The sequence below is a fragment of the Streptosporangiales bacterium genome, assembly GCA_009379955.1.
In the GTDB taxonomy this organism is placed as follows: Bacteria; Actinomycetota; Actinomycetes; order Streptosporangiales; family WHST01; genus WHST01.
On record WHST01000008.1, the window covers coordinates 1 to 57671 of the forward strand.

56 protein-coding genes (1 of these 56 running past the window's edge) are annotated in these 57671 nt (G+C 70.3%); 40 read left to right on the top strand and 16 right to left on the bottom strand.

Features of this window, described 5'->3' with window-relative positions:
- Positions 1-163: 163 nt before the first annotated feature.
- From GEV10_03795 to GEV10_03815, 5 genes are all read right to left on the bottom strand, one after another.
- The gene (locus GEV10_03795) at positions 164-1174 is read right to left on the bottom strand and encodes an Ldh family oxidoreductase (GenBank protein ID MQA77598.1); all 1011 of its coding nucleotides are present in this window, start codon (positions 1172-1174) and stop codon (positions 164-166) included.
- A complete protein-coding gene (locus GEV10_03800; protein ID MQA77599.1) occupies positions 1171-2142 on the bottom strand; it encodes a phosphoglycerate dehydrogenase in 972 nt (323 codons plus the stop codon). Before GEV10_03800 ends, GEV10_03795 begins: the two co-directional genes overlap by 4 nt.
- The gene (locus tag GEV10_03805; GenBank protein ID MQA77600.1) at positions 2135-3295 is read right to left on the bottom strand and encodes a D-galactarate dehydratase; all 1161 of its coding nucleotides are present in this window, start codon (positions 3293-3295) and stop codon (positions 2135-2137) included. Before GEV10_03805 ends, GEV10_03800 begins: the two co-directional genes overlap by 8 nt.
- The gene (locus tag GEV10_03810; GenBank protein MQA77601.1) at positions 3274-3576 is read right to left on the bottom strand and encodes a hypothetical protein; all 303 of its coding nucleotides are present in this window, start codon (positions 3574-3576) and stop codon (positions 3274-3276) included. The genes GEV10_03805 and GEV10_03810 overlap by 22 nt, the downstream gene beginning before the upstream one ends.
- 90 nt (positions 3577-3666) lie before the next feature.
- Positions 3667-4413 (bottom strand): FCD domain-containing protein, encoded by a 747-nt coding sequence (locus GEV10_03815; GenBank protein ID MQA77602.1) that lies wholly within the window; start codon positions 4411-4413, stop codon positions 3667-3669.
- 7 nt (positions 4414-4420) lie between these two features.
- Here GEV10_03815 and GEV10_03820 point away from each other — a divergent pair, with 7 nt between their 5' ends.
- From GEV10_03820 to GEV10_03845, 6 genes are all read left to right on the top strand, one after another.
- On the top strand, positions 4421-5416 hold the full coding sequence (locus tag GEV10_03820) for an AAA domain-containing protein (GenBank protein MQA77603.1): 996 nt from the start codon (positions 4421-4423) through the stop codon (positions 5414-5416).
- 3 nt (positions 5417-5419) lie between these two features.
- A complete protein-coding gene (locus tag GEV10_03825) occupies positions 5420-6538 on the top strand; it encodes a VWA domain-containing protein (protein MQA77604.1) in 1119 nt (372 codons plus the stop codon).
- Positions 6539-6768: 230 nt separating this feature from the next.
- Complete coding sequence (locus GEV10_03830) at positions 6769-7281, top strand: 2Fe-2S iron-sulfur cluster binding domain-containing protein (protein MQA77605.1); 513 nt, start codon at positions 6769-6771, stop codon at positions 7279-7281.
- Entirely contained in the window at positions 7278-9662 is a 2385-nt protein-coding gene (locus GEV10_03835; GenBank protein ID MQA77606.1) for a molybdopterin-dependent oxidoreductase, read from the top strand. The genes GEV10_03830 and GEV10_03835 overlap by 4 nt, the downstream gene beginning before the upstream one ends.
- On the top strand, positions 9659-10513 hold the full coding sequence (locus tag GEV10_03840) for a xanthine dehydrogenase family protein subunit M (protein ID MQA77607.1): 855 nt from the start codon (positions 9659-9661) through the stop codon (positions 10511-10513). Before GEV10_03835 ends, GEV10_03840 begins: the two co-directional genes overlap by 4 nt.
- 63 nt (positions 10514-10576) lie before the next feature.
- Positions 10577-11260 (top strand): carbon monoxide dehydrogenase, encoded by a 684-nt coding sequence (locus GEV10_03845; protein ID MQA77608.1) that lies wholly within the window; start codon positions 10577-10579, stop codon positions 11258-11260.
- A gap of 81 nt (positions 11261-11341) precedes the next feature.
- Here the strand turns inward: GEV10_03845 and GEV10_03850 are convergent, their stop codons facing one another.
- The 5 genes from GEV10_03850 to GEV10_03870 form a co-directional block, all read right to left on the bottom strand.
- A complete protein-coding gene (locus GEV10_03850; protein MQA77609.1) occupies positions 11342-12241 on the bottom strand; it encodes a hypothetical protein in 900 nt (299 codons plus the stop codon).
- Between the two features lie 37 nt (positions 12242-12278).
- Entirely contained in the window at positions 12279-13076 is a 798-nt protein-coding gene (locus GEV10_03855; GenBank protein MQA77610.1) for a glucose 1-dehydrogenase, read from the bottom strand.
- A gap of 104 nt (positions 13077-13180) precedes the next feature.
- Positions 13181-13549, bottom strand: a complete 369-nt coding sequence (gene trxA / locus GEV10_03860; protein ID MQA77611.1) for a thioredoxin — start codon at positions 13547-13549, stop codon at positions 13181-13183.
- Positions 13550-13826: 277 nt separating this feature from the next.
- Entirely contained in the window at positions 13827-15161 is a 1335-nt protein-coding gene (locus tag GEV10_03865) for an MFS transporter (GenBank protein MQA77612.1), read from the bottom strand.
- 70 nt (positions 15162-15231) lie between these two features.
- A complete protein-coding gene (locus tag GEV10_03870) occupies positions 15232-15675 on the bottom strand; it encodes a heme-binding protein (GenBank protein MQA77613.1) in 444 nt (147 codons plus the stop codon).
- Positions 15676-15751: 76 nt separating this feature from the next.
- Between GEV10_03870 and GEV10_03875 the strand changes: the two genes are divergently transcribed.
- Positions 15752-16651 carry a dihydrodipicolinate synthase family protein gene (locus GEV10_03875; protein MQA77614.1) on the top strand — a complete coding sequence of 300 codons (900 nt, stop codon included), beginning with the start codon at positions 15752-15754 and terminating at the stop codon, positions 16649-16651.
- 16 nt (positions 16652-16667) lie between these two features.
- Here the strand turns inward: GEV10_03875 and GEV10_03880 are convergent, their stop codons facing one another.
- The gene (locus GEV10_03880; protein ID MQA77615.1) at positions 16668-17156 is read right to left on the bottom strand and encodes a flavin reductase; all 489 of its coding nucleotides are present in this window, start codon (positions 17154-17156) and stop codon (positions 16668-16670) included.
- Positions 17157-17313: 157 nt separating this feature from the next.
- Positions 17314-18810, bottom strand: coding sequence for a 4-hydroxyphenylacetate 3-hydroxylase (locus GEV10_03885; protein MQA77616.1), 1497 nt, complete (start codon positions 18808-18810; stop codon positions 17314-17316).
- Positions 18811-18878: 68 nt separating this feature from the next.
- Between GEV10_03885 and GEV10_03890 the strand changes: the two genes are divergently transcribed.
- The 15 genes from GEV10_03890 (at position 18879) to GEV10_03960 (ending at position 33832) form a co-directional block, all read left to right on the top strand.
- Positions 18879-19472 carry an amino acid synthesis family protein gene (locus tag GEV10_03890; protein ID MQA77617.1) on the top strand — a complete coding sequence of 198 codons (594 nt, stop codon included), beginning with the start codon at positions 18879-18881 and terminating at the stop codon, positions 19470-19472.
- 159 nt (positions 19473-19631) lie between these two features.
- On the top strand, positions 19632-20801 hold the full coding sequence (locus GEV10_03895) for an amidohydrolase family protein (GenBank protein ID MQA77618.1): 1170 nt from the start codon (positions 19632-19634) through the stop codon (positions 20799-20801).
- A 379-nt stretch (positions 20802-21180) separates the two neighbouring features.
- Complete coding sequence (locus GEV10_03900) at positions 21181-21945, top strand: MarR family transcriptional regulator (GenBank protein ID MQA77619.1); 765 nt, start codon at positions 21181-21183, stop codon at positions 21943-21945.
- 78 nt (positions 21946-22023) lie between these two features.
- The gene (locus tag GEV10_03905) at positions 22024-23664 is read left to right on the top strand and encodes a UbiD family decarboxylase (protein MQA77620.1); all 1641 of its coding nucleotides are present in this window, start codon (positions 22024-22026) and stop codon (positions 23662-23664) included.
- A gap of 72 nt (positions 23665-23736) precedes the next feature.
- The gene (locus GEV10_03910; GenBank protein MQA77621.1) at positions 23737-24579 is read left to right on the top strand and encodes an ABC transporter permease subunit; all 843 of its coding nucleotides are present in this window, start codon (positions 23737-23739) and stop codon (positions 24577-24579) included.
- Positions 24563-25414, top strand: a complete 852-nt coding sequence (locus GEV10_03915) for an ATP-binding cassette domain-containing protein (protein MQA77622.1) — start codon at positions 24563-24565, stop codon at positions 25412-25414. The genes GEV10_03910 and GEV10_03915 overlap by 17 nt, the downstream gene beginning before the upstream one ends.
- The gene (locus GEV10_03920; GenBank protein ID MQA77623.1) at positions 25341-26477 is read left to right on the top strand and encodes a PhnD/SsuA/transferrin family substrate-binding protein; all 1137 of its coding nucleotides are present in this window, start codon (positions 25341-25343) and stop codon (positions 26475-26477) included. Before GEV10_03915 ends, GEV10_03920 begins: the two co-directional genes overlap by 74 nt.
- A gap of 29 nt (positions 26478-26506) precedes the next feature.
- Positions 26507-27355, top strand: coding sequence for a xanthine dehydrogenase family protein subunit M (locus tag GEV10_03925; GenBank protein ID MQA77624.1), 849 nt, complete (start codon positions 26507-26509; stop codon positions 27353-27355).
- Positions 27148-27909: a 2Fe-2S iron-sulfur cluster binding domain-containing protein gene (locus GEV10_03930; protein ID MQA77625.1), complete on the top strand. Its 762-nt coding sequence runs from the start codon at positions 27148-27150 to the stop codon at positions 27907-27909. The genes GEV10_03925 and GEV10_03930 overlap by 208 nt, the downstream gene beginning before the upstream one ends.
- On the top strand, positions 27906-30356 hold the full coding sequence (locus tag GEV10_03935; protein MQA77626.1) for a molybdopterin-dependent oxidoreductase: 2451 nt from the start codon (positions 27906-27908) through the stop codon (positions 30354-30356). Before GEV10_03930 ends, GEV10_03935 begins: the two co-directional genes overlap by 4 nt.
- On the top strand, positions 30353-31054 hold the full coding sequence (locus GEV10_03940; GenBank protein MQA77627.1) for an enoyl-CoA hydratase/isomerase family protein: 702 nt from the start codon (positions 30353-30355) through the stop codon (positions 31052-31054). Before GEV10_03935 ends, GEV10_03940 begins: the two co-directional genes overlap by 4 nt.
- Before the next feature lie 83 nt (positions 31055-31137).
- Positions 31138-31827 carry an FCD domain-containing protein gene (locus tag GEV10_03945; GenBank protein ID MQA77628.1) on the top strand — a complete coding sequence of 230 codons (690 nt, stop codon included), beginning with the start codon at positions 31138-31140 and terminating at the stop codon, positions 31825-31827.
- Positions 31828-32328, top strand: a complete 501-nt coding sequence (locus GEV10_03950) for a hypothetical protein (protein MQA77629.1) — start codon at positions 31828-31830, stop codon at positions 32326-32328. It abuts the gene before it with no gap.
- Positions 32329-32360: 32 nt separating this feature from the next.
- A complete protein-coding gene (locus tag GEV10_03955; protein ID MQA77630.1) occupies positions 32361-32954 on the top strand; it encodes a UbiX family flavin prenyltransferase in 594 nt (197 codons plus the stop codon).
- 29 nt (positions 32955-32983) lie between these two features.
- Positions 32984-33832, top strand: coding sequence for a TIGR03620 family F420-dependent LLM class oxidoreductase (locus GEV10_03960; protein MQA77631.1), 849 nt, complete (start codon positions 32984-32986; stop codon positions 33830-33832).
- A gap of 4 nt (positions 33833-33836) precedes the next feature.
- On the opposite strand, the gene GEV10_03965 is transcribed toward GEV10_03960, so the two are convergent.
- From GEV10_03965 to GEV10_03980, 4 genes are all read right to left on the bottom strand, one after another.
- Positions 33837-34748: a phospholipase gene (locus GEV10_03965; protein MQA77632.1), complete on the bottom strand. Its 912-nt coding sequence runs from the start codon at positions 34746-34748 to the stop codon at positions 33837-33839.
- 219 nt (positions 34749-34967) lie between these two features.
- The gene (locus GEV10_03970; protein ID MQA77633.1) at positions 34968-35426 is read right to left on the bottom strand and encodes a 2Fe-2S iron-sulfur cluster binding domain-containing protein; all 459 of its coding nucleotides are present in this window, start codon (positions 35424-35426) and stop codon (positions 34968-34970) included.
- Positions 35423-37747, bottom strand: coding sequence for a molybdopterin-dependent oxidoreductase (locus GEV10_03975; GenBank protein ID MQA77634.1), 2325 nt, complete (start codon positions 37745-37747; stop codon positions 35423-35425). Before GEV10_03975 ends, GEV10_03970 begins: the two co-directional genes overlap by 4 nt.
- Positions 37744-38580 (bottom strand): molybdopterin dehydrogenase, encoded by an 837-nt coding sequence (locus GEV10_03980; GenBank protein ID MQA77635.1) that lies wholly within the window; start codon positions 38578-38580, stop codon positions 37744-37746. Before GEV10_03980 ends, GEV10_03975 begins: the two co-directional genes overlap by 4 nt.
- A gap of 124 nt (positions 38581-38704) precedes the next feature.
- Here GEV10_03980 and GEV10_03985 point away from each other — a divergent pair, with 124 nt between their 5' ends.
- The 18 genes from GEV10_03985 to GEV10_04070 all read left to right on the top strand — a co-directional run.
- Positions 38705-39472: a helix-turn-helix domain-containing protein gene (locus GEV10_03985; GenBank protein MQA77636.1), complete on the top strand. Its 768-nt coding sequence runs from the start codon at positions 38705-38707 to the stop codon at positions 39470-39472.
- 71 nt (positions 39473-39543) lie between these two features.
- A complete protein-coding gene (locus GEV10_03990) occupies positions 39544-40188 on the top strand; it encodes a TetR family transcriptional regulator (GenBank protein ID MQA77637.1) in 645 nt (214 codons plus the stop codon).
- 7 nt (positions 40189-40195) lie between these two features.
- Positions 40196-41149 carry a phenylacetic acid catabolic family protein gene (locus GEV10_03995; protein MQA77638.1) on the top strand — a complete coding sequence of 318 codons (954 nt, stop codon included), beginning with the start codon at positions 40196-40198 and terminating at the stop codon, positions 41147-41149.
- A complete protein-coding gene (locus GEV10_04000) occupies positions 41143-41475 on the top strand; it encodes a DUF59 domain-containing protein (protein MQA77639.1) in 333 nt (110 codons plus the stop codon). Before GEV10_03995 ends, GEV10_04000 begins: the two co-directional genes overlap by 7 nt.
- A gap of 50 nt (positions 41476-41525) precedes the next feature.
- Positions 41526-41741 carry a phenylacetic acid degradation b gene (locus tag GEV10_04005; GenBank protein ID MQA77640.1) on the top strand — a complete coding sequence of 72 codons (216 nt, stop codon included), beginning with the start codon at positions 41526-41528 and terminating at the stop codon, positions 41739-41741.
- Between the two features lies 1 nt (position 41742).
- Entirely contained in the window at positions 41743-42522 is a 780-nt protein-coding gene (locus GEV10_04010) for a hypothetical protein (GenBank protein MQA77641.1), read from the top strand.
- Positions 42523-42793: 271 nt separating this feature from the next.
- Positions 42794-43588, top strand: a complete 795-nt coding sequence (locus GEV10_04015; GenBank protein ID MQA77642.1) for an enoyl-CoA hydratase/isomerase family protein — start codon at positions 42794-42796, stop codon at positions 43586-43588.
- A 48-nt stretch (positions 43589-43636) separates the two neighbouring features.
- A complete protein-coding gene (locus GEV10_04020; GenBank protein MQA77643.1) occupies positions 43637-45196 on the top strand; it encodes an AMP-binding protein in 1560 nt (519 codons plus the stop codon).
- Positions 45196-46734, top strand: coding sequence for a UbiD family decarboxylase (locus tag GEV10_04025; GenBank protein ID MQA77644.1), 1539 nt, complete (start codon positions 45196-45198; stop codon positions 46732-46734). Before GEV10_04020 ends, GEV10_04025 begins: the two co-directional genes overlap by 1 nt.
- 19 nt (positions 46735-46753) lie before the next feature.
- Positions 46754-48397 (top strand): AMP-binding protein, encoded by a 1644-nt coding sequence (locus GEV10_04030; GenBank protein MQA77645.1) that lies wholly within the window; start codon positions 46754-46756, stop codon positions 48395-48397.
- Between the two features lie 104 nt (positions 48398-48501).
- Positions 48502-49956, top strand: a complete 1455-nt coding sequence (locus GEV10_04035) for a UbiD family decarboxylase (GenBank protein MQA77646.1) — start codon at positions 48502-48504, stop codon at positions 49954-49956.
- 111 nt (positions 49957-50067) lie between these two features.
- Positions 50068-51102 (top strand): PhnD/SsuA/transferrin family substrate-binding protein, encoded by a 1035-nt coding sequence (locus GEV10_04040; protein MQA77647.1) that lies wholly within the window; start codon positions 50068-50070, stop codon positions 51100-51102.
- 65 nt (positions 51103-51167) lie between these two features.
- Positions 51168-51971, top strand: coding sequence for an ATP-binding cassette domain-containing protein (locus GEV10_04045; protein ID MQA77648.1), 804 nt, complete (start codon positions 51168-51170; stop codon positions 51969-51971).
- 16 nt (positions 51972-51987) lie between these two features.
- On the top strand, positions 51988-52827 hold the full coding sequence (locus GEV10_04050; protein MQA77649.1) for an ABC transporter permease subunit: 840 nt from the start codon (positions 51988-51990) through the stop codon (positions 52825-52827).
- Between the two features lies 1 nt (position 52828).
- Positions 52829-54313, top strand: a complete 1485-nt coding sequence (locus GEV10_04055; GenBank protein ID MQA77650.1) for an aldehyde dehydrogenase family protein — start codon at positions 52829-52831, stop codon at positions 54311-54313.
- 20 nt (positions 54314-54333) lie between these two features.
- Complete coding sequence (locus GEV10_04060; protein MQA77651.1) at positions 54334-56064, top strand: thiamine pyrophosphate-binding protein; 1731 nt, start codon at positions 54334-54336, stop codon at positions 56062-56064.
- Between the two features lie 75 nt (positions 56065-56139).
- Positions 56140-57162, top strand: a complete 1023-nt coding sequence (locus GEV10_04065) for a hypothetical protein (GenBank protein MQA77652.1) — start codon at positions 56140-56142, stop codon at positions 57160-57162.
- 33 nt (positions 57163-57195) lie between these two features.
- Positions 57196-57671, top strand: the 5' end (the start) of a protein-coding gene (locus GEV10_04070; GenBank protein MQA77653.1) for a tricarboxylic transporter. 1045 nt of this gene lie beyond the right edge of the window; the window shows 476 of its 1521 coding nt (coding positions 1-476); it begins with the start codon at positions 57196-57198; its stop codon lies beyond the right edge, outside the window.

Consider the following 57671-nt stretch of genomic DNA (forward strand, 5'->3'; position numbering starts at 1 on the left):
ACCCGCGAAGTGCCTTTCTCCAAGAGCAACAGGACCGTCGACAAGTCCCAGTTTCCCTTGCAGACAAGGCACTTTCGCATCACCACACCCCGTGTCGCCCCACCAGGTGTGAAAGACCGAGGTTAACGTGATCAACGTGGCCAGCAGGGCCACCGGAGGTCGGTCAGCGCGCGACGCCGAGGCGGTCGGCCCAGGTCGACAGCTCCTCGACCACGGTCGAGTCGATGTCGAGCGGGTGGTCGTCGGGGACGTGACGCGGGTCGACGCGGCCCTGGCCGGGCACCCGGCCGCCGGCCTCGCGTACCGACGTGGCGAGGGCGGACAGGCGGTCGGCCGGGTCGCCTGCGGGTGAGCACAGCTCGGGGGACAGCGCGACGACCAGGTGTGAGATGCCCTGACGCTTCGCCGCGTCGTCCGGCCGGAACATGTCGACGACCTCCGTCGAGCGCGACGGTCCGACGAGTCCGGCCGTGAGCGCCTCGACCGCGAACGCCAGCGCGAAGCCCTTGGCACCACCCAGCGGGGCGAGCATCCCGTGCAGGGCAGCGGTCGCGTCGGTCGTCGGGTGTCCCTCGGCGTCGAACGCCCAACCCGTGGGCAGCTCGGTGCCGGACCTGGCGTGCTGCGCGATCTTCCCGCGCGCGACGGCACTCGTGGCGAGGTCGACGATCGACGGCGGCTCGCCGGGGATGCCGAACGCGAGCGGGCTCGTCGACAGCACGGGAGCAGTGCCGCCCCACGGCGGCATCACGGCGGGCCCGTTGGAGAACGCGAGCCCGACGACTCCGGCGTGGACCATCGGCAGCGTGTAGACGCCGAGCGCCCCGCAGTGTCCCGAGTCGGCGACGCTCACGGCCGCGATGCCGTACGTGGCGCACCGGCTCGCGGCGAGCTCGGCGGCCTCCCACAGCTGCCAGTGGCCGAGACCACCGTCGCCGGCGTAGGCGACGAGCGGGCCGGTGTCGCGCACGGCGCTCAGCTCGGCGGCGGGCTGGTAGCCGCCGGCGACGAGCCGGTCGAGGTAGTAGGGCAGGCGCATCATGCCGTGCGACGGCACGCCCCACACGTCGGCGGTGACGATCGCCTCGGCCGACCGCGTCGCGCGGTCGGCCGGCATGCCCGTGGCCGCCAGCAGGTCGGCGGCATGCCGGCGCGCCGTTCCCGCGGTCTTCACGGCCGGTCACCTCCGCGCGCGGGTCGGGCGATCCCGACGGCCGAGCGCGCCGGGGTGCCGTCGAGCACCGCCCTGATGTCGCCCGCGAGGATGTCCGCGATGCGTTCCTGGCTCTGGGTCGTGATGCCGGCGATGTGCGGGGTGAGCACGACGTTGTCGAGCCCGTCGAGCGGACCCGGCGCCGGTGGCTCGTCGGCGCGCACGTCGAGTGCCGCACCGAACAGGTGACCCGAGGTGAGCGCTTCGGCGAGTGCGGCCTCGTCGACGACCTCACCACGACCGGCGTTGACGAGGATGGCGCCCGGCTTGGTCCTGGCGAGCAGGCCGGCGTCGACGATGCCTCTGGTGTCCGGGTTCGCGGGGAGGTGGACGCTGATGACGTCGGCCCGCGCGACGACGTCGTCGAGCGGTGCCATCGGCACTCCGGCTGTGGCCTCGTCGACGTACGGGTCGTGGGCGACGACCTCCATGTCGAGGCCGCGCGCCGCGCGCGCCACCGCACGGCCGGTGGCGCCGAAGCCGACGATCCCCCAGACGCCGCCCGCGAGCTCACGACCCGGCCTGCGGTTCCATTCCCCCGACCGGACCGACCGGTCGAGGGGGATCGTGTGCCTCGCCACGGCGAGCGCGAGGCCGAGGGTGTGCTCGGCCACGCTGACGGCGTTCGCCCCGAGTGGTGCGGTGACGACGACACCGAGATCGTCGGCCGCGCCGATGTCGATGTTGTCGAGCCCCACCCCGGCGCGCGCCACGACCTGCAGCGACGGGCACCCGGCGAGCAGCGCGCGGTCGACGGTCGTCCGGTTGCGGACGACGAGCGCCCGCGTGCCGGTGAGGACGGCGGGCAGCTCGTCGGGTCGCGTCCAGGCGTCGGGGGTGCGGGTCACGACGAGGTCGGACGCCAGTGCGTCGAACGCCGGACCCCAGACGTCCTCGACGACCGCGACGTCGACCCGCCCCTCAGGCACTCGGATAGAGCTTCGTGAACACGTACTCCCGATGACCGAGCGACTCCGCGCAGGTGAGCCGGCCGTTGATCGTGCGGTCGGAGATCTCCATCAGCTGGTCGCCGGCCTCGGTGAGGGTGCACTCGCGGCGCAGCAGGCCCGAGCAGTCGAGGTCGATGTGCTCGGTCATGGTCTCTGCCGTGAGCGGATTGGCGGTGAGCTTCACGACCGGCTCGATCGGGTTGCCGATCACGTTGCCCTGGCCGGTGGGGAACAGGTGCAGCACCGCGCCCGCCGCCGCCATGAGCGTGACGCACTCCGCGGCCGCCGACGAGGTGTCCATGAAGTTCAGCCCCGTGGTCGTGGGTGCCTCGGCGGGTTCGAGGACGCCGACGACGGGCTTGGTGCCCGTCTTGGCGATGTTGCCCATCGCCTTCTCCTCGATAGTGGAGAGGCCGCCGGTGATGTTGCCCTGGGTGGGCTGCGAGCCGAGCAGGTTGGCGCCTGCCCGTTCGACCATCTCGATGTACCTGTCGTACGTCGCCTGGAACTTCGCGCGGACCTTGTCGTCGGCGCAGCGCTCCGCGATGAGGTGCTCGCCGCCGGTGAGCTCGGTGGTCTCGCCGAACAGTACGGTGCCGCCCGCCTCGATCCAGCGGTCGACGGCCTGCGACGTGGTCGGGCAGGATCCGAGTCCTGTGGTCGGGTCGGACTCGCCGCACTTGATCGACAGCATGAGCTCGTGGCGCTCGACCGGCTCGCGGGTCAGCTCCGCCGCGTCCTGGAGGAACCGCTGCGCGACGCGTGCGCCCTGCGAGATGACGGTGAGGTCGCCGTTGCGCTCGATCGACAGCGCGTGGACCGGCTTGCCGCTCTTGGCGATGCCCTCGGCCACGCGGTTCGCCCAGTTCGGCTCGATGCCCACGACGACGACCGCGGCGACGTTCGCGTTGCGCCCGGTGCCGATGAGGGTGCGGAAGGTGACCTCGAGGTCCTCGCCGAACTGGAGCCTGCCGTACGCGTGGGGGAGCGCGAGGGTGCCGGGCACGAGGCTGGCGATGCCCTCGGCGGCGGCGTTCGACAGGTCGTCGACGGGGAGGATGACGACGTGGTTGCGGATACCGACGGTTCCGTCGGGTCGGCGGTAGCCGGTCAGGCGACGCTGGTCTGCCATCTGGCGCTCCTCACGTTGTGGACGTGGACGTGCTCGCCCTTGCCGATGGCGCGCGTGGCGAGCGCGACCCGTACGCCGTACTCGGTGACGTCGGCGCCGTCGGCGATGTCGACGAGTGCGAACTTGTGCCCGAGGTTCACCGGGTCACGCAGTTCGGCGGACAGGTCGCCGGTGCCGTCGAGACACCCGCCGTGGACCGTGCCCGGAGTGAGGTCCCGCACGGCGACGGCGACACTGTCGCCGTCGCGGTGGACGAGGAAATCGGGCGCTGTGTCTGACATCTGCACCTCCGAGGTCTGACCTCTTGCCAAGTCGAGCCTAGGGGCGGGCCCGCGCGCCAGTCAACGGGACGAGTGTCACATGTGCGGGCCTCAGCTCGCCGCGCCAACAGTCCCGTCGCGCTCGTCGGTCACGCGTTCGAGCGCGGCCTGGTGGGCGCTCCTGATGTGGACCCGCGCGGCACGCCGTGCGCCCGGCGCGTCGTGGGCCTCGAGCGCGGCCAGGATGCGCTGGTGCTGCACCTGCGACTTCTGCCGGCGCCCCGGGATGAGCAGTGTCGTCTGCATGCCCGACAGCAGGATGTCGTGCAGGACGTGGCTCGTCTGTCTGAGGAACCTGTTGCGGGCGATGTCGGCGATCTTCAGGTGGAACCCCGCGTCGAGCTTGGCGAGACGCTGGAAGTCCTGCGGGTCGTCCTCGAACGCCATGTCGAGCTCGCCCAGGATGCCGCGGAGCTCGGTCGCGTCGGCGGGCGTGAGGTGCTCCGCTGCCCAGCCGGCGGCCGGCACCTCGAGGACGTCGCGCATGGCGAAGAGCTCGTTGACGCTGATCTCGGCGCTGCCGAGTGCCGAGCGCAGTGCCTGCTCGGAACGGGGCTCCGCGACGAAGACGCCCTGCCCGTGCTTGACGACGAGCCGGCCCTGGGCCTGGAGCACCCGGACCGCCTCTCGGAGGGAGGGACGGCTCGCGCCGAGCAGCTGGGCCATCTCGCGCTCCGCGGGCAGCCGGTCGCCCGGCTTGAGCTTCTCGTCGGACAGCAGCTTCTCGACCTGCGTGACGATGCGCTGGGAGATGTTGCCTGTCTGGTTCACCGGTTGCCACATGTCGCAGCCCTCCATCTGCCCCATGGGCTCCGTCGACAGCCGCAGCCTAGCATTGGTCGGACGTCTGGACAGTGTGCCACGTCTTGGCAGGACAGGCTCGCATGTGACGGCGTGGTGCGATAGTGGGCGCGTGACGGAAACACCCACTGCGCTCACCGACGCACTCGCGTCCACCGGGTACCTCGCCGACGAGGGTTTGGCCACGGCGGCGTGGCTCGCGATGCGGCTGCGACGCCCGCTGTTCCTCGAAGGAGACGCGGGTGTCGGCAAGACGTCCCTGGCGGCGGCCCTCGCCGAGGTGACCGGCTCCTGGCTTGTCAGACTCCAGTGCTACGAGGGCCTCGACTCCACGCAGGCCCTGTACGACTGGGACTTCCCGCGACAGCTGCTGCACGTCCGCGCGATCGAGGCGGCCGCGACGGTGGGCGGCGAACGCGTCGACGCCGGCGAGCTCGAGGAGAGCCTGTACGACAGGCGTTTCCTGGTGGCCCGGCCGCTGCTGCAGGCACTCGAGCACGATCCGAGTGTCCTGCTCGTCGACGAGATCGACCGGGCGGACGACGAGTTCGAGGCGTTCCTGCTCGAGGTGCTGTCGGAGTCCGCCATCACCGTGCCCGAGCTCGGCAGGATCACCGCCGCCCGTCCGCCGCTGGTCGTGCTGACGTCCAACCGCACCCGCGAGGTGCACGACGCGCTGAAGCGCCGCTGCCTCTACCACTGGGTGGAACACCCGAGCTACGAGCGCGAGGTGGCGATCCTGCGTGCCCGCCTGCCGGAGGTGACCGCACGGCTCGCAGAGGACGTCGCCAGGGTGACGCGGCGGTTGCGCGAGCTCGACCTGCTCAAGCCGCCCGGCGTGGCCGAGGCCATCGACTGGGCCGGCGCGCTGCACGCGCTCGGCGCCCGCGAGCTGCACCCCGACCTCGCGGCGGCGTCGCTCGGTGCGGTGCTGAAGTACCGCGAGGACGGTGACCGCGTACGCGAGCACACCCTCGCCGCACTCCTCGCCGAGGACTGACGGATGACGCTCGGCTCGCCGGATCGCGACGCCACCGAGGTGCTGCTCGGGTTCGCGCGGGTGCTGCGGCACGCCGGCGTCGACGCGTCCCCGGAACGCGTGCAGACGATGCTGGAGGCGGTCGGCGAGCTGCGGGTGACCTCCGCGTCGGACGTGTACTGGGCCGGCCGGGTCACGCTGTGCGCGGAGCCCGACGACCTGCCCACGTACGACGAGGCGTTCGCCACCTACTTCGGCGCCGACCTCGCGCCGGGTGACTCCGCCATACGCCAGGCCGCGCCGCGCAGGGAGACCCACCTGTTCGGCGTCGACGGTGACCTGGCCGACGGCGACGAGTCCGAGGTCGACGAGACCACGACGGCGAGCAGCGTCGAGGTGCTCCGCCATCGCGACGTCGCGCACCTGTCGCCGGCCGAGCGGGCGGAGCTGCGGCGGCTCGTCGCGCTGCTGCAGCCGTTCGCCCCCGACCGGGTCTCGCGTCGTAACAGGCCGTCGCACCGCGGCCGGGTCGACGTCCCGCGTACCGTCCGGCGGCTGCTGCGGTCGGGCGGCGAGGTCGGGACGCTGGGCAGGCACACGCACCGGCGCAAGCCGCGCCGGCTCGTCCTCCTCGTCGACGTGTCCGGGTCGATGCGCCCGTACTCCGACGCGCTGCTCAGGTTCGCCCACGTCGCCGTGCGGCTGCGTCCCGCCACCACCGAGGTCTTCACCGTCGGCACCCGGCTCACCAGGATCACCCGCGAGCTGCGGCAGCGCGACCCCGACGAGGCGCTCGCCGCGGGCTCGCGGGCGATTCCCGACTGGAGCGGCGGCACCAGGCTCGGTGAGGCGTTCAAGGCGTTCCTCGACAGGTGGGGCCAGCGGGGCACCGCGCGGCAGGCGGTGGTGGCGGTGTTCAGCGACGGCTGGGAGCGTGGCGACGCGGACCTCCTCGGCGAGCAGATGCACCGGTTGTCGCGACTGGCGAGACGGGTCGTGTGGGTCAACCCGCACAAGGGCAAGGAGGGCTTCGCGCCGCTCACCGCGGGCATGGTCGCCGCGCTGCCGTACGTCGACGAGCTCGTCGCCGGGCATAGCCTGGCCGCGCTGGAGCAGGTCGTCGCGGCCCTGGGCCGCCGCTGACGCCGAGCCGTGATCACCATCTGAAATCCAGGCTCTTGCATTCCCTCCCTCCGAGGTCTTGACTCGGGTTCAACGTGTGCGTGTGACCCACGCCACAGTGATCCGCGCCAAGGAGGGCACATGACTGCATATCCCGTCAGCCTCCTTCGTTCCGCTCCTCGCTCAGTTACGCCCGGTACCGATTGTCCGAGTCCCGTTCTCGCTGCGATGCTCACTCTGGAGGCTGCCTCATGACTGCGATCAGCGTCACCGTCGACGGAGTCAAGTACGACGACGACGTGGAGCCGCGAACACTCCTGGTCCACCACCTGCGTGAACGCCTCGGCAAGGTGGGGACCGTCGTCGGGTGCGACACCAGCAACTGTGGAGCATGCACCGTGCTGCTCGACGGTCATGGAGTGAAGAGCTGCTCCGTCCTTGCCGTCCAGGCCGACGGCAAGGTGGTCACGACGGTCGAGGGTCTGCTGCCGACGGGGGAGAACGGCGGGCTCCATCCGGTCCAGAAGGCGTTCCACGAGACACACGCGTTGCAGTGCGGCTTCTGCACCCCGGGCATGATGATGGCCGCCTGCGACCTGCTCAACGAGAACCCCGATCCGGACGAGCGCGAGATACGCGAGGGGCTCGAGGGCAACCTCTGCCGGTGCACCGGCTACCAGAACATCGTCCGCGCCGTCGAGGCCGCGGCCGCCGACCTCCGCGAGCAGCGCGGAGCCGGCTCGAAGACGGAGGTGTCCTCATGACCGTCACCTCGGACCGTCCCGCAGAGGTCGGCATGGCCCGCCTCCGCAAGGAGGACGAGCGGCTGATCACCGGGCGCACGTTGTGGACTGACAACATCACGATCCGCGGCATGGTGCACCTGGCGATCCTGCGCAGCCCGATGGCGCACGCGCGGATCACGGGGATCGACACCTCCGCGGCGGCGGCGCTGCCGGGCGTCATCGCGGCGTTCAGCGGACGAGATCTCGCCGACGAGCAGGGTGCGCTGCCGTGCGCCTGGCCGGTCACCGACGACATCGTGACACCGGACCACCCGGCGCTCGCGGTCGACGAGGTGCGGTTCGCCGGTGAGGCCGTCGCAGTGGTCGCGGCCCGCGACCAGGCGACGGCGCTCGACGCGCTCGAGGCCATCGACGTCGACTACGAGCCGCTGCCCGTGGTGCTCGACATGGAGGCGGCGCTCGCCGACGGCAGCCCGCTGGTGCACGAGTCGAAGGGCACGAACAAGTCGTACACCTGGATCTTCGACTCCGCGGAGGCCGGCACCGGCGGCTCCATCGACGACGCGATCGCCGAGGCCGAGGTCCACCTCAGCCGGCGCTACGTGCAGCAGCGTCTGATACCCGCGTTCATGGAGCCGCGCAGCGTCGTGGTCGAGCCGACGGGCGGCTCGTTCACCATGTGGTCGGCGACGCAGATCCCACACATCCTCAAACTGATGCTCGCGCTGACGACCGGCATCCCCGAGCACAAGCTCCGGGTCGTCGCGCCGGACGTCGGCGGCGGCTTCGGTGGCAAGCTGCAGGTGACCCCTGAGGAGGTCATCGCGCTGCTCGTCGCGAAACGCACCAACAAGCCGGTCAAGTACACCGAGTCACGCAGCGAGAGCCTGCAGGCCGCCCACCACGGCAGGGACCAGATCCAGCAGCTCGACCTGACGGCCAGGCGCGACGGCACCGTGACCGGCTTCGGTGTCAAGTTGCTCGCCAACATGGGCGCGTACCTCGGTCTGGTGACGCCGGGCATCCCGATCCTCGGCGCGTTCATGTTCAACGCCATCTACAAGTTCCCCGCGTACCGCTTCGACTGCACGGGCGTCTTCACCACCACGGCGTGGACCGACGCCTACCGCGGCGCGGGCAGACCCGAGGCGACCTACGCCGTCGAGCGGATGATGGACGAGCTCGCGGCCGAGCTGGGCATGGACCCGATGGAGGTACGGCGCAAGAACTGGATCACCCACGAGGAGTTCCCGTTCACGACCGTCGCCGGCCTCACGTACGACTCGGGCAACTACGAGGCGGCGACCGACCAGGCGATGTCGACGTTCGGCTACGACGAGCTCCGCAGGGAGCAGGCCGAGCGCCGCGACCGCGGCGACCCCGTGCAGCTGGGCATCGGCGTCTCGACCTACACCGAGATGTGTGGTCTCGCGCCGTCGCGCGTGCTGGGCGCACTGAAGTACGCCGCGGGCGGCTGGGAGCACGCCGACGTCCGCATGCTGGCGTCGGGGAAGGTCGAGGTGGTGACCGGCACGTCACCGCACGGGCAGGGGCACGACACCGCGTGGAGCCAGATCGTCGCGGACCAGCTCGGCGTCCCGTTCGAGGACGTCGAGATCCTGCACGGCGACACCCGCACATCGGTTAAGGGCATGGACACCTACGGCTCGCGCTCGCTCTCGGTCGGCGGCGCCGCCACCGTCATGGCGTGCCAGCGCGTCGTGGAGAAGGCGAAGAAGGTCGCCGCCCACATGCTCGAGTGCAGTGAGGACGACGTCGAGTTCGTCGCCGGCACGTTCAAGGTGAAGGGCAGCCCGGGGTCGGAGAAGACCATCCAGGACATCGCGCTCGCGACGTTCGCCGCGCACGACCTGCCCGAGGGCTTCGAGGCGAGCCTCGACGCGAGCGCGACGTTCGACCCGGAGAACTTCTCCTATCCCCACGGCACGCACCTGTGCGCCGTGGAGGTCGACACCGAGACGGGCATGACGTCGATCAGGTCGTACGTCGCCGTCGACGACGTCGGCCACGTCATCAACCCGATGATCGTCGACGGCCAGGTGCACGGCGGCATCGCGCAGGGCATCGCCCAGGCGCTGTACGAGGACGCCATCTACGACGCGGAGGGCAACCTCGTCACCGGCACCTTCGTCGACTACACCCCGCCGACGGCCGCGGACCTCCCGGCGTTCACCACCAGCCGCACCGAGACGCCGGCGACGACTAACCCGCTCGGGGTGAAGGGCGTCGGCGAGGCGGGCACGATCGCGTCGACGCCCGCGGTGGTCAACGCGATCGTCGACGCCGTTCGCCCGATGGGCGTGACCGACGTGGCGATGCCCTGCTCACCGGAACGGGTCTGGCGGGCGATCCAGCAGGCGAAGGACGGTGCGCGATGATCCCGGCGGCATTCGACTACACATGCCCGGCCGGCCTTGACGAGGCGGTGTCGTCGCTGGCGGAGGCGGGAGAGGACGCGAAGCTCCTCGCCGGCGGCCAGAGCCTGGTCCCGGTGCTGCGGCTCCGTCTGGCGGTGCCGACCGTGCTCGTCGACCTCGGCCGGGTCGAGGAGCTGCGCGGGGTGCGAGACGACGGCGACGCGCTGGTCATCGGCGCGATGACGACGCACCACGACGTCCTGGCCGACCCGCTCGTCCGCGAGCACGCGCCGCTGCTGGCGTTGGCCACGGAGACGGTCGGCGACCGGCAGGTGCGCAACGTCGGCACCGTCGGCGGCTCGATCGCCCACGCCGACCCGGCCGGCGACCTGCCGGCCGTCGCGGTCGCCCTCGACGCGGAGATGGTGATCGCGAACGGCGGCGGTCGCCGTACCGTCCCGGCCCGGGAGTTCTTCGTCGACTACCTGACGACGGTGCTGCAGCCCGACGACGTGCTCGTCGAGGTGCGGGTGCCGAAGCTCGGCGGCTGGGGCGTGCACTACGAGAAGTTCCACCGCACCGCGCAGGCCTGGGCGATCGTCGGGGTCGCGGCGGCGGTACGCCGCGAGAACGGGTCCGTCGCGCAGGCACGGGTCACGCTGACCAACATGGGCTCGGTGCCGATCAGATGCACGTCCGTGGAGCAGGCCCTGGCGGGCGGTGACGCGTCGTCCGACGCGGTCGCGGCGGCGGCAGAGCACGCGACGGAGGGGACCAGTCCGAGCGCCGACCAGAACGCGTCACCCGACTACCGGCAGCACCTCGCCCGCGTCCTCACCGGACGGGCGGTGGCCAAGGCGGCCGGCCTGTAAGAATGCTGCGTGGAGACCGCACGACGCTTGCGGCTCCACAAGCGTTCTGAGGAGAGGGTGTCGATGGAGCTGGAGCACGAGTTCACCGTGCCGGTCGGAGTCAAGGAGGCGTGGGACGTCCTGCTCGACGTCGAACGCATCGCGCCGTGCATGCCGGGGGCGACCGTCCTCGACGTCCGCGGCGACGAGTTCGCCGGCACGGTACGCGTCAAGGTCGGCCCCATCGCGATGACCTATGCGGGCGACGCGCGCTTCGCCGAGAAGGACGAGGCCGCGCACCGCGTCGTCATGGAGGCCGCGGGCAAGGAGAGCCGTGGATCCGGCACGGCGAAGGCCACGGTGACCGCGACGCTCGCCGAGGCCCCGGACGGCGGCACGGCGGTCCGCGTGGTCACCGACCTCACCGTGACGGGCCGTCCCGCCCAGTTCGGTCGCGGCATGCTCCAGGACGTCGGCGGCCGGCTGATCGGCCAGTTCGCCGACAACCTCGCGCAGACCCTGCAGGAGGACAGGTCGGCGGCTTCCGCGACGAATGGCGGCGGGTCGGCCTCGAGTACCGCGACGCCGTCCCCGAGCCCGGGCGTTGAGGCATCGGTGCCGCCGCGCTCGCAGCCGGCCGAGGCACTCGACCTGCTCCAGCTGACCGGCGTCTCGGGCTTCGTCGCGAAGTACAAGGTGCCGATCGTCGGCGCGGTCGCCGGCGGCCTGCTGCTCTGGTTCGTCCTGCGGAAGCGCCGCCGCAGCTGACGTGGACGGCGCCGCGGCCTCACCTCACGAACGTGGACTTCACCTCGTCCCTGCACGAGGTGAAGTCCACGTTGATCACGTTTACGTGATCAACGGGAGCACGCGCGGGGTGGTCAGCTCGCGGATCAGGGTGTCGTGCTGTTCGGGCGTCAGCATCGAGGCGGGCGCGGCGGGGTAGGGCTGGCAGACGCCGACGTGGGCCAGGGCCGCCTTCCAGGCCACGGGCGGGGTGCCGCCGCGGCAGAGGTGGATGACGTGACAGAGCTCACGCTCCAGGCGCAGTGCCTCGCCGAGGTCGCCGGCAACGACCGCGTCGTAGATGCCGACCGGCAGGTGCGGCACGAGGTTGATGCTCGCGGCGATCGTGCCCGTCGCGCCGGCGAGCAGGCACGCGACGAGATAGGTGTCCGAGCCCGTCACGACTGCGAAGTCGGTGCCCTCGGTCGCGGCGAGCACCTTCTGGAAGTACTCGATGTCGCGGCTGCTGTCCTTGATGCCCGCGATGTTCGGGTGGGCGGCGAGCGCTCCGACCACGTGTGGCGCGAAGCTCACCTTGGTGAACACCGGGATGTTGTAGAGGACGACCGGCAGCGGTGACCGCTCGGCGAGGTCCTCGTACAACCGCAGCGCCTCGGTGTCCTGGAGCGGGTAGTAGTACGGCGGCGCGACGAGCGCCGCGGTCGCACCGCGCTCGGCGAGTCCGTGGAGCTCGTCGAGTCCCTCGGCGACCGACGCCAGCGGCACACCGGAGATCACCGGCATCCCCGCGGGGACGCGCTCGCGGACGAGCCTGGTGACCTCGAGCCGCTGTGCCCGGCTCAGCCGCGCGCCCTCGCCGGTGGAGCCGGTCGGGCTGATGCCGACGACGCCGGCTCCGACGACCCGGTCGACCAGCTTCGTCAGGCCGGCCTCGTCGAGGTCGCCGCGCTCGTCGAGGGGGGTGGCCAGGGCCGCGATGGCACCATGCGGAACGGGCGTCATCTGTTGTCCTTCTCCCGAGTCGACGTCGAGTTTCAGCCTATAGCCGGTAGAGCGGGTCGGGCTTGCGGCTGATCGCCCGCCCGCCGTCGACCTGCCAGAGTGCACCGGTGACGAACGCGGCCTCGTCCGACGCGAGGTACGCGACGGCGCTCGCGATCTCCTCCGGCCTGCCGAGCCGGCCGACCAGGGTCGACGGTTCGGGTCCGGCCGGCGAGCCGCCGGAGACGTCGTCGATCTCGTGCATCAGTGCTTCGGAGGCGATCATGCCGGGGACGACGGCGTTGACGCGGACGCCGTGCGGAGCGAGCTCCACGGCGAGGGCGCGGGTCAGCGCGGAGATGCCGCCCTTGCTCGCGGCGTACGCGACGTGCCGGGGGAGCGGGAGCTGGGCGTGCAGGCTCGCGAGGTTGACGATCACGCCGGCCCCCCGCGTCGCCATGTCCCTGCCGGCGTCGCGGCTGAGGAACGCCGTCGCGGTGAGGTTGGTCGCGATGACCGTTGCCCAGTCGTCCTCGTCGAGCGCGAAGAGGTCGTGCCGTGCCCCGAGCGTGGCGGCGTTGTTGACGAGGACGTCGACGCGGCCGTGGTCCCCGATCACGGCCGGCACGAGCGCGGCGCGCTGGTCGCGTACGGCCAGGTCGACGACGTGCGCGGTGGCCCGGCCACCGGCCGCCTCGACGGCGGCCACCGTGGCGCGGGCGCCCTCGCCGTCGACGTCGGCGACCGCGACGACGGTGCCGGAGGTCGCGAGACGCTCGGCGATGGCACGGCCGATCCCGTGAGCCGCGCCGGTGACGACCGCGACTCTCCCGCCAGAGTCCTGACCTCTGTCCATCGCGGACGATCCTGCCGGGAGCGTGGACTGGGTGTCAATCAGAGGTGCGAAAGGGCACCTCCACCCCGGCGTGCCTGGGTGGAGGTGCCCGATGTCTCGCGGGGTCAGCCTGCCTGTTGCCGGTTCGCGAGCTCGTCGTGGACCGTCGCCATGTCGAGGGCGCGGACCTTGCCGATCAGCTCCTCGAGTGCCCGCTCGGGCAGGGCACCGGCCTGGGCGTGCAGGACGATCCCGTCGCGGATGGCGACGATCGTCGGGATCGACATGACGTCGTGGGCCTGTGCCAGTGCCGGCTCGGCGTCGGTGTCGACCTTGCCGAACACGATGTCGGGGTGGCGCTCGGACGCCTTCTCGAAGATCGGGCCGAAGATCCGGCACGGTGGGCACCAGGTGGCCCAGAAGTCCACGAGCACGATCGCGTTGTCGTCCACGACCTGGCTGAAGTTCGCCTCGGTCAGTTCCCTCGTTGCCACCTGCGTGCCTTCTCTCGCTGCGGGTTCGCTCTCGACACCTGTCGGGCGGGCTGTGCATGCAACGAGGGGGCTGGGGCGGAAATTCCGGTGCCGCGCACGGCGGAACGAAGGCTGCCCGCCGAGTCCCGGGGGGTTGACTCGGCGGGCAGCCAGGAGCGGTGGCCGCATGCGCCGCCTGCGCTCCCCTTGAGCAACGAGGTGACCCGGTCGAGGTAACGCGGTTGCTCGGGGATTTCGGCCGGCGCGTCAGGTTACCGATCGGTAACCTTGGGTCGGCTCAGGACGGCAACGGCTTGCCCTTCGTCTCGGGTCCTGCCCAGAAGGTGAAGATCAGCCCGAACACGTAGATCGAGCCGATGACCAGGGCGGTCGTGCTGACCGACCCGAAGGCGTCGACGAGGTACCCGGAGAGCAGGGTCGCCCCGGCGACGATGAACCTGGTCGCGTTGAAGATGATGGTGATCGCCGTGCCGCGCGCATGGGTCGGGAAGAGCTCGACCGGCCAGGTCGCCATCCAGGTGAACACGCCCAGGGTGAAGAACCCGTTGACCAGCGCCGCCCATCGCAGTGCGTCGGGCCCCGCGAACCTGAACAGTACGACGTTCATGATGAGTGCGCCGACGAAGTACACGATCATCGTGGGTCTGCGCCCGAAGAAGTCGTTGAAGAAGCCCATGGCGAAGTAGCCGAGCATCCCGCCGACGTTGTACCAGAGCGCGACCGCCGCAGCCGCGGCCGCCGGATTGCCGCCTTGGACGGCAGCCATGCCCGCGCCGAACTGGGGGACCAGGGTCGACACCGCCCACCAGCCGCCGAGCGTCACGGTCGCGAGGACGAGCAGCTTGACGACCCGCGGTCGGAGCACGGGATCGGCGAAGATGTGCGTCATCGTGAAGGTGGTGAGTGCGGTGTCGTCCTTGTCGAGCGTCTGTCCCGCCCGCTTGCGCTTGCGTGCCTCCCGCCGGCGGTCGTCGGCGTCGATCCACAGCTTCGGGTCCTTGACGTAGCGGCGGATGAAGATCACCAGCAGTGCGGGAAGCACGCCGATGAGGAACATGTACCGCCACGACCCGGGGTCGTTGTTGACGAACGTCCACACCACCGTGGCGAGGATGAAGCCGACGCCGAACCCACCCTGCAGGAACGCGATGCCGCGTCCGCGGGTGCGGTTGGACCACATCTCGGAGACGAGCGCCGCTCCCGGTCCCCACTCCGCGCCCATGCCGAGGCCGGTGAGGAAGCGGAACCCGATGAAGAACCAGTAGTTGGGCGCGAGGGCGGTGAGCCCGGTGAAGACGGCGTACCAGATGATCGCGAACATCAGGACGCGCCGGCGACCGAAATAGTCGGATAGCACGCCGGAGATCATGCCGCCGCATGCCCACGCGGCGAGCGTGATGGCGAGGATGCCGGCGAAGTACAGCGCGGAGGCGTCGGGCGCGACGAGGCTGCCGACGACCTGGTGGCCGACGAGCACCGCGACGTAGGTCTCGAACCCGTCGAGGCACCAGCCGAGCCATGCCGCGGTGAACGCGTTGCGCTTGTCGCGCTTCGCGACTCCCGTCCCGTGTTCCGATCGACTAGGTAGGGATGAGGTGGCTTCCTGACTCATGTCGTGTTGCACCTGCCTTGCGTGGTCTGAACCCCGTCGGATGGATCGGTCCTGGCTCACCGCACCGCCGCTACTCGGCAGCTGCAGCGTGCCCGGTCGTTACCAAGAAATGGGCGAGAGCGGCCTCGGCGACCTCGATGTCCTGCGCCGCCGTACCGCTGCTCACGCCGATGCCACCCACGACGGCACCGTCGACGATGACGGGGATGCCGCCGCCGATGGTCGAGAACCGCCCGCCGTTGGTGCCGTTGATCCGCCAGGTCGGACTGCCGGGGTTACCGTCGTCGCCGTAGAAAGCGGTGGTGTTGCGTGCCGCCGCGGCGGTGAACGCCTTGTCGAGGGCGATGGACACGCTGGAGACCTTGCCTCCGTCGAGGCGTTCGAACGCGATGAGCACGCCCGCATCGTCGACCACGGCGGTGCACTGGGGCACACCGATGACGTCGCAGTGGTTGGCCGCGCCCTGCAGGATGCAGCGCGCGTCCGCGATGTCGAGCCGTCGACTGGTCAGCACGGGCAGCCTCCTCGCTGTAAGGTGCGGGCTATAATACGGTCATACAGACTGTTTGTCATGGTGGAGGTAGGCGCGCATGGTGGACGGCCTTCCGCGTGGCGTGATCGGTGCGTGTCTCACCCCGTTCCGCGCCGACGGCGGCGTCGACGAGGGCGCACTGGAGCGCGAGCTCGAATTCATGGTCGGGCACTGCGACGCGGTCTCGATGCTCGGTGCAGAGGTCTCGGAGTACCGCATGCTCACCGCCGAGGACCGGCGCAGGGTGCTGCGCCGCGGGATCGGCCAGGTGAACGGGCGGGTGCCGGTGCTGTCCGGCGCGTCGAGCCCGCGGCTGCCCGAGGTGGCGGAGCTCGCAGCACTCGCCGCCGCGGCCGGGGCCGACTACGTGCAGGTGTTGATCCCCCGTCGGCCGTGGGGTCCCGACCTCGGTGCCGACGAGGTGCTCGGCTACTTCACCGCGGTGGTCGAGGTGAGCCCGCTGCCCGTGGTCGTGTACCACAACCCGGGGTACGGGTCGGATCCCTCGCCCGACCTGCTCGTCGAACTGAGCCGGCTCGACGGCGTGGTGGCCTTCAAGGAGAGCTCGCGCGACATGGCGCGCATCGGCCGACTCATCGCGGATATCGACGTCGCGGGTCACGCCGGTTACTTCACCACCATGCAGCCACTGCTCGCCACCCTCCTGCAGGGCGGCTCCGGCGCGATGATGCCCGTCCCCGCGACCCTCATCGGTGCCGAGATCGTGCGCGCGGTGCGATTGGGCGACCTCGACGCGGCCAGGCGGTCCCAGGCGCTGTTCGCCGGGTTCCCCGGGCGCTGGAAGTCGTACGGCCTCACCCCGGTCATGAAGTGCGCGATGGGTCATCTCGGCATCGACCTCGGCGTGAGCGTGTCGCCGTACGCCGGCGTGGCCGAGGCGCACGCCGCAGAGATCGGGGAGTTCGTGGCCGACGCGGGGCTGCCGAGCCGCGTCTGACTGGGTGACCACCTGGCTACACCAACGTTCCGCTCTCGGACCACGACCGGAACAGGCCGGCGTCAGGCGTCTCCAGCGAGCCGAACCGGCGGTCGAAGTAGAGCAGCGGGCGTTCGCCCTGGGTGTACCCGCAGGCGAGGACGCGGCCGACGAAGATCGAATGGTCGCCGCCCGGGTGGCTCTCCTCGACGGCACAGACGAAGTGGGCGATGGCGTCGCCGAGGACCGGCGCGGGGTAGTCGGGGAGGAGCGTGAGTCCGGCGAACCGGTCGGTGCCGCGCGTCGCGAAGCGCCGTGCGATCTCGATGTGGTCCTCGCCGAGTACGTTGACGGCGAACGTGCTGCTCGTCTCGAGCGCCTTGTGCGTGGGCAGCGTCTGCTGGATGCAGGCCAGCAGCTGCGGCGGGTCCAGCGAGAGCGAGCAGACCGCCGATGCGGTCATGCCGGCCGGTCCCTCAGGCGTCATCGTGGTGATCACGGTGACGCCGGTCGCGAGCAGGGACATCGAGTCCCTGAAGTGGGCCTGCTCGGGCTCGGGCGCTGGACGGTTGGTCACGAGCCGTCCTCCGGAGTGAGCATCGCAGCGAGTATGGACACCGCAACGTTCGCGCCGCGCGCACGTGAGCGAGGAGCGGAGCGGAGGAGGACGGCGGGCAACACAGTCACGACAGCGCCGGTGTCTTGCCCGCTGCGCCGTCGCCGGCCCGGTCGTCGAGGCCGTAGCCGTCGAGCGCGGTGTCGACGAGTGCCTTCGCGGCGGCGAAGTCGTAGTTGCCGAACATCCGCATCTTCACGACGAACGGCGCACCCGCGTAGAACATCTCGTATTGGTGGTGCCGGCTGGCGAACTCCGATCCCACGAGGTCCCAGGCCAGCTTGAGCAGCTTGACGCGGTCGGCCGCGGGCACCCCCGGCGACTGGATGTACCGGTTGATCTGCTCGCTGATCTCGGGGGAGTGGAAGTCCTCCACCGACGAAGGCAGCTGGATGAGCCCGCCGCCGCACAGGTCGCGGACGAGGTGGAGCAGCTTGCCGTAGGTCTCCGGCTGAAGCGTGGTGTTCGCGAACGTCTCCGCGCTGCCCGGCCAGGCGATGCCGTGCTCGTCGATGTCGCAGTTGTACTCGGCGGCGAGCACGAGCCCGCTCACGGTCGTGGCGTGGGCGGCGAGCTCGCCGAGCGTGCCCTGCACCGGCGGCAACTTGTCGACGCCGTTCATCGCCGCGACCTTCGCCGCGACGCCCGCCAGGAAGTCGAGCTTCGCCGACAGCCGGATCTGCGCCTGGACGTTGCCGAGCAGCCAGGCAGGGGTCTCCCACCACTGCGCCTTGACGAGGTCGAGGTCGCGGTACACGAAGACGTTCTCCCAGGGCACGAACACGTCGTCGTACACGACGAGGGAGTCGGTCTCGTCGAACCGGCTTGCCAGCGGGTAGTCGAACGTGCTCGTCGCCGCTTGGGCGTACGAGCGGCGGGGGAAGATCTTCACGCCGGGCGCGGACACGGGCACCATGACCGAGATGGCCTGGTCCTCGTCGCCGGGGCGCAGCGGGACGATGCTGCTCAGCTGGATCCAGTCGGCGAGCACGGCTCCGGTGCCGAGCATCTGTGCGCCCTTGATCACGATGCCGCCGTCGCGCTCCTCCTTGACGCCGGCGTACAGGTGCGGATCGCTCTGCTGGTGCGCGGGCTTGGACCTGTCGATCTGCGGCGGCACGATCGTGTACGCGGCGTAGACGTCGTTCTCCGCGGCGTACCGGTGGAAGCGCACGACGTTGTCCGCGAACTGCTGACCGCCGCGCGCGAAGACGTGCGGGGAGGCGGCGAACCCGGCCAGGAAGCCGGCGACGTGGTCGGGCGTGCGGCCCATCAGGCCGTACGTCCGCTCGGCCCACAGGCGCAGGCCCTTGCGGCGGCGCGCGAGGTCCTCGGTCGACCGGGGGATGAGATATGCCACATTGAGCGGCTCCCCCGTCTCGGGGGACGGGTACGTCATGGTCTCGCGGTTCGCCGGGTCGATGGCCGCGTCGTAGAGGCCTGCGACGGAGCGGACGGCGCCGCGGAAGGCGGGGTGAGTGGTGACGTCGGCGACGCGTTCGCCGTCGATGGAGACGTGCCGCCCGTCACGGAGTCCCGCGACGTAGTCCTGGCCGCTGCGCATGGATACCTGCCTGCCCGGGTTGATTAGATGACTTTTGTAAATTACTTTTGTCATCTACTCCAGTCAAGATGCGATCGGGAGGCGCGACCGTGGGGTACGACATTCGGAAGTGGTTCGGTGCCGTCGAGCACACCAGGCACGAGGGTGGGCCGGTGGCGGACGAGCCGTTGGGCAAGGCGGTCGTGGCCGTGGTGATCGCGAACCCGTACGCGGGGGAGTACGCCGACGACCTCGCGAAGCTGATCGGGCCGAGCGCCGAGCTCGGCACGGAGCTGACCCGCCGCGGGCTCGAGCTGCTCGACGGCAAGGCGCAGGGGTGCGGCAAGGGTGCGATCGTCGGGGCCTCCGGTGAGCAGGAGCACGGCGTCGCGTGCCTGACGACGCCGTTCGGCGACGCACTGCGCGCCGGCGTCGGCGGCGGTGAGGCGTGGGTCAGCTCGGCCACCAAGGTCGGCGGCCCCGGTACCACCCTCGACATCCCGCTCGCGTACAAGGACGCGCTGTACGTCCGCTCGCACTACGACGCGATGACGCTGGCGATCCCGGACGCCCCGCGGCCGGGCGAGATCGTCGTGGCGGTCGCGCTGTCGACCGGTGGCCGCGTGCACGCCCGGGTGGGCGGGCTCGCCCTGGCCGACGCGAAGGGAGATGGTGTCCGATGAGAGCGCAGGAGCTGCTCCGGTCGCCTTCGCTGTCGCAAGACCGCCGGAGGCAGATGACGCTGACCGACCGCCTGTGGCTCGCGGTGCGCGAGCTCGGCCGGCAGGTGCGGGCGGGGCGGCTGCTCAGTCTGGGCGCGTTCGGTCGGAAGGGTGGGGTGTATGAGTACGGCGCTCGTCAACATTGGTGAGTCGCACGCCGGTGACGCCGCCGGCAGCCCGCTGGACGGCGACGCCATGGTCCTCGACCGCGGCGACATCGTGTGGGTGGGCGACACCTCGGAGGTGACGGCGGGCGCGCACGAGACCGTCGTCGACGTCGCAGGCGCGACCGTCATCCCCGGCCTGATCGACTCGCACGTCCACACGACGTTCGGCGACTTCACGCCGCGGCAGGGGATGCTCGGCTTCCTCGACAGCTACCTGCACGGTGGCACCACGCGGGTGATCTCCGCGAGCGAGGTGCATGTGCCCGGCCGGCCGACGGACGTCGTCGGCGTCAAGGCGCTGGCCGTCGCGGCCCAGCGCTGCTTCGCCGACTACCGGCCGTCGGGCGTCACCGTCCACGCCGGGTCGGTCATCCTCGAGCCCGGCCTCACCAAGGCCGACTTCGCGGAGCTGCGCGCGGCGGGCGTCTGGCTGGCCAAGGCGGGCTTCGGCGCGTTCGGCGGGCCGATGGAGTACGTGCCCATCGTGCACGCCGCGCGGGAGGCCGGCATCGTGGTCATGACCCACTCCGGAGGCGGGTCGATCCCCGGCAGCCTGTCCAAGATCTCGGTCGACGTGATCCTCGCGATGCGGCCGAACATCGCGGGCCACGTCAACGGCGGGCCCACGGCGCTCGACCCGGAGGAGAACGCCAGGATCGTCGAGGAGGGCGACGGGATCGCGCTCCAACTCGTCCAGGCGGGCAACCTGCGGTCGGCGATCGACATCGCCGACCGGGCGCTCGCGGCGGACGCGTTCGAACGCGTGCTCATCGCCACCGACACCCCGACCGGCACCGGGGTCATCTCGCTCGGCATGCTGCGGCAGATGGCCGAGCTCGCCTCGCTCTCGGAGCTCACGCCCCGTCAGGTGGTGACCGCCTGTACCGGCAACGTCGCGGGCGTCTACGGCCTGTCGGCGGGCCTGCTCGAGGTGGGTCGCCCGGCCGACGTCCTCGTGGTCGACGCCCCCGTCGGCGGCCGCGGCGACGACGCCTTCGCCGCTCTCGCGATCGGCGACCTGCCGGCCGTCGCGGTCGCGATCACCGCAGGCGAGGTGCGCTTCACCAAGAGCCGCAACACCCCGCCCCCCACGCGTCCCGTGACAGTCAGGAGTGGCAAGTGAAGGGCATGCTCTTCTCCCAGATGGAGCCGCCGCCGGGCTGGGAGGACGACTTCCACGACTGGTACGAGAACGAGCACATCCCGGACCGCCTCGCGCTCGACGGGTTCGACGTCGCGACGCGCTACGCGGCCGTCGAGGGTGGTCCCGCCCACCTCGCCGTGTACGAGATCGGCGACATGGGCGTGCTCGACACCCCCGCCTATCGCAGGCTCAAGGAGCAGCCGTCGGAGCGCACCGGGCGGATGCTGGCCAACGTCCACGGCTTCACCAGGTTCACCTGCGAGCTGACGTCGGACACCGGGCCAGAGGGCGCGCGTGGCGACTATCTGTCCGCGGTGGCGTTCGAGGTGCCGGAGGAGGACGTCGACGCGTTCGACGACTGGTACGAGAACGAGCACGTCGCCGCCCTGTTGCAGGCCGACGGCTGGCTGCGGGTGCGGCGCTGGCGCGTACGGTCCGGCGACGGCGGACCGTGGACACACCTCGCGCTGCACGAGCTCGCCGACCTCGACGTCATGGATTCACCGGAGCGGGCCGCGGCTCGGGTCGGGCCGAAGCGCGACGCCCTCGCCGGCAGGAAGTGGTTCGAAATGTCGGGTCGGTGGCTCTACCGGGTGTTGAATCGATACTCGTGAGCGACAACAGGAAGGGCCGCCGCCAGGCTGTCAGCACCGATGCACCCGCTACCAAGGATGCGCAGGGGCGCGACGTCGAGGGCCCGGAGTTCCATGCGTACTTCTCCGGCATCGCCGAGGCACACCACGTCATCCGCAAGGTGTTCCGGCTCGTCGACGAGCAGGCAAAGAAGGCGGGTCTCGAGCCGCTCGAGCACAAGCTGCTGATCCAGGTCTTCGGCGCGCCGTCGGCGCCGCTGTCCGTCCAGGCGGCCGCCACGCGCCTCGACGTCTCGTCCGCGCTCGCGTCGCGACTGCTCAAGGGGCTCGTCGACCGGGGTCTGGTGACCCGGGTGCCCGGGCAGACCGACCGGCGGGTGACGAGGGTGGAGATCACGGTGGCGGGCCGTGACCTGCTGGCCGCGGTCGACAGGGACGTGCGGCACCACGTGGGCCTGTTCCAGTCCGGGCTCACCGACGCCGAGCGCGACGGAGCGCTGCGCATCTTCGCGTTCTATCTCGGTCGCTGAGCACGACGTCTGGTCGATATTGCCTGACGGTAGTATCGTCATACAGTGCCTCATGAGTCGCAAGTGGACATCGATGCCGTGACTGCCGAGCCGGCGGTGGCCACCGGCTATCGCGACTTCCGCCGGCACCTACGGGACCTCGACGACGCCGGGCTGCTGGTCACCGTCGACGAGCCCATCGACAAGGACACCGAGCTGCACCCGCTGGTGCGCTGGCAGTTCTGCGGGGGCATCGCCGAGCCGGACCGGCGCGCATTCCTGTTCACCGACGTCCGGGACGGTGCCGGGCACGGGTTCGACGTGCGGGTGGCGGTCGGAGCGCTCGCCGCCAGCCGCGCGATCTACGCGACGGCGCTCGGCTGCGACCTGGCGAGGGTCGGCGAGGTGTGGCGGCGCGCGATCGACGTCCCGCGTGCGCCCGTCGAGGTGTCGTCGGCCCCCTGCCAGGAGATCGTCAGGGAGGGTGCGGCGCTCCGTGAGCCGTTCGGCGGCCTCGACGGGCTGCCGGTGCCGATCTCCACGCCCGGCTGGGACAACGCGCCCTACCTCAGCGCCGGGCACTTCGTCACCCGCGACCCCGACACGGGGATCCAGAACATCGGCAACTACCGCGGCCAGCTCAAGGCGCGCGACCGGCTCGGCGTGATGGTGCTGCAGACGTTCGACCAGGGGATCACGCCGCACTGGCGCAAGGCGAAGGCACGGGGGGAACGGCTCCCGTGCGCCGTCGTGCTCGGGCCGCCGCCCGCGGTGAGCCTCGCCGCCGTCAACAAGCTGCCGCCCGACCTCGACGAGCTGGCCGTGGCCGGCGCGCTGGTCGGGCAGGCGATACCCGTCGTCGCCTGCCGGACGGTCGACGTCCTCGTCCCCGCCGACGCCGAGCTCGTGATCGAGGGCTGGATCGACACGGAGCTGCTCGAGCCCGAGGGCCCGTTCGGCGAGTCGCACGGCTACGTCAGCCCGCAGGAGTACAACGGCTTCCTCGAGGTCACCGCGATCACCCGCCGGCACGACGCGGTCCTGCCGTCGATCATCAGCCAGGTGACGCCGAGCGAGTCGAGCATGATCAAACTCGTGTCGTACGAGGCGTCGTTCCTCGCGCACCTGCGGCGGATCGGCATCCACGGTGTCGACTCGGTCTTCCTGCACGAGCGGCTGACCAACCTCCGCAAGGTCGTGGTGCTGCGCTTCGACGACCGGCACGACGACGCGAACGTCTGGCGCGCGCTGCACGCGGCGGCATCGTTCCAGTCGGCCGTCGGCAAGCTCGTGGTCGCGGTCGACGCGGACATCGACCCGGCCGACTCCGACAGCCTGCTGTGGGCGATGTCGTACCGCATGGACCCGCGGTCGGACCTCGAGCTGATGGGCCACCGCACCTGGGGTCACGGCCCGCCGCCGATCTCCGCCGACGGCGGCGACGGCGCGCTGCTGATGGACGCGACGCTGAAGAAGCCGTACCCGCCGATCGCGCTGCCGCGCCGGGAGTTCATGGAACGGGCACGCGCGATCTGGGAGCGGCTCGGCCTGCCGCCGCTGACGCCGCAGCCGCCCTGGTACGGATACTCGCTCGGCGACTGGTCGTCCGCGCTGGAGGACGAGGCGACGCTCGCGGTGCAGGGCCGCTACTGGGAGACCGGTGACGCGGCGGTCGCACGCCGCCGCGGCGACGTCGCGATGAACACCCCCGTCGACGATCTCCCGCCACCCTCCGAATGACAGATTGTTTGACCAGATGACGGTAATACCATATGTTCAGATACACCCGAGCGAGCGACGGGAGGAGCTGTCATGAGCGGGCAGCGAACACTCCCGTCACCCGCGCGGCTGCAGAAGCTGCCCGCGCAGGGGACCGTGCGTCGCACTGCCGGTAGCGGCCGGCTCGGGCGCTACCGGGCGCCGATCGTCGGGGCGACCGCTGTCGTCCTCGTGATCGTGGCCTGGCAGCTCGCCGTGGTGCTGGAGCTCGTCGACGTCTCGTTCATCGCGGAGCCGACGGCGATCGGCGAGGAGCTCGTGCGTCTGTTCACCTCCGGCGTGATCTTCGAGGACCTGGCCACCAGCGGCATCGAGCTCGCCGTCGGCCTGGGGCTCGCCGCGGTCGTCGGCATCGGGCTCGGGTTGATCATCGGCTGGTACCGCCTCGCGGACGAGTTCTTCGAGCCGCTCGTCACGAGCCTGTACGCCACGCCGCAGGTCGCGCTGGTGCCCGTACTGATCCTGTGGTTCGGGATCGGCATCGGCTCGAAGATCGCGGTGGTCTTCCTGATGGCGGTCTTCGAGATCCTCGTCAACACCCGCGCGGGTGTGCGGACCGTCGAGGAGAACGTCATGCGGGCCGCGCGGAGCTTCGGTGCCACCGACAGACAGCTGGTCCGCACCATCGTGCTGCCGTCCGCGGTCCCGTTCATCGCGACAGGACTTCGTCTCGGCGTCGGCAAGGGTCTGGTCGGCGTCGTGGTCGGCGAGCTCTTCGCGGCCAAGGCCGGGGTCGGATTCCGGCTGACGACGGCGGCGGCGAATCTGCAGATGACCCAGATGTACGCGACGCTGGTCATCATCGCGGCCGTCGGCGTGGCACTCACGCTGCTGCTCAAGCGGGTGGAGAGGCATTTCGATGCCTGGCGAGTCTAGGACCGCGGCCGGCACGGCACGGCAGCACGGCGACGGCGAGATCCCCGACAGTGACCTCGTCCTGCGCGCCAGCGGCGTGGAGGTCGAGTTCCCGCTCCGCGACGGCAGCCGGCACCTCGCGATCGACGGCGTCTCGCTGGAGGTGCGGCGCGGTGAGTTCGTGTCCATCGTCGGCCCGAGCGGGTGCGGCAAGACGACGTTCCTCAACGCGGTCGACGGGCTCGTACCCACGCGGGGCGGGTCCATCGAGGTCGCGATGCGCGACCGCGAGGAAGGCGGCACCCGTAGCCGGGCGATGGTGTTCCAGGACGCCTCGCTGCTGCCGTGGCGCACGGTCCTGCGCAATGTGTCGTACGGGCTCGAGTTGCACGGTGTGCCCAAGCAGGAGTGTCGCGAGCGGGCGCTGGAGCTCATCGAGCTGGTCGGCCTCAAGGGCTCGGAGGACCGCTATCCGCGCCAGCTGTCCGGCGGTATGAAGCAGCGGGTGAACCTCGCGCGCGCACTCGTCGTCGACCCGGAGATCCTGCTGCTCGACGAGCCGTTCGCCTCGCTCGACGCGCAGACGCGCGAGTACATGCAGGCGGAGCTGCTGTCCATCTGGGCGCGCGCGGGCAAGACCGCGGTGCTCGTCACCCATCAGATCGACGAGGCGGTCTACCTCTCCGACCGGGTGGTCGTGTTCTCCAAGGGCCCGGGACGGGTCAAGGACACGATCGAGGTCGGGCTCGACCGCCCACGCAAGCTCGCCGTCAAGCGGAGCGATGTCTTCCGTGACCACGAGACGCGGATCTGGAATCTCATTCAGGACGAAGGTGAGCCCGATGAAGGTCAATGACGACAACGGACACCGGAGGCGGTCGTGGCGCGTGGTCGGGGCCGCTCTCGCCGCCGTGGTCCTGTTCTGCGGCGCGCTCACCGGCTGCGGCAAGGGCGGCGGGAAGTCGGTCTCCGAGGGTGAGGGCGGCATGCAGAAGCTCACTATCGGCATGTCGGTGAACGACGTGGTCTTCGCGTCGGTCTACGTCGCCGACGAGCTCGGCTTCTTCGAGAAGGAGGGGCTCGAGGTCGACCTGCGTCCGTTCAAGGGTGGCTCGGCGCTGCAGGCGGCCTTCGCGTCCGGCGACATCGAGGTGGCGGGGATCGGCGCGTCCTCGGCGATCCGGGCCAACGCCGCCGTCAACCAGGACATCAAGTTCATCATGTCGTTCCAGGCAGGCGTGCCGTACGACGTGATCGTCAGCAAGCGGATCAAGTCGTGGCAGGATCTCAAGGGCAAGGCGATCGCCATCACCAAGCCGGGTAGTCAGACCGAGCTCATCACGCGGGCGTTGCTGGAGCAGAACGGTCTCGACCCTGACAAGGACGTGACGATGATCAGCACCGGCGGCGACGCCGAGCAGACGGCCGCCCTGAAGACGGGCAGCGCCGACGCGACGGTGGTGAGCGCCGCGAGCAAGCACCTGATCAAGGTCGCGGACGGCCGCCTGCTGCAGGCGTCCGAGGACATCACGGTGCCGATGCAGACCAACGGTCTCGGCGTCACCCAGGACATCCTCGACGAGCACCCCGACGTCGCGAAGAAGACCGTCCGCGCGCTGATGCGGGCGGCGGCCGCCATGCACGATCCGGAGCAGGAAAAGGCCGTCAAGGACGCCTTCGAGAAGGGCCTCGGCGAGAGCGATCCCAAGACCCAGCAGGAGTGGTGGGACTACGTCTCGTCCGATCCCGAGCGGATCTTCCCCGTGGCCGGTGACATCGACAAGGACGGCGTGGCGAACGTGCTGAAGCTCGTCGAGGAGACCGAGCCGAAGGCCGCTGATCTGTCCCCGCACGACGTCGTCGACGACTCGATCATCCGCGGCGAGGCGAAGCTGGCGCGCTCGCTGGAGAAGAAGTGAACCGGCGACACCACTAGGAACGGAAGCACATGTACCCACGCGCCTTCGCGTACGTCCGTCCGCGGAGCACCGAGGAGGCCGTCGCGCAGCTCGCCGAGCACGGCGACGGAGCCAACGTCCTCGCGGGCGGCATGAGCCTCGTGCCGATGCTCAAATACCGGCAGCGCGCGCCGGGCGTGCTCGTCGACATCGGCCGGCTGACCGACCTCGCCGGCGTCGACGCGACCGGCGACACGGTCGAGATCGGTGCGACCACCCGGCACGCCGACGTCGCCGCGCTCGCGTCCGGCGCAGGCGTCACCCCGATGCTCGCCGAGCTCGCCGGGCGGATCGGTGACGTCCAGGTGCGCAACATGGGCACCGTCGGTGGTGGTCTCGCGGCCGTCGAACCGACCGGCGACTGGGGTGCGGCGCTCCTCGCCCTGCGCGGCGAGGTCGTGGCGGTCGCGAGCGGCGGGGAGCGGCGGATCGCGGCCGACGACCTGTTCGTCGCCACGTACACCACGAGCCTGCGTCCCGACGAGCTGCTGACCCGTGTCCTCCTACCCCAGGGCGGACGGCTCGGTGCCGCGCAGGCGAAGTTCGAGCGCCGCACCGCGGCCGGCGTGCTGAGCTGTGTCGCCGCGGTATGTCTCGGCGACGGTGATGACGTCATCGAGGCAGGCGTGGGATGCATCGGCCTCGAAGGACACCCGGTACGCCTCACCGAGGTCGAGGACGTCCTGCGCGGGCAGCCGTTCGGGTCCGAGCTCGTCGCCGCGGCCGCGGCCGCGGTCGGTGCCGACGACTTCCGGCGCTCGGTGCTGGGAAGCCTGGTGCGAGACGCCTTGGAGCGGGCCGGTGCGCAGGCGTCGGCGGGAACGGGAGCGAAGCGGTGAGCGATCGCGGGGATGACGTGAGCGAAGAGTCGAACGGAACGGCGCAGGCAAGTGCGGCGCGGCGTGCGGTGGCCCTCATCGTGAACGGGCGCGAGCACGTGGTGCAGGTCGAGCCCCGCACCCTGCTCGTCGACGCGATCCGCGACCACGTCGGGCTCACCGGCACCCACATCGGTTGCGACAGCACGAGTTGCGGCGCGTGCACGGTGCTGCTCGACGACCGGCCGGTGAAGTCGTGCACGCTCTTCGCCGTGCAGGCGGAGGGGTCGCGGCTGCGCACCGTCGAGAGCGTTGGCTCCGACGACGGCACGCTGCACCCGCTGCAGCAGGCGTTCGAGGACGAGTTCGCCTTCCAGTGCGGCTACTGCACCGCGGGCATGCTGATGTCGTCACTCGCGATGTACGAGCGTGACGACCCGCCGGATCGCGGCGAGATCAGGCGGTGCCTGGTCGGCAACCTGTGCCGGTGCACCGGCTACGAGTCGATCGTCGACGCGGTCGAGCTGGCAGTCACCCGGCGCGGCGCCGCCGACCAGGAGGCGGAGGCGCGATGACGGCACCGACCACGACGGCAGCGACCACGACAGCGCCGGCGCAGGGCACGGTCGGCACCAGCATGCCCCGGGTCCGCGACCGTGAGGTGTTGCGCGGCGAGGGCACGTACGTCGGCGACGTCAGGCTCCCGGGCATGGCGCACGCCGTCTTCTACCGCAGCCCCCACGCGCACGCCAGGATCACCCGGCTCGGCCTCGACCGGGTGCTGGCCCTGCCCGGGGTGCTGCTCGCCCTCACCGCGGACGACCTCGAGTCGCGCGTGCACACCATGCAGCCGTTCCCGTTCCAGAGCCGCAACCCGTTCCGCGGCGGCAACCCGGAGATCAGGTTCGCCGACCGGGTGGGTCTCGCGCGCGACAAGGTGCGGTACGTGGGCGAGCCGGTCGCGATGATCGTCGCGGACGACCGCTACGTCGCGGAGGACGCGCTCGAGCTCGTCGACGCGGAGTACGAGGTGCTGGCTCCGGTGCTCGACGCCGAGACCGGTGCGGGTCCCGACGCACCCCTGCTGTACGAGGACTGGGGCGACAACGTCACCTTGCGCTTCCACGTCTCGTCCGGCGACGTCGACGCGGCGTTCGAGGAGGCCGACGTCGTCGTCGAGCGCGAGCTGCGGCACCACCGGTTCAGCGGCACGCCGATCGAGCCGCGCGGAGTCGTCGCGAAGTACGACGACCCAGCCAATACCCTGACGGTCTGGACGTCGAGCCAGATCGCCCACGCCGTCGGCGTCCTGCTCGAGAACAGCATCAGGTCCGAGCAGCCGGTGTCGGTCAGGGTCATCACGCCGCGCGTCGGCGGCGGGTTCGGGCAGAAGTGGGGGTTCTACCCCGAGGAGCTCGTCGTGCCCGTGGGCGCGATGCTCGCCGGCCGGCCGGTGCGCTGGATCGAGACCAGGCGCGAGCACATGGTGGCGACCAACCACGCACGCGAGCAGACCCACCACGTGGCGATGGCGATGCGGCGCGACGGCACGATCCTCGGGCTGCGCGACCGCATCTACGCCGACCTCGGCGACGCGTTCCCCGTCGGCGGTCTCGCCTCGATCGTGACCACGCCGATGTTCGTGCCGGGCGCGTACAAGATCCGCAACTACGAGGCGCACCTGTTCGGGATCGCAACCAACAAGACGCCGTTCGGTGCCCACCGCGGCTTCGGCAAGTCCGAGGCGGCGTTCTGCATCGAGCGGATGATGGACGAGGCCGCCCGGGTGCTCGACCTCGACCCCGTCGCGGTCAGGATGAAGAACTTCATCCCGCCGGAGGACTTCCCCTACGTCTGCGCGACCGGGTCGAGGTACGACAGCGGCAACTACCCGGGCGCGATGAACCGCCTGGTGGAGCTGCTCGACTACGACGGCTGGCGCGAGCGCCAGCGCGAGGCCCGTGCGCAGGGACGCCTCCTCGGCATCGGCACGATCCTCGCGATCGAGCCGTCGTCGTCGACCCGCATGGGCTCGTACAACAACGGCTACTACAGCGTGCGCCTCGCGATGGACCCCGCCGGACAGGTCATCGTCGCCACCGGTGGCAGCGACGAGGGTCAGGGGCACTCGACCACCGTCGCGCAGCTCGTCGCCGACGAGCTCGGCGTCGACCCGAGCGCGGTGCGGCTCGTCGAGGGCGACACCGACCACACGCCGTACGGCTCCGGCTCGTACTCCAGCCGGTTCTCCGTCGTCGGCACGTCCGCGGTGACGATGGCGAGCCGCCAGCTGGCGGAGAAGATCAAGCGGATCGCGGCGCACCTGCTGGAGGCCGACGCGGGCGACCTGGAGCTCGGCGGCGGCAGGGTCTCGGTGAAGGGCGCACCCGTCGACGGCACCGGGGCGACGCTGACGGTGCGCGACGTCGCGCGGGTCGCGTACCACCGCATCCACGACCTGCCGGAGGGGGAGGAGCCGGCGCTGGAGCTGCTGTACCACTACCGCGACCCCAACATCGACTTCCCCGCGGACGAGCGCGGCCGGGTGGCGATGTTCTCGAGCTTCCCGTACTCGGCCGACGGCGCCGTCGTCGAGGTCGACCCCGAGACGGGACGCATCGAGATCCTCACCTACGTCAGCGTGCACGACTGCGGCAACCACCTGAACCCGAAGATCGTCGAGGGCCAGCACCTCGGCGCTCTCGTCCACGGCTTCGGCGGCGCGCTGTACGAGCAGTTCACGTACGCGCCGGACGGGCAGCCCCTCAACCGGCACTTCCGCGAGTACCTGATCCCGACCGCGGCCGACATGCCGCCGCTCACGCTGGACCACCTCATCACGCCCAACCCGTTCACGCCCGGCGGGTACAAGGGCGCGGGGGAGACCGGCACGGTCACACCCGTGCCCTGCCTGGCCAACGCGGTCGAGGACGCGCTGCGGCCGCTGGGCGCCAGGATCTCCCGGATGCCGTTGCTGCCCGACGTCGTGTGGGCGCAGATCCACGCTGGAAGGAACACATGAGCGAGCTGGTGCAGGTCGAGGTCGAAGGACCGGCGACGTACGTCACGCTGAACCGTCCCGACGAGCAGAACAAGATCACGTACGCGATGATGCGTACGCTGGTGAGTGCGCTGGAGCAGGCGAAGGGATCCGACATCCTCGTCGTGCGGGCGAACGGTGACGACTTCTGCCTCGGTCGCGACCAGTCCGAGCGGCCGGAGGGCGTGACTCCGGCGCAGAATCTCGGTGCCATCGCCGAGGTCAACGCCCTCGTCGACGGGTTCGAGGGCGTGTCGGTCTCGCTGGTCCGGGGTCGGGCCGTCGGGTTCGGCAGCGGCCTCGCGGCCCAGTGCGACCTGACGATCGCCGGTGCGACGGCGCAGTTGGGCTTCGACGAGATCTCGCACGGCTTCCCGCCGCTCGTCGTCCAGACCTGGCTGACGCGTTACGTGTCCCGCAAGGTGGCGCTCGACCTCGTGTTCACCGGGCGTCGGGTGCCGGCGGCCGAGGCCAAGGAGCTCGGCCTGGTCACCCGGGTCGTGCAGGACTCCGACGTCGATGCGGTCGGCGCCGCCGTGGTCGCCGGGCTGAGCGCGTCGAACGCCAGCGCGCTGCGGCGCGCGAAGAGCTTCCTGGACGAGATCGACGACGTGCCGCTCGCCGACCGCGGTGCCCACGGCGTGCGCGAGCTCGTCGCGTGGCGGAAGGCGAACGCGTGAGGTCACACGGCCCGACGGGCGTCCGGGCCATACTGTGCCCTAACTCGCGCACGATCTGCGTTGTGAGCTGATGGACGGGGAGAGTGGACGACGTGTCGGCATCAGGAGAACTTCGCGTCGCGGCTGTCGCGGCACCACTTCGGGCACAGGTCGTCCGCAACCTGCGTGAGGCGATCCTCAACCGCACCTTCCAGCCCGGCCAGCGACTGGTCGAGCGCGAGCTGTGCGAGCTCACCGGCGTGAGCCGCACGACCGTACGCGAGGCGTTGCGCCAGCTGGAGAGCGAAGGGCTCGTCCGCCTGGTCGCCAACCAGGGCCCGATCGTGGCGAAGATGTCGCTTGAGGAGGCGCGCGACCTCTACGACGTCAGGGGAGTGCTCGAGGCGCTCGCGGCGAGCAGGTTCGCGGCGACGGCGACCGACGACCAGATCCGCCGGCTCGCCGAGGTCACCGATCGGTTCGAGGAGACGGTGCGCGGCGGCGAGCTCAGCGACATCGTCGCCCGTAAGGACGAGCTCTACGCGGTGCTGCTCGAGGGTGCCAACAACCCCGTCGTACGCCAGGTGCTCGAGTCGCTGTGGGGGCGCATCGCGTACCTGCGTGCGACGTCGCTGCGCAGGCCGAGGCGCACGCAGGAGGTCGCCGGCGAGGTGCGCAAGGTCGTCGACGCGATCGTCAGGCGCGACGCCGACGAGGCGTGGACGCTGTCGCGCTGGCACGTCGACCGGGCGGCCGAGGCGGCGCTCGAGGTCCTCGAGTCGGAGGGTGGCTGAGTGCCCGATCCCCTGGACGACAAGCAGGTACGCACGGGGTTCAACAGGCTCGCGGTCGCGGTCGCGATCGTCTCGACGTTCGACGGCGACGAGCCGCACGGCTCCACCGGCATGGCCTGGGCCGAGCACGTCGACCCGCCGCTCGTCCTCACGACGCTCCGGCGCGCCGGCGCGAGCCGTCGACTCGTCGAGGCCACCGGGATGTTCGGCGTCAGTGTGCTCGACGAGGGGCAGGACGAGTACGTACGCCGGTTCGCGGCGAAGTCGCACCGGCCGGGTGACAGGTTCGACGGGGTTCCATACGCACCGGGGCCGCGGCTGGGACTGCCGCTGCTCGACGGCTGCGTGGCGACGTTCGAGTGTGAGGTGAAGGACATCCATCCCTTCGGCGGACACGACATCGTCGTGGGCGAGGCGGTCTCGGCCACGGCGTCCGGCGACCAGCGGGCTCTCGTCCACTACGACGGCCACCTCTGGGCGTTGCGCAGGGACGCGCAGTGAACGCAGGAGGTGAGTCGCGTCCCAAGCGGATCATCGTCGCGGTGACGGGCGCGTCGGGCTCCGTCTACGGCGCGCGCACGGTCGAGGTGCTGCGCGAGGTCCCGGGCGTCGAGACGCACCTGATCGTCACGTCGGGCGCCCGCAAGACGCTCGCGTACGAGACCCCGGTCGACCCGGCGGCGATGGCCGAGATGGCAGACGTCGTGTACCGCGAGAACGACCTCGCCGCGGCGATCTCCAGCGGTTCGTTCCACACCGACGGCATGGTGGTCGTGCCCTGCAGCATCAAGACGCTGTCGGGCATCGCGAACTGCTACGACGACAACCTCGTCGTCCGTGCCGCCGACGTCGTGCTGAAGGAGCGTCGCCGGCTCGTGCTCGTAGTGCGCGAGACGCCGCTGCACCTGAACCACCTGCGGCTGATGACGCAGGTCACCGAGGCCGGCGGCATCGTCGTCCCGCCGGTGCCCGCGTTCTACAACCACCCGAAGACGGTCGACGACATCGTCGACCAGACCGTGGGCCGGGTGCTCGACCTGTTCGGGCTCGACCCGGGCGTGGTCAAGCGCTGGCAGGGCAGCCAGGACGCGGCTCGGCGTGCGAGAGAGCAGCGCGGCGGGGAATGACGGGACGGCGTGAGGAGGTTGGCACCGGTATGACTGAGCATCTCGACGGAGCAGTGGACCTGGGCAGGATCGGCATCTGGCGGCGCGCGTCCGGGCTCGACGCGGACCTCGCGATCGAGGTCGAGCGGCTCGGCTACGGCGCCATCTGGATCGGCGGCTCGCCTGCGGGCGACCTCAGGCTCGCCGAGAGCCTCCTGGACGCGACCGAGCGGATCCCCGTCGCGACGGGGATCGTGAACATGTGGAAGGACGACGCCGAGACCGTCGCGCAGTCGTACCACCGCATCGTGGCCGACCATCCGGGACGCTTCCTGCTCGGGGTGGGCATCGGTCATCCCGAGGCGACCCGGCAGTACGAGAAGCCGTACGACACGATCGTGTCCTACCTGGACGCTCTCGACGGCGCCGGCGTGCCGGTGCAGGGCCGTACGCTCGCCGCGCTCGGACCGAAGGTGCTGCGGCTGTCGGCCGAGCGCAGCGCGGGCGCGCATCCGTACCTCACGACACCCGAGCACACCAGGCAGGCGCGCGAGACGCTCGGGCAGGGCCCGTTGCTCGCGCCGGAGCAGAAGGTCGTGCTCGACACCGACCCGAAGCGGGCACGTGCGATCGGGCGTCCCGTTGTGCGCAACCCGTACCTCGACCGCGTCAACTACCGCAACAGCCTGCTGCGACTCGGCTGGAGCGAGTCCGACCTCGATGACGGTGGCAGCGACCGGCTCATCGACGCGCTCGCCGTACACGGCGACGCCGAGACCGTCGCTGCCGGCCTGACCGCGCACCTCGACGCGGGCGCCGACCACGTCTGCCTCCAGGCCCTGAGCGAAGACGACGACCCGTTGCCGTCATACCGCGCCCTGGCGGAAGTCCTGCTCTGACCGCTCAGAACCTCAGCAGCCGGTCGGCGAAGTCGGGCGGGTACGCGTGGTCGAGGCCGTCCACCAGGTCGAGCGTCAGCTCGGCGGGGGACAGTGCCTCGACCGTCGCCCGGACGTCGTCGGCGAGGTCGTCGTCGGCACCCACGATCACCGTGCCCCTGATCAGCGCGCGTTGTGCGGGGAGGCGGTCCGGGTCGATCGCGGGGGCGACGAGCAGGACCGATGCGACGGGCCGCGGGTCGGCCGTCAGCGCCCAGAGCAGCGCCGCGCGCCCGCCCGCCGAGAAGCCACCGGCCACCATCGGCAGCTCGCGCTCGCCGTCGGACAAGGTCTCCAGCGCGAGGCGGACGTCCGCGGCGGCAGCCGCCTGGTCGGGCCAGGTGCGGTAGGTCGGCGTGCTGCGCCTGCTCGACGTCACCGCGACCACCACGAAGCCGGCCGCCGTGCCCGCCGTCCAGGTCTCCGCTGTGTCCTCTGCCTCCTGGTCGGCGCCGTGCAGCGCGACCAGGACGCCGCGCGGCGCTGTACCGGGGCGCAGGACGACGGGCGGGATGGGAGCCTCCTCCCGGTGCGCTGCCTCGCAGCGCCGCCCCGACTCCTCGGCGAGCTCGGCGTAGCCCGGCAGCTCGCGGACGGCGACGAGGCCGTCGTCGTCGGTCAGGATCCGTACATCCCACCACGCGCCCTCGGTGAGCGCCGCCCGCAACGTCGCGAGCGCCGCCCGCGGGTCACCCGATGTCGCGTGCAGGCACGCCGCCAGGTGCGCGAGGTCGGAGCGCCAGGGGAGCAGCCCGTCGGCCTCGGCGTCGATGCGGGCGAGCGCGTCGGCGTAGCTCCCCTCCCCGTAGAGCTTGCCGACCTCGTCGCCCAGCGCGTCGAAGTGTCGCCGGTCGGCGCGCGAGTAGGTGGAGGCCATCGGGGGGAGTCAAGCGGAGTCCGACGCCCGGCCGCAACGCAGTACCGGTCAAGGTCGGCGATGGTGCCACCGACCCTGACCACTTCCCACGGCGGAGCCGCACTTCCCATGGCGTATGCGCCGTGGGAAGCGCGTATCCACCCACTGAACATGATCAATCGTGGCTGGGGTGGGGCCTGCTCGGTGAGGCAGTGGCCAAGAGGCCGAGAACGGAACGAACTAGCCTCGCCGACGAACCGCCGCCCTGTCGATGGCGCGGCGAATCTCGGGGTACGCGCCGCACCGGCACTTGTTGCCCTCCAGGTGCGAGGCGACCGCCTCGTCGTCGGGCGCGGAGTTCTCGGCGAGCAGCTCGTGGGTCATCAGGACCATGCCGGGGATGCAGTAGCCGCACTGCATCGCGCCGCCGTCGACGAACGCCGCGACGACGTCGTCGCCGGCCGGGAGGCCGTCAGCGGTCGTGATGTCCGCGCCGTCGTACGCGACCGCCCGGGCGAGGCAGCTGCTCACGCTTCGGCCCGACACGAGCACCGTGCACGCGCCGCAGGCCCCGACACCGCAGCCCTCGCGGACGCTCGTGCACCCCGCGTCGCGGCGCAGGACGTCGAGCAGCATGTCGTCGTCGGCGGCCTGGACCCGCAGGTCGACGCCGTTGACGGTCAGGACGATCGGCCTCATGCCCTGCCTGCCTCTCCGAGTGCGGTGAAGACCCGCTCGGGTGTCAGCGGCAACCGGTGGAAGCGGATGCCGGTCGCGTCGCGGACGGCGTTGGAGATCGCCGGAGCGAGCGGGATCAGCGTGGTCTCGCCGACTCCCTTCGCGCCGAACGGTCCCGTCCGGTGCGGGCTCTCGACGACGATCGGCGTCAGCCGGTCGGGGACGTCGGCGAGCGCGGGCAGCTGGTAGTCGAGCAGCGAGCCGTTGCGCACGCGTCCCTCGTCGATCACGAGATGGTCGAAGAGCGCCTGCCCGAGCCCCATGATCGCCGCGCCGGTGAGCTGCTGTTCCACCAGCGTCGGGTTGATCGCGCGGCCGACGTCGCCGGCCACCGCGAGGTGCTCGACGTGGATACGGCCGGTGCGCGTGTCGACGGTGAGTTGTGCCGCGGCGGCGCCGGCGAACCAGTGCTCGGTGACCCGCGGCGAGCGACCCGTCGCCTTGTCGTACGGGATCCACTCGGTGCTGAAGTTCGCCTCGCTGGTGAGCGTGGTGCCGCGCGCGCCGAAGTGTCCCTCGACGAGCTCGGGGATGCTCGCGGACTGCTGCGTCGACGCACAGCTGAGGCCGTCCTGGGTCAGCTTGACGTCCGTCGCCGGGACGCCGAACCGCTCGGCCGCGAGCTCGACCAGCCGGTCGCGCATGGACTCGGCGACCTTCCTGACCGCGTTGCCCGTGTGGTACGTCGAGCGGCTGCCGGCGGTGATCGTGTCGTACGGCGTGACGTCGGTGTCGGCGCCGACCACGCGCACCCGACCCGCGTCGAGGCACAGCACCTCGGCGGCGATCTGCGCCATGATCGTGTCGCTGCCCTGACCCATGTCGATCGTGCTGATCATGAGACTCGCCGAGCCGTCCTGGTTGAGCTGCAGCACGGCGTTCGAGATCGTCGGGGTGAGGACGGCCTTCACGCCGACGGCGACACCGCGACCGCGCAGCAGGTGCCCGTCGGCCCTGACGAGCGGGGCGTCCCAGTCGAGTGCGTTCGTGACCTCGTCGAGGCAGGTGACGAAGTCGGCGCTGTGCATCGGCGTGCCCACGACGGCCTCGTCGCCCTCGCGCAGCAGGTTGCGCCGGCGGAACGCGGCCGGGTCCTCGCCGTGCTCCCTGGCCAGCTCGTCGACGAGCGACTCGTGTGCCCAGGTGACCTGCGGGACACCGAAGCCGCGGTACGGGCCGGCGGACGGCTTGTTCGTGTAGACGCAGCGGGACCTGATCCACGCGTGGTCCATCCGGTACGGCCCGGTCGCGACCATGCCGGACTTGGCGGCGATCCGCGGTCCGATGTCGGCGTAGGCGCCGGTGTCGTAGCGCACGTCGGCCGTGCCCGCCGTGACGTTGCCGTCCTCGTCGGCCGACATGCTCGCGGTGACGGCGACCCCGTGCCTGGTGGTGAGGACGAACGCCTCCTCGCGGGTCACCGTCACGCGGACCGCGCGCCGCTGGGTCCAGGCGAGGACGGCCGCGAGCGGTTCGAGCCGGTCGTACATCTTGGCGCCGAACCCGCCGCCGAGCGGTGCGGTGCGTACGCGCACCCGGTTGAGCGGGACGTCGAGCAGGTCGGCGAGGGCCTGGCGGACGTACGAGGGCGTCTGCGTCGCGGTGAGCACCGTCAGCCGGTCACCCTCCGGCCAGGCCGCGGTGTAGGGCAGCTCGATCGGCACGTGATGGGTGGGCGGGCACCAGAACTCGCCGTGGACGTTCGTCGCGCCCGCCGCGGCCTCGTCGGCGTCGCCCTTGCGCAAGACGAACTCGTAGTTGACGTTGGTGTCGCGCCTGCCGCTGAGGTGCCGCAGGTCGCCGAACACACTCGACGGTCGGAGCTCGTCGTGCACGTACGCACCACCGCGGACGGCCTCGTCGACGTCGTGGACGGGGACGAGGTCCTCGTACTCGACCGAGACGGCCGCGGCCGCGTGCCGTGCCGTGCGGCGGTCCTGGGCGAGGACGGCGACGACGGGCTCGCCGACGTACCTGACCTTGCCGACGGCGAGCGGCGGCTGGTCGGAGAACGCGGGTCCGGTGTGCAGTCGCTCGCCGAACTCGGCGAGGAGGTCCTGTCCGGTGACGACGGCCACGACGCCCTCGACAGCCCGGGCGCGCGAGACGTCGATCGAGACGAGGCGGGCGTGCGGGCGCGTGCTGCGGTGTACCGCGACGTCGAGACATGCGGGCACCGGCAGGTCGGCGGCGTACATCAGCCGCCCGCGCACCTTCGCCTCGCCGTCGACGCGCGGCCAGCGGGCGCCGACGGCGCCGTTGCCTGCGAGCGGAGGCGTCATCGGGTTTCCTTCCAGATGGCGCGGACGGCTTCCTCGACGGCGAGCAGGGCGAGATGCCGCTTGTACGCCACACCGCCGCGGACGTCGGCCACGGGATCGAGGACGGGCTCGGCGAGGCGGCGGGCCGCGTCCACGGCATCGTCGTCCCCGGTGCCGGTGGGCAGCTGTACCGCGACGTAGCGGGGGGTGTCGGCGACCGCGCCGAGCCCGAGGCGCAGCTCGGTCGACCCGCCGGCACGGACGGCGAGGGCGGCGACGGACACGCACGGCCAGTCGCTCTCGGACAGGCTCGTGTACTTGACGAACGCGTGGGCGCCGGACGGCTGGCGCGGCACGTCGACGGCCGTCACGATCTCGTCGGGGGCGAGCGCGGTGCGTTCCGGCCCGGTGAACAGCTCGCGGACCGCGAGGCGACGCGAACCCGTCCGCGACGTCGCCTCGACGTGGGCGTCGAGGACCTGGAGGGCGCCGAGCGGGTCGAGTCGGGGATCGGCGAAGGCGAGGTTGCCCGCGACGGTCGCGACGTTCCTGATCCGCGGGTGCGCCACCGCGGCGTACGCCCGCGCCGCGAGCGGGACGGCCGACGTGACGACGGGGTCGCGCTCCATCCGGCGCAGCGTCACCAGGGGACCGAGCCGGAGCCCGCCGGCGGTCTCGGCGACGGCGTCGAGTCCCTCGATCGCGGCGAGATCGACCAGGTGGCCGGGCTGGGGAGCTCCCTGCGTGGCGCGCAGCTGCAGCGCGGTGCCGCCGCCGTGCACGGCGGGCGTGTCGAGCGTGGCCATCAGCTCACACGCCTCTTCGAGGGTGCGGGGCCTGTGGAACACTGCCATCGGGTCACACCTTCAGGACGAGAATGACCGCCATACGAGACTAGTTGTACTCGATAATGGACACTAGACGATCGCATCCCGAGGGGTCAATGGCGACCGGTGCGACGAGCGGACGAGGTGAGCGATGACGAGCGAGGTGCCGGCGGTGGCCAACGCCGTACGGGTGATGGAGCGCATCGCCGCGGCGTGGCCGCAGGCCGTCTCGTCGGGCACCCTGATCAGGGAGCTCGAGCTCAACCGCAGCACCTGCTACAACATCCTCGGCACGCTCGAACGGGTCGGCTGGGCGACGAGCCAGGGGGCGCGTGCCGGCTGGTCGCTCGGCCCGCGGTTGCTCGCGCTGACCGGGGCCTCGGCCGACACCGTGACCGCGGTCGTCCAGCGCGAGCTCGACGAGTTGAGCAAGGAGCTCGGCTTCGTCCTCTTCGTCGTCCGGCGCACCGGAGCGGGCGCGTACGCCGTCGGCGCGAAGGCAGAACGCGGGCAGGGCGTCCGTGTCACGGTCAGCCCGGGCGACACCTTCCCGTTCTCGGCGCCGGCGATCATGCAGGCCTTCTACGCGTGGACCGAGCCGGACGAGGTCGCGCGGCTGATCGCCAGGTACGGCGTGGAGCGGTTCACGTCGCGCACGGTCACCGACGCCGAGGGTGTGCGCAGACTGCTCGACCTGACCCGCGAACGCGGTTACGGCGCGAGCGTGCAGGAGTACGACCTCTCCCAGTCGGGCGTGGCCGCCCCGGTCTTCGACGCCCGTGGCCGCGTCTCGATGGTGCTGTGCTCGCTGGCGTTCTCGTCCGAGGTCAACGAATCCAACGTCGACCGGTACGGCACGATGCTCCGCGACTGCGCCGACCGTATCACCGCGCAGACCGGCGGCGTCCCGCCGGAGTAGTCGGTACGGGAAACGGCACCGAAAACTGGCTCTTGTCTCCCTGTGGTCCGTTCACATACTATCCAGTCAGTATGTCGACGACGATGGATCAGCAGGCGGCGCGCGGCAAGAAGGCCGAGCAGCGCCGCGCCAGCATGCACCGGCTGATGGAGCTGGCCCGTGCGCAGTTCATCGCGCAGGGGTACGACGCGACGACGGTCGACCAGATCGCGGCCGGCGCGGGCATGAGCAAGGGCGCCGTCTACTTCTACTTCAAGAGCAAGGCCAACCTGCTGTCCGCGCTGCTCGACGAGGCCGAGCGGCTGACGGTCGACCCGGCGTTCGGTGCGGTCGAGGAGGCGAGGGGGTCGGCGCGCGACCAGCTCGTCGCGTTCCTGCACTCGCAGTCGATCGCCGGTCAGGAGTACGCCGACCGGATGCTGCTGATCATCCTGATGTCGATCGAGCTGCACGGTAGGGACACCCCGGTCGAGGACCGGTTGGCGTCCGTCGACGACCGGATGAAGAAGCTCCTGACCACCGTCGTGTCCGCCGGCAAGCGGCAGGGCGTGTTCACCAAGGCGGTGCCGACGAAGGAGCTGGTGAGCGTCATCCTCGCCGTCAACCAGGGCTGCTTCCTGCAGTGGTACCGGCGCAGTGACGAGCTCAACGGCCACGAGCTCGTGCGCGCGCTGCGTACGACGATCCTCGACGGCGTCCTCGAGAGAAAGGGCTGAGCTCGACATGACGACTCAGGTGAAGGAACGGACCGACGACCCTCGCGAGGCCGCGTTGCGGCAGCGGGTCAAGGCCGGCTACCAGCTCGAGGACCCCAGCGAGATGACGCCTCGCTACCGCGACGTCCTCGTCAACACGATGCACATCGCGGCCGACCTCGAGGTCGTGACCCTGCCGACGTACTCGCCGGCGATCAGGACCGCGCCGACCCTCGACGACAAGATCGCGATCGCCTCGGCGTGCCAGGACGAGCTCGGTCACGCGCAGGTCATGTACCGGCTGCTCGAGGAGTTCGGGTACGACACCCACCACTTCCTCTTCGAGCGCGACCCGCACGAGTGGCGCACGTTCCAGATGCTGGAGTTCCCGCACGACGACTACATCGAGTCCGTGGTGTCGATGTGCTACGGCGACCGAGCCGGCTACATCACCACCGTCGACCTCGAGGAGAACTGTTCGTTCGCGCCGTTCGCCAGGTCGCTGCGCAAGGTGAACTTCGAGGAGACGTTCCACATCGGGCACGGCGAGCGCTGGGTGAGGTTCTTCTGGAACCTCAACGAGACCGCCAGGCGCCGGGTGCAGGACGCGGTCGAGTTCTACTTCCCGCTGTGCGCCGCGTGGTTCGGCGTGCCCGACGAGATGAAGAAGCGCACCGACCAGCTCGCGTACAAGATCCGCGGCGCGTCGAACGACGAGATGCGCCAGAAGTGGCTCTCGCAGGTCGTGCCGTTCAGCGAGGCGATCGGCATCCGGGTCCCCGCGCACTTCGACGAGGAGAGTGGCAAGTTCGTCCTCGACTACGAGCCGCCGATCCACCTCGACGAGAAGACCCGCAAGTGGGACTACGACCGCCGGATCACCTGGGAGGAGCAGTTCACGATCTGGAAGACGGGCAGCAGGCACAAGGTCCCGTCGATCAGTCGGCTGCACGAGGAGATCTGGGGTGACGACCTGTGGTGACGGCGACGGTCACGCAGGTGACCAGGGAGCAGGTCGTCGAGGCTCTGGAGGACGTCCACGACGCGCACGTGCCGGTGAGCCTGCGGAGCATGGGCATGCTCGCTGACGTCGAGGTCGAGGGTGACCGCGTCGTGGTCTCGATGTGCATCCCGTGCATGGCGTGTCCCGCGATCTCGTTCCTCACCGACCAGGTGCGCGCACGCGTGCTGGCCATCGACGGCGTCGCCGCCGTCGACGTCGAGCCTGGACTGCACCTGTCCTGGGACCGCGACTCGGTCGACACGCGGACGCGAGAGCTCATGCGCGCCAACGGAATCCAGCTGTGAAGGCGGGGGAGATGAAGAAGACGTTCGATCCCGAGCGCGAACGCGGCGGCATGGTGCCCCGCTACTACGAGGTGTTCGCGCGGAAGAGCTCCGACGACGCCCTCGCCCACGTCGGCTCGGTGGAGGCACCGAACGACGACCTCGCCCAGGTGCGCGCCTGGTACATCTACGACCAGCACAGCTGGAAGGAGATGTGCGTCGTCCCGACCGAGGCGATCATCCCGGTGCGGCTGGGCAAGCACTCCACCCGGATCAAGATGGCGTGAGATGAAACCAGCACTCGAAGGCATCGACGGCGCGGCGCGCACGGCTCTGCAGGACGAGCTGCTGTGCATCGGCGACACCAAGCTCGTCCTCGGCAACTGGTTCGCCGAGTGCGTGATGAACGGCAAGTCGCTGCCGGACTTCGCGGCCATGCTCGGCATGTGCACGGCGTCGTACGGCCAGACCCGTGCCGTGTACCACTTCCTCGACACCCTCGACCACTCGTACGGCCACCTCGAACTCGGCCGAGGAGCGGGCGAGATCCGCTCGATGGACCTGCTCGATGCGCCGCCGCGCAACTGGCAGGACTTCATCGTCACCACCTGGCTCGCGGAGCAGGCGACCTGGTCGCTGGCGTCGGGATTCCTCCGGCACCGGGACAGGACGATCGCCGGCATCGCGCGCAAGATCGGCGAGGAGGCGTACTTCCACCTCAAGTACGCCACGGGGTGGATGCGCATCATCGAGGCGTCGGACGAGGAGCGCGACCGTGTGGACGAGGCGATGCGACGGCGGTACCCGCTGGCCCTCGGGTGGTTCGGGCCGACCGGCTCGCCGGACGCCCTGTTCGAGGCAGGCCTGCGCGACGACCCGATCGACGACATCAGGACGGGATTCGCGCGCGAGGTCCACGACGTCGTCACCTCGCTCGGCGTCGACGTGGACGTGCTACCCGAACCGGGCTTCGGACCGGACTGGCGGCCGGACGCGAGGCGGACCGGCGAACTTCCGGCGCGGCTCTTCGAGGTGATCAGGTTCAAGGATCAGGAGCTGGCGAGATGAGGAGCGCAGGAAGCGGGCGCGTGGGAGCACAGAGAAGGCCGCCCGATCGTGAGCTGTATCCGGCTGACGACGACTTCGCCGGCGTCAGCTGCCCCGACTGCGACAGCGCTGACGTGGAGGTGGCGTCGCTGTTCGGCAGCACGACGTCGGAGGTCCTCTTCTCGTGCACGCGCTGCCGGTCGTTCTTCAACTGGGTCAAGTGGCAGCACCGCCTACCACCCGTCCCGGCGAGACGGGCGCAACCGAACCGAACGGAACGGATGGGAACCGCGTGACGTACGACGACTACAAGAGCCTGGAGATCAGCCGGCGCGAGCGGGTGCTGACCATCACGCTCAACCGTCCCGAGAAGCTGAACGCGATCGACGGGCGGATGCACGAGGAGCTGTCGCGGGTCTTCGACGATCTCAACCGCGACAGGGACGTCGACGTCGCCGTGCTCACCGGGGCCGGCCGCGCGTTCTGCGCGGGCGGTGACGCCGACTGGCTCGAGACCCTCATCGAGGACCCGCTCGGCTGGGAGCAGCTGAGCGAGGAGGGTCGCGCGACGGTCACGGGCATCCTCGAGGCCCGCCAACCGGTCATCGCCAAGCTGAACGGTGTCGCCGCCGGTCTCGGCGCGACGATCGCGCTGTTCTGCGACGTCATCTTCGCGTCCGACAAGGCGCGGATCGGCGATCCGCACGTCAAGGTCGGCCTCGTCGCGGGCGACGGCGGCAGCGCGATCTGGCCGCACCTCATCGGCTACGCCCGCGCCAGGGAGTACCTCTACACCGGCGAGCTGCTCCCGGCACAGAAGGCCGCGGACATCGGCCTGATCAACCGCTGCGTCCCGCACGACGAGCTCGACGGCGCGGTCGACGCGTTCGCCGACCAGCTCGCGGCCGGCGCGATCCGCGCCATCCAGTGGACGAAGCAGGCGGTCAACGCGCCGCTGCGCGAGCTGGTGGCGTCCAACCTCGACCTCTCGCTGTCGCTTGAGGCGAAGTCGAACCTCACGCTCGACCACCGTGAGGGCATCAACGCGCTGCGGGAGAAGCGTCCCGCGAAGTTCGTCGGCAGGTAGGGCTCAGCCCCTCAGGTTCCGGGAGACGGCGGAAGAAGGCAGACAAGGGTGTCCAACTGGATCTACGAGTTCGAGAGCCAGGTACACCACCGCGGCCGGGAGATCGCGGTGGTGCACGACGGCCGCGCCGTCACCTACGACGAGCTGAACCGGTCCGCGGCGAGTTTCGCGCACTGGGTCCGTGAGGTCGGCGCCGCGCGCGTCGCCACGTACGTCACGAACTGCTACGAGTTCTACGTCGTCCAGTTCGGTACGACGAAGGCCGGTGCGGTCAGCGTCGCGACGAACTACATGTTCGGCGAGGAGACGCTCCGGTACGTGCTGCAGGACTCCGCGGCCGAGGTGCTCGCGGTGGCGGAGAAAGACCTCGACGTCGCGCGTGCGGCGATTCGCGGCACCAACGTCACGCACCTGGTCACCCTCGACGGCGTCGCGTCCGACGGCGTGACCGCACTGCGCGACATCGTGGCGACCTACCCGGACCACATCGTGTCGGCGCCGAAGGACGACGACGACCTGTTCAACGTGACCTACACGAGCGGCACGACGGGCACGCCCAAGGGCGTGATGAAGACCCACCGCAACATCGGTTCCCACGTGTCCAACCTCGTGCACGCCTGGAAGCTCACGCCGAGCAGCCGGTGGTTGTGCGCCGGGCCGGTCTACCACACCTCGGGTCTGGAGTCGTCGTCGTTGCCGGTGCTGGCGGCCGGCGGCTCCGTCGTGTCGCTGCGGTGGAAGGCGGACGCGTTCTTCGAGCACGTGCACCGCTACCGGCCCGACGCCGCGTACATCGCGGGCTCGATGATCGTCGACATCGCCGACTACCCGGATCCCGAGCGCTTCGACCTGAGCAGCCTACGGTTCGTCATCGGCGGCGGCGCGCCGATGCCGCCGCGGGCGTACCAGAAGGTGCTCGACCGCTACTCCTTCATGATCTGCGAGCGGCTCGGCATGACCGAGGCGGGCATCATCTTCGTCGACAAGGTCGGCCGGCCCGGTGCGTACGACCCGCGCGACGAGCTGCCGACGCACGTACCCGGATCGTGCGGCAGCCCGCTGTACAACCAGACGCAGTTCCGGCTGGTCGACCCCGTGACGGGGGAGATCAGGTCGGAGGGCGAGGGCGAGCTGCAGGTGCGCGGCGACTCGGTGTTCGCCGGCTACCTGAACATGCCGGAGCGCACGGCGCAGTCGTTCACCGACGACGGCTGGTTCATCAGCGGCGACATCGTCCGCATCGAGGACGACCACGTCTGGCACCTGCGCAGGCGCGACGAGATCATCATCAGCGGCGGCGAGAACGTCAGCCCGCGCACGGTCGAGAAGGTCGTCGAGGCGCACCCTGAGGTCGCTGAGGCGGTCGCGTTCCCGCTGCCGCACGAACGCTGGGGCCAGGAGGTCTGCGTCGCCGTGGTCCTGCGTACCGGCTCCGTCACGACCGCCGACGAGCTGCTGGAGTTCTGCAAGACCGGCGGTGAGCTCGCCAAGTACGAGGTGCCGAAACGCGTCTTCGTCACCGACGAGCTGCCGAGGACGCCGACGCAGTCCGTCCCACGCGCCAAGCTGACCGAGCGGTACGCCACCGCCATGAAGGAGCCCGCCTGATGAGCGATCTGGACGTGACGAGCCTCCGCTCCACCTTGGAGGGCCTGGCAGCGCGCGGGCAGCTCGTCACCACCGACGTGCCCGTCGACCCCGACCTGCAGTTCGCGGCCGTCCAGAAGCGGATGGACGGTGGACCGCCCGTCCTGTTCGAGCGGGTGGAGGGCTACGAGCACGCCAGGTTCGTGATGAACCTGTTCGCGCAGACCGGCGTCATCGACCTGCTCTTCGGCTTCGACGGCCCGCGCGACCGCACCCGCAGGATCGCCGACGCGATCAGGAAGCCGCTCGCGTCACGCGTGGTCGACCGCGCGCAGGCGCCGGTGCAGGAGGTCGTGCGCACCGAGGGCCTGAACCCTGTCGACTTCGTGGTGCCTATCAGGCACACCGCGGAGGAGGAGGAGGCCACGCTCGGCAGCGGCGTCACGCTGTTGTCGGGACCGTATTTCGGCGGCGGCACGCACATCGGCTACAACCGGCAGAACTTCCGTTGGGGCGACGTCGGCACGTTCCAGATCGCGCCCGGCAGTCACATGTGGATGGCGTCGGCGGAGTTCTACGGCAGGGAGCGGCTGCCGCTCACCATCAACTTCGGCCTGCCACCGGCGGTGACGCTGGCGGCAGGAGCCGGGTTCGACTACGTCGTGCTGCCCCACGGCAGCGACGAGATCGCCGTCGCCGGCGCCCTGCAGGGCAGTCCGGTCGAGCTCGTGCCCGCCGTGTCCGTTCCCGACGCGCTCGCTGTCGCCAACGCCGAGTACGTGATCGAGGGCTACCTCGACCCGACCGACCGCAGGTACGAGACCGGCCGCTCGGAGGAGACGAAGCAACAGGGCGAGCACCCGTTCCACCCCGAGTGGGCGGGCTACATGGGCAAGGCGTACCGCGCGCCGACGTTCCAGGTCACGGCGATCACCCACCGCGCGCTCGACAGCAGGCCGATGATCGAGCCGATGATCGTGCACGGCGCCGAGGAGAACAACATCCAGACCAGCGTCCGCACCGCGGCGCTGTACGAGCTGGGCAACCGGATCATGCCGGGCCTGGTGCACGACGTGCACATCCCGTTCGCCATGACCGACTGGGGCGGCGCGATCTTCCAGATCGACAAGCGGAGCAAGGTCGACGAGGGCTACCAGCGCAACGTCCTCGTGGCCGCGCTGGCGAGCTCGCGCGGCATGCGCATCGCCATCGCCGTCGACAAGGACATCGACATCTACAGCACCGACGACGTCATGTGGGCGCTGACCACGCGCGTCGACCCCAACAGCGACATGATCGTGCCCGTGCCAGGTGGCGCGGGCCAGGCGTTCCAGCCGAGCGAGCGCGCGTCCGGCGGGGGAGGCGGGTCCGGCACGGCGTTCGAGGGCGGGCTCGCGATCGACGCGACCATCCCGTACGGCACCGCCGACCAGTTCGCGCGTCCACGCTACGCCGTCGACACCGTCGACCTGAGCCGGTGGTTCGCCGACGACGTCGTGGCGCGGGTCGACAAGGACCAGCAGGGCTGGCTGCGCCTGCTGGCCCAGTCCGGTCAATGACCGACACTAGGAGAACCTCATGGACGAGACCTCCTCCCGCCTCGCGGAGTCGCGACTGGGCTACGCGCCGGACTGGTACGAGTGGCGCGACCCCGAGATACCCCAACGCCTGAGTCCGACCGAGCTGCTGCTCGACAAGCACCTCGACACCGCTCGCGCCGACAAGGCGGCACTGGTCGCCGACGACGTGCCGTACACCTACCGGGAGCTGCACACCCTCGTCGAGCGCACGGCGGCGGGGCTCGCCGACCTCGGTGTGCGGGCCGGCTGCCGGCTGCTCCTGGTGGGCACCGACAGCGTCGAGTATGTCGCGCTGTGGCTCGCGTGCGTCCGCGTGGGCGTCGTCCCCGTCGTGGTCTCCGACCAGGTCAAGGCGGCGCAGCTCGCGTACTACCTCGACGACGTCGAGCCCGCCGTCCTGTACGTCGACGCGGCGCAGTTGCCCAAGCTCGCCGAGGCCGTTGCGGAGCTCGGCACGGCGCCGCCGCTGGTCCTCGTGCGCGGCGACGCGACGGCGGACGCCGGGACACGGACCGTGCCCGTCGAGTCGCTGACGGCCTCGCAGGCACCTCCGGTCACACCCGTACGACTGCACGCCGGCGACGTGGCGTACATGCTCTACTCGGGGAGCACGACGGGACCGGCCAAGGGTGTCACGCACCTGGCGCACGACTTCGTGCTCGTGCCCGAGCGGCAGGGCGCCTTCTGGGAGTACACCGAGGACGACGTCGTACACGCGACGTCGAAGAAGTTCTTCACCCACGGACTGTGGCCGGGCGTGCTCATCCCGCTCTACTGGGGCGGCACCGCCGTGGTGGGCGGGGCGCCGCCGAGCGGCAGCGAGGTCGTGCGCATCGTCGAGACGTACCGGCCGACCAAGCTCATCACGGTGCCGACGACCGTCAAGGCCATCCTCCAGTACGCGGACGAGGCCGGCCGCACGCCCGACTTCTCGAGCGTCGGCCTGGTGATCACGGCGTCGGAACAGGTGCCGACGGAGATCGCCGTGCGGTTCGACAAGCTCTTCGGGCTCGAGCTGCTCGACTCGATCGGCTCGTCCGAGGTCACCTACGAGTGGATCGCGAACAGGCAGCGCGACTTCCGTCGCGGCACCCTCGGCAGGCCCGTCTTCGGGTACGAGGTCAAGCTCGTGGACGCCGAGGGCGACGAGGTCACCGAGCCGGGCGTCGAGGGCGAGGCGTGGGTGCGCAGTCGCACCGCATGTCTGTTCTACTGGCGCAAGTACGACGCGACCCGTTCGACGTTCATCGGCCCGTGGACCAGGACCGGGGACATGCTCGCGCTCACCGGCGACGGCTACTTCCAGTTCGTCGGCCGGCGCGACGACCTCTTCAAGGTGAGCGGCATGTGGGTCTCGCCGCTCGAGGTCGAGGGTGCCATCGCGACGAGCCCGAGCGTCCACGAGGTCGCGGTCGTCGGCGTCACCGACGCGAGCGGTCTGGCGAGGCCCAAGGCGTTCGTCGTCCTGCGCGGGGGAGCGCGGCCGTCGGAGGAGCTGACCGCCGACCTGCGCGCACGGGTGCGTGAGGTCGGCGGCTACAAGGTCCCCGACGAGATCGCGTACGTCGAGGCGCTGCCGCGCACGCCGCTGATGAAGATCAACAGGCGCGCGCTCAGGCTCGCGGAGGCGGCGGCCCCTTGACGTAACTAGATGACAAAAGTAATTTACGAAAGTCATCTACCTGTCCGAGCCCGACATGTGACGGCAGGGATGAGCCGAGTGGTCAGGCGGAGGGACGAGGCTGCATGGAGGACCTGCGGGACTGGCTCGACGAGATGCGCTCGCGCGATCTCGTCCGCGAGGTGCGCGGCGCGCACTGGGATCTCGAGGTCGGTGCCGTCACGGACCTCAACGCCAAGAAGGACAAGTGGGTCCTGCTCTTCGACGAGATCGAGGGCTACCGCCCCGGCTACCGGATCATGACCGGCTCGCTGCTCGACGCCGCACGCGTCAGCTACTCGTTGGGGTGCGACACCGGCGCCGACAACCAGCTCCTCGTCCGCGCACTGCGCGACCGGCTGCGCCGTCCCGCGGTGACGGGCGTGACGGACGGTGTCGCGGCGAACCCGGACGCTCCCGTCTTCGCGAACCGGCTGACCGGCGACGACGTCGACCTCACCCGCTTCCCCGCGCCGAAGTGGCACGACCTCGACGGCGGTCGCTACCTCGGGACGTTCGACGCGGTCGTGACGCGTGACCCGGAGACCGGGTGGGTCAACGTCGGCACGTACCGGATGATGATCCACGACGAGCGGCGGGTGTGCCTCTTCGTCAACTCCAGCCACCACGCGCGCCTGCACATGGAGAAGTACTGGCGGCGCGGCGAGCGCGTGCCCGTGGCCGTCTCGCTCGGCCATCACCCGGCACTGTCCGCACTCGGCGGCATGGAGCTGCCGACCGGCGTGTCCGAGTACGACGTCCTGCAGCAGCTGCGCGGCGACCTCGAGCTCGTCGAGGCACCCGTCACCAAGCTGCCCGTCCCCGCGACGAGCGAGCTGGTGATCGAGGGCTACCTGTCGGCCGACACGGTGTCCGAGGGCCCGTACGGCGAGTTCCTCGGCTACTACGCCGGCGGCAAGATGCAGACGCCGACGATCGAGGTCGAGGCGATCTACCACCGCGACGACCCGATCATCCTCGGCACCTGCGCGGGCATCCCGCCGTACGACTACTCGTACTTCCGCTGCCCGATGCGCTCGGCGATGATCTGGGACGCTCTCGAGGACGCTGGCGTGCCGAACATCGTCGGCGTCTGGTGCCACGAGGCCGGCTACACGCGCGCGCTCAACGTGGTCTCCATCGACCAGGCATACCTCGGGCACGCGCAGCAGGCCGGCATGGTCGCCTCGCAGGTGCGCGAGGGAGCGTTCGGCGGCAGGTACACCATCGTCGTCGACGACGACATCGATCCCAGTGACCTCGATCAGGTCATGTGGGCGGTGTCGACGCGTACCGATCCCGCGGACTCCATCGAGTTCATCAGGAACTCGTGGGGCATGGCACTCGACCCGATGGTCGAGCGCGGCCCCGAGGACGCACTCAACGAGTTGCCGTTGTCGCGCGCGGTGATCAACGCGTGCCAGCCGTTCAAGCGTCGCCAGCGCGGCACGTTCCCTCCGGCCGTCACCGTTCCCGCCGAGGTCGCGGCGCGAGTCACGAGCAAGTACCCCGAGCTGTTCGGGGGCGGAAACAGGCGATGAGAGAAAGTGTCGACACCTCTTGTTCACCCGAGAGGTGCCACGTACTATCCAGTCAGTATGTAGCGGGCTGGACAACAACGTAAGAAAATCCTCTGCAGCAAAGGTCTCGTCATGCCCCGGATCATCAATCTGCGTAAGGCCATGTGTGTCCTGGCCGGTACGGCCCTGACGGTCGGAGTCGCCGGCTGCGGGGGTGGATCGAAGGGCGACACCGAGGACAGGAACTGGGTGCACGCCATCGTCACCCCGAAGGGCGACGCCGGTTTCATCCTCATGGCACAGGCGCGCAAGTACTACGAGGAACAGGGCGTCAAGGTCAAGATCAAGAGCTTCACCGGCAACATCCCGCTGAACCAGGCGCTCCAGTCCGGTGACGTCGACTCCATCGAGACGTCGCCCGACCCGGTCTTCGACGCGTCGCTCCGCGGTGGAGACGTGAAGATCATCGGATCGACGCTGCCGGGACTCACGTACAGCGTGATCGCCCAGAAGAAGGTGCGTTCCTTCGAGGACCTCAAGGGCAAGAAGATCGGCGTGTCCCTGCCCGGCTCGCTGCCCGACGTCGCCGTTCGCGCCATGCTCGCGAGCAAGAAGCTCGACTCGAAGTCGGTGCAGGTCATCAACGTCGGCAACGACGCCCAGCGGTTCCAGGCGATCTCGGCCGGACGTGTCGACGCGGCGGCGGTGTCGCCCGAGTTCGTGCCGCGGATCAAGGACAGCAAGACCCTGCACGAGCTGGGTTCCGCCGAGGAGCTCATCCCGGACTACCCGCGGTTCGTGATCGCGGCCAACGGCAAGTCGCTGGAGGAGAAGCCGGACACCGCGGCGCGGTTCCTCGCCGCGGAGATGCAGGGCATCAGCTACGCGGCCGCGCACAAGAAGGAGGTACTCGAGCTCTCGGCGAAGACGCTGAAGCTGGAGCCGACCGACCCGAGCCTGGACTACTTCTACGACCGGATCATCGACGGCAAGGCGGAGTCGACGAAGTGCGAGATCCCACGTGACAAGCTCGAGTGGCTGCAGGAGTTCAGGATGTCGAACGGCCTGCAGAAGAAGAAGGTCGACCTCGACGAGCTGCTCGACGACTCCTTCCAGAAGGAGGGTCTGAAGCGGGTGGGCGACGACCTCGGGGCGGCGGGGAGCTGATCGTGGCGGGTACACACGACGCAGACGTCGTCGACGATCCCGTGCACGAGGACGACCCGGGCGCCGTGCAGCCGAAGGTGCTGGTGGAGCACGTCTCCAAGGAGTTCGTTCGACGACAGGACGGACGCACCGAGGTCGTCAAGGCGCTCGACGACGTCTCCCTCTCGATCGAGGCGGGTGAGATCGTCACGCTCACCGGTATGAGCGGGTGCGGCAAGACCACCCTGCTGCGGGTGTTGATGGGACTGGAGAACGTCACGTCGGGTGCGGCGTACGTCGACGGCAACGAGATCGTCGGACCGGGTGCCGACCGGGCGATGGTCTTCCAGCACGCGGAGCTGCTGCCGTGGCGCTCCGCGCTCGGCAACGTCGAGTTCGGCCTCGAGATCAGGAAGATGCCGGCCAGGGAACGACGGGTCGCTGCCGAGCGCTACCTGAGCATGGTCGGACTCGACCACGCCAAGCACCGCCGTCCGTACGAGCTGTCCGGCGGCATGCGGCAGCGTGTCGGCATGGCGCGCGCGCTCGTCACCGAGCCCGAGGTGCTCCTGATGGACGAACCCTTCGGCGCTCTCGACGCACAGACGCGCGAGACCCTGCAGTACGAGTTGCTGCGCATCCACGCCGACGACCGACGCACGATCGTCTTCGTCACGCACGATCTCGACGAGGCCGTGCTCATCGCCGACCGGGTCGTGATGATGGCGCCCAACCCCGGTCGCGTGCATGCGGTCGTCGACGTCGACCTGCCCCGTCCGCGACTCGACGCCGCGGAGCTGCGCACGTCGCCCGAGTTCGGACGCATCCGTACCCGGCTGTGGCAGCTGCTGCAGGACGCCAACACGGCCACGACCGAGCCGTCGGTCTGATTCGGCGAGGTGAACCATGGCAGGTGACGTTCGGCAGGCCCAGCCGTCCCCGCGCAAGGTGTCGGCACCTCGAGCGGGGCGGTCGTCGGGCTCCAGCCGGCTGACCAACGCGTTCGCGGCGATCCTCGTGGGTCTCGTCGTGCTCGTCGTGTGGCAGGTCGTCGGCTCGAGTGTCAGCCCGATGACGATGTCGTACCCCACCGCGGTCCTGAGCGAGGGTGTCGAGCTGGTCAAGGACGGCTCGCTGCTCTCCGCGCTCGGGTCGAGCGTGCAGTCGTTCGTGCCCGCATACGTCCTCGCGGTGGTGATCGGCGTCCCCGTCGGGCTCGTCGTCGGCAGGTACCGCCTGATCGAGGCGGGCTTCGGCCCGTACATCACGGCCGGCTACGCCACCCCGCTGGTCGCGCTGATCCCGCTGTTCATCGTGTGGTTCGGCACCGGCCTGCTGGTGAAGGTCGCGATCGTCCTCACCCTCACGGTGTTCCCGATCATCATCAACACCTGGCGCGGCGTGCAGGCCGTGCCGAAGACCCTCATCGAGGTCGGGTCGAGCTTCGGCGCGTCCCAGGCCGAGATCATGCGGAAGATCATCATTCCCGGCACCCTGCCCCACATCATGACCGGGCTGCGCCTGGCCGTCGGTCGCGCGGTGATCGGCATGGTCATCGCCGAGTTCTTCACGGCCGTGTCCGGTCTCGGCGGCATCATCATCAACGCCGGCAACAGTTTCGACACCGCCCGGATGTTCGTGCCCGTCATCATCGTCCTGCTGCTCGGCATCGTGCTCACCTGGCTGGTCGGTCTCGCCGAGCGCAGGCTGGCGCCGTGGCACCTCGCGATGAGCGGGCGGCAGTGACATGACGGGAGGCCGATCAATGGCAGTGCATCCCGCACTTGACCGTCGCGCCGAGGACCTGCTCTTCGTCGACGGACGTTGGTCGCCGGCGGCGTCGCGGCGGACGTTCGAGGTGTCCTGCCCGGCGACGGGAGAGCCGATCGCGCAGGTGAGCCGCGCGGACGCCGACGACGTCGACCTCGCGGTACGCGCCGCGCACCGCGCGTACGAGGAGACCTGGCGTGACACCCCGCCCGCCGATCGCGCGGCGATGCTCTACACACTGGCCGACCGGTTGGCGGCCGACGCCGACCGGCTCGCGCTCGTCGATGTCGTCGACAACGGCAGCACCGTGCGCCGCATGCGCGCGGACGTCGACACCGGGGTGCAGCTCATCCGCACGTACGCAGGGTTCGTCGGCACGATCACCGGTCGGACGATCCCCATCGACAGCCACACCCTCAACTACACGGTGCGCGAGCCGTACGGCGTGGCCGGTGTCATCGTGCCGTTCAACCACCCGTTCATGTTCGCCGCCCAGATGGTCGGCTCCGCGCTCGCGGCGGGCAACACGCTCGTCCTGAAGCCGTCGGAGCTCACCCCGCTGACCGCGCTGGAGATCGCGAAGGCGGCCGAGGACCTGCTGCCCGCCGGAGTCCTCAACATCCTGACCGGGTTCGGCGAGGAGAGCGGCGCTCCGCTCGTGCGCCACCCGCTGGTCCGCAAGGTGCATTTCAAGGGCAGCGTGCCGACCGGTCGCAAGGTGATGGAGATGTGCGCCGCGGGCATCAAGCCGGTGTCGCTCGAGCTCGGCGGCAAGGCGCCGTTCATCGTCTACCCGGACATGGACGTCGACGTCGCGGTGCAGGGCGCGGTCAGGGGCATGAACCTCGTGCACCAGGGCCAGTCGTGCGGATCGGCCACGCGGCTGCTCGTCCACGACGACGTCTACGAGGCGTTCCGGTCCGGTCTCGTCGAGGCGTTCGAGTCCCTGCGTCCCGGAGCGCCGTGGGACGCCGGCGCCGACATGGGTTGCATGGTCTCCCGCACGCAGTACGACAAGGTGCTCGCTCACATCGCGAAGGGCGTCGACGACGGCGCCCGCGTGCTGACCGGCGGAGCACCCGTGGCCGACGACTCGCTGCCCGGCGAGCTGTACATCCAGCCGACCGTCTTCGAGTGCGACGACATGTCGCCGATCGTGGCGCGTGACGAGATCTTCGGCCCAGTGACCTGCCTGTTCCGGTGGGACGACGAGGACCGGATGCTCGCCATGGCCAACGACACCGAGTACGGCCTGACCGCGAGCGTCTGGACCAACGATCTCGGCACCGCCCACCGCGTCGTCGCCCGGCTGCAGGCCGGCTACGTCTGGGTGAACGGGCACGGCAGGCGTCCCGTCGGCAGCCCGTTCGGCGGCTACAAGCAGAGCGGCATCGGCAAGGAACGGGCGCAGGACGAGTTCAACAGCTACACGCAGGAGAAGTCGGTGCTGGTAGCCCTGTAGACCGAGTCGGTGGAGGACGCGTGCGGAAGTACGGTTCGGACCTGGTGGTCGACCTGATGCGTGCCTACGGCATCCGTCACGTCGCGATGAATCCCGGCGCGTCCTACCGCGGCCTGCACGACTCGCTCGTCAACTGGGGCTCGGGCGGCCCCGAGATGATCATCTGCACCAACGAGAAGATCTGCGTCAACATGGCGCACGGCTATGCGCGGGTCACCGGTGAGCCGATGGGCGCGATCGTCCACGACGTCGTCGGGCTGATGCAGAGCACGATGGGCGTCTACACCGCGTACGTCGACCGGGCCCCGGTGCTCGTCTTCGGCGGCACCGGTCCGATGGAGGTCGCGAAGCGGCGCCCGCACATCGAGTGGGTGCACACGGCGTTCGCACAGGGCGACCTCGTCCGCAACTACGTGAAGTGGGACGACCAGCCGTTCGACCACCAGGCCGTCGTCGACGGTTTCGCCCGCGCCTACCAGATCGCGACGATGGAGCCGTGCGGTCCCGTCTACAGCTGCTACGACGTCGCGCTGCAGGAGGAGCCGCTGGACGACGAGCCGGAGATCGTCGTCCATCGCAACGAGCCGCCGGTGCAGTTCCCCGCGGAGGAGCACGTCCTCGCCGAGATCGCGGGGGCGCTCGTCGCCGCCGAGCGGCCGGTCATCGTCGCCGGTCGCGTCGGCCGGCGCCCGGAGACGGCCGCGGCGCTGGCCGCGCTCGCGGACGCGGGCGCGATCCCCGTCTACGACCAGCAATGGCGCCACAACCTGCCGAACACGAACGCGCAGCACTTCCTCGACAAGAGCCGGGTCGAGGGTGCCGACGTCGTCCTCGCGCTCGACGTCGCCGACCTGTACGGCGCCCTCACCGCGGCGGGCGGGTCACGCGGCGACGAGCGGCGCTGGCTCCCGCGAGCCGACGCCAGGCTCGTGGAGATCCGCCTCGACCTGCTCGAGGGCAACGGCTGGTCACCGACGTTCGAGAAGTACCAGCGGGTCGACACCTCCGTCACCGCCAATACCGCGCTCGCCGTACCGCGCCTCGCGGCCCTCGTCGAGGAGCTGGCCGAGACACCGGACGCGAGCCGGCGGGTGGCCGAGAGGCGCACGGATGTGGCCGAGGCCCACGACCGGCAGCGCGCGACGTACCGCGAGCGTGCCAGGGAGGGGTGGGACGACACCCCGATCAGCACCGCGCGGCTGGCGGGCGAGCTGCGTGACGCCGTACGCGACCACGACTGGGTGCTCTCCGGCAGCACCCTCGCGGGCTGGACGCCGCGCCTGTGGGACTTCGACGACTGGTCACGGTTCACGGGCAGGCCGCTCGGCACGGCGACGCAGATCGGCATGGGCATGGGCGTGGCACTCGCGCACCGGGACTCGTCGAAGCTCGTCGTGCACATCCAGCCGGACGGCGACCTGCTGTTCGACCCGGGCACGTTGTGGACGATCGCGAACCACCGGCTGCCGATGCTCGTGGTCATGTTCAACAACCGGGCGTACTACAACGACTGGGAGCACCAGGAGATCGTCGCGCGGGACCGGGGAAGGGACATCTCCCGCGCGAACATCGGCATGGACCTCGACGCGCCCGCACCCGACTTCGCCGCGATCGCGAGCGGCTTCGGCTGGCAGGCCACCGGGCCGATCCACGATCCCGCCGAGCTGGCTGAGCGGCTGGCCTGGGCGGTCAAGGTCGTGACGCAGGAACGCGTGCCCGTCCTCGTCGACGTCGTGACGAGGCACCGGTGAGCACGTGACCACCACACGGACGCACGGGGGACATACGGCCTGACGGCCGATCGATCACAGTGCAGTGAGAGAGGAATGACCATGTCCCACCCGACACGCGTCACGCGCTTGGGGGCAGGTGCCGCACTCGCGGCCCTCGTACTCGTCTCGGCCGGCTGTGGCGGCGGCGGCTCCGCGCAGGAGATGAGCAAGGAGGACTGCGCGAAGTACCCGGAGAAGGACGTCACGATGATCATCGGCCGCTCGCCCGGCGGCGGCCACGACGAGTACGGCCGGTTCCTCGTCCCGCTGCTGAAGAAGGAGCTCGGCGGCAACGTCATCGTGAAGAACGTCGACGGCGCGGGTGGCCGGGTGGCGGCGAGCCAGGTCTACGAGGGCGAGCCCGACGGGTACACCATTCACCTGGTCGAGCCCAACGGACTCGCCGCGCTGCAGGCCGTCGAGGACGTCGAGTACGACCTGGCCAAGTTCACCCAGCTGGGCGTCGTGAACGACCGGCCGAGCACGTTCGCCGTCCCGGCCGGGTCGAAGTACAAGACGTTCGACGACCTCGTCGAGGCGAGCAAGAAGAAGCCGCTGAAGTTCGCCACGTCCGGGCTCACCAGCCCCAACTTCGTCAACGGCGTCATCGCGGCGAAGGAGGCCGGGCTGAAGTTCACCCCGGTCCCGCACGAGGGCAGCGCCGAGGCGATCACCTCGATGGTGCGTGGAGACACCGACTTCACCGTCTTCTCCGGTGACTCGATCGCGGAGGCCGTCGACGCCGGCGACGCGAAGGCCCTCGTGCAGTTCGGAGAAGAGCCGCTTGACCTGCTCGGCGACACCCCGATGGCGGAGGACGTGGGTCTCGGCGACCTCGCCGGTGTGCTCACCACGAACCTGATGCTCGTCGCGCCCCCGGCACTGCCGTCGTGCCTGAAGAAGACGCTGACCGACGCGGTGCAGACGACGCTCAACGGCGACGAGTTCAAGGCGTTCGGCGAGAAGGGCCGCATCGTGTCGCCGGGTACGCCGGAGGACGCGCAGCAGCTCATCAAGGAGTCGGTCGCGACCTACGAGAAGTACGCCGACGTCTACCGGAAGTACCTGACCAGCTGACGTGACGTCACCGACGACGAAGGGAGGTAGGGGATGCTCGAGGGATTCCTGAGTGCGCTCGACACGCTCGTCTCGTGGCCCAACATCCTGCTACCCCTGTTGGGCACCGTGATCGGGCTGGTCGTCGGCGCGATGCCCGGTCTCGGTGCCGCCGCGGGCATCGCCCTGGTCATCCCGCTCACCTACGCATGGGGACCCGAGCAGGCGTTCCTGCTCATCGCCTCGATCATCGGCGGCACGTCGTACGCCGGCTCGATCACCGCGATCCTCATCAACACCCCGGGAGAGTCGGCGAACGCGGCCACCCTGCTCGACGGCTACCCGATGGCGAAGAAGGGTGAGGCGTCGACGGCGTTGTCGGTGTCGGCGACCGCGTCGGCCGTCGGCGCGGTGTTCGGGCTGATCGTCTTCCTGGCGATCCTGCCGCTGAGCCGCCAGCTCATCCTGAAGTTCTCGTATCCCGAGACCTTCATGATCGCGGTGGTCGGGCTGTTCATCATCGCGCTGAT

Coding starts and splice junctions, on each gene's coding strand:
- GEV10_03805 (MQA77600.1), bottom strand. CDS start 3,295: ATGGCAGACCAGCGTCGCCTGACCGGCTACCGCCGACCCGACGGAACC.
- GEV10_03810 (MQA77601.1), bottom strand. CDS start 3,576: ATGTCAGACACAGCGCCCGATTTCCTCGTCCACCGCGACGGCGACAGT.
- GEV10_03815 (MQA77602.1), bottom strand. CDS start 4,413: ATGGAGGGCTGCGACATGTGGCAACCGGTGAACCAGACAGGCAACATC.
- GEV10_03820 (MQA77603.1), top strand. CDS start 4,421: ATGGGCTCCGTCGACAGCCGCAGCCTAGCATTGGTCGGACGTCTGGAC.
- GEV10_03825 (MQA77604.1), top strand. CDS start 5,420: ATGACGCTCGGCTCGCCGGATCGCGACGCCACCGAGGTGCTGCTCGGG.
- GEV10_03830 (MQA77605.1), top strand. CDS start 6,769: ATGACTGCGATCAGCGTCACCGTCGACGGAGTCAAGTACGACGACGAC.
- GEV10_03835 (MQA77606.1), top strand. CDS start 7,278: ATGACCGTCACCTCGGACCGTCCCGCAGAGGTCGGCATGGCCCGCCTC.
- GEV10_03840 (MQA77607.1), top strand. CDS start 9,659: ATGATCCCGGCGGCATTCGACTACACATGCCCGGCCGGCCTTGACGAG.
- GEV10_03845 (MQA77608.1), top strand. CDS start 10,577: ATGGAGCTGGAGCACGAGTTCACCGTGCCGGTCGGAGTCAAGGAGGCG.
- GEV10_03850 (MQA77609.1), bottom strand. CDS start 12,241: ATGACGCCCGTTCCGCATGGTGCCATCGCGGCCCTGGCCACCCCCCTC.
- GEV10_03855 (MQA77610.1), bottom strand. CDS start 13,076: ATGGACAGAGGTCAGGACTCTGGCGGGAGAGTCGCGGTCGTCACCGGC.
- GEV10_03865 (MQA77612.1), bottom strand. CDS start 15,161: ATGAGTCAGGAAGCCACCTCATCCCTACCTAGTCGATCGGAACACGGG.
- GEV10_03875 (MQA77614.1), top strand. CDS start 15,752: ATGGTGGACGGCCTTCCGCGTGGCGTGATCGGTGCGTGTCTCACCCCG.
- GEV10_03880 (MQA77615.1), bottom strand. CDS start 17,156: ATGTCCCTGCTCGCGACCGGCGTCACCGTGATCACCACGATGACGCCT.
- GEV10_03885 (MQA77616.1), bottom strand. CDS start 18,810: ATGCGCAGCGGCCAGGACTACGTCGCGGGACTCCGTGACGGGCGGCAC.
- GEV10_03890 (MQA77617.1), top strand. CDS start 18,879: ATGCGATCGGGAGGCGCGACCGTGGGGTACGACATTCGGAAGTGGTTC.
- GEV10_03895 (MQA77618.1), top strand. CDS start 19,632: ATGAGTACGGCGCTCGTCAACATTGGTGAGTCGCACGCCGGTGACGCC.
- GEV10_03910 (MQA77621.1), top strand. CDS start 23,737: ATGAGCGGGCAGCGAACACTCCCGTCACCCGCGCGGCTGCAGAAGCTG.
- GEV10_03915 (MQA77622.1), top strand. CDS start 24,563: ATGCCTGGCGAGTCTAGGACCGCGGCCGGCACGGCACGGCAGCACGGC.
- GEV10_03920 (MQA77623.1), top strand. CDS start 25,341: ATGTCTTCCGTGACCACGAGACGCGGATCTGGAATCTCATTCAGGACG.
- GEV10_03925 (MQA77624.1), top strand. CDS start 26,507: ATGTACCCACGCGCCTTCGCGTACGTCCGTCCGCGGAGCACCGAGGAG.
- GEV10_03930 (MQA77625.1), top strand. CDS start 27,148: ATGCATCGGCCTCGAAGGACACCCGGTACGCCTCACCGAGGTCGAGGA.
- GEV10_03935 (MQA77626.1), top strand. CDS start 27,906: ATGACGGCACCGACCACGACGGCAGCGACCACGACAGCGCCGGCGCAG.
- GEV10_03940 (MQA77627.1), top strand. CDS start 30,353: ATGAGCGAGCTGGTGCAGGTCGAGGTCGAAGGACCGGCGACGTACGTC.
- GEV10_03960 (MQA77631.1), top strand. CDS start 32,984: ATGACTGAGCATCTCGACGGAGCAGTGGACCTGGGCAGGATCGGCATC.
- GEV10_03965 (MQA77632.1), bottom strand. CDS start 34,748: ATGGCCTCCACCTACTCGCGCGCCGACCGGCGACACTTCGACGCGCTG.
- GEV10_03970 (MQA77633.1), bottom strand. CDS start 35,426: ATGAGGCCGATCGTCCTGACCGTCAACGGCGTCGACCTGCGGGTCCAG.
- GEV10_03975 (MQA77634.1), bottom strand. CDS start 37,747: ATGACGCCTCCGCTCGCAGGCAACGGCGCCGTCGGCGCCCGCTGGCCG.
- GEV10_03980 (MQA77635.1), bottom strand. CDS start 38,580: ATGGCAGTGTTCCACAGGCCCCGCACCCTCGAAGAGGCGTGTGAGCTG.
- GEV10_03985 (MQA77636.1), top strand. CDS start 38,705: ATGACGAGCGAGGTGCCGGCGGTGGCCAACGCCGTACGGGTGATGGAG.
- GEV10_03990 (MQA77637.1), top strand. CDS start 39,544: ATGTCGACGACGATGGATCAGCAGGCGGCGCGCGGCAAGAAGGCCGAG.
- GEV10_03995 (MQA77638.1), top strand. CDS start 40,196: ATGACGACTCAGGTGAAGGAACGGACCGACGACCCTCGCGAGGCCGCG.
- GEV10_04005 (MQA77640.1), top strand. CDS start 41,526: ATGGTGCCCCGCTACTACGAGGTGTTCGCGCGGAAGAGCTCCGACGAC.
- GEV10_04010 (MQA77641.1), top strand. CDS start 41,743: ATGAAACCAGCACTCGAAGGCATCGACGGCGCGGCGCGCACGGCTCTG.
- GEV10_04025 (MQA77644.1), top strand. CDS start 45,196: ATGAGCGATCTGGACGTGACGAGCCTCCGCTCCACCTTGGAGGGCCTG.
- GEV10_04030 (MQA77645.1), top strand. CDS start 46,754: ATGGACGAGACCTCCTCCCGCCTCGCGGAGTCGCGACTGGGCTACGCG.
- GEV10_04035 (MQA77646.1), top strand. CDS start 48,502: ATGGAGGACCTGCGGGACTGGCTCGACGAGATGCGCTCGCGCGATCTC.
- GEV10_04040 (MQA77647.1), top strand. CDS start 50,068: ATGCCCCGGATCATCAATCTGCGTAAGGCCATGTGTGTCCTGGCCGGT.
- GEV10_04050 (MQA77649.1), top strand. CDS start 51,988: ATGGCAGGTGACGTTCGGCAGGCCCAGCCGTCCCCGCGCAAGGTGTCG.
- GEV10_04055 (MQA77650.1), top strand. CDS start 52,829: ATGACGGGAGGCCGATCAATGGCAGTGCATCCCGCACTTGACCGTCGC.
- GEV10_04065 (MQA77652.1), top strand. CDS start 56,140: ATGACCATGTCCCACCCGACACGCGTCACGCGCTTGGGGGCAGGTGCC.